At 38.7% G+C, this 57,671-nt stretch carries 56 protein-coding genes, 2 tRNA genes and 1 riboswitch (1 of these 59 only partly in view); of the genes, 35 read left to right on the top strand and 23 right to left on the bottom strand.

Annotated features, from left to right (window positions below; translation table 11 throughout):
- Positions 1–1,127 carry the 5' portion of an MFS transporter gene (locus ACT53H_RS06560; protein WP_174729950.1) on the bottom strand. 517 nt of this gene lie to the left of the window's left edge, so only the first 1,127 of its 1,644 coding nucleotides appear in the window; it begins with the start codon at positions 1,125–1,127; its stop codon lies off the left edge, out of view.
- Positions 1,124–1,693 (bottom strand): TetR/AcrR family transcriptional regulator, encoded by a 570-nt coding sequence (locus ACT53H_RS06555; protein ID WP_002120318.1) that lies wholly within the window; start codon positions 1,691–1,693, stop codon positions 1,124–1,126. The genes ACT53H_RS06560 and ACT53H_RS06555 overlap by 4 nt, the downstream gene beginning before the upstream one ends.
- A gap of 178 nt (positions 1,694–1,871) precedes the next feature.
- Here ACT53H_RS06555 and ACT53H_RS06550 point away from each other — a divergent pair, with 178 nt between their 5' ends.
- From ACT53H_RS06550 to ACT53H_RS06540, 3 genes are all read left to right on the top strand, one after another.
- Positions 1,872–2,495: a LysE family translocator gene (locus ACT53H_RS06550; RefSeq protein ID WP_013198835.1), complete on the top strand. Its 624-nt coding sequence runs from the start codon at positions 1,872–1,874 to the stop codon at positions 2,493–2,495.
- Between the two features lie 162 nt (positions 2,496–2,657).
- On the top strand, positions 2,658–2,846 hold the full coding sequence (locus ACT53H_RS06545) for an NF038215 family lipoprotein (RefSeq protein ID WP_004794284.1): 189 nt from the start codon (positions 2,658–2,660) through the stop codon (positions 2,844–2,846).
- Positions 2,827–3,162, top strand: coding sequence for an EF-hand domain-containing protein (locus tag ACT53H_RS06540; RefSeq protein ID WP_004794282.1), 336 nt, complete (start codon positions 2,827–2,829; stop codon positions 3,160–3,162). Before ACT53H_RS06545 ends, ACT53H_RS06540 begins: the two co-directional genes overlap by 20 nt.
- A gap of 108 nt (positions 3,163–3,270) precedes the next feature.
- Here ACT53H_RS06540 and metG read toward each other — a convergent pair whose 3' ends face one another.
- On the bottom strand, positions 3,271–5,337 hold the full coding sequence (gene metG, locus ACT53H_RS06535; protein ID WP_353158067.1) for a methionine--tRNA ligase: 2,067 nt from the start codon (positions 5,335–5,337) through the stop codon (positions 3,271–3,273).
- Positions 5,338–5,729: 392 nt separating this feature from the next.
- Here metG and ACT53H_RS06530 point away from each other — a divergent pair, with 392 nt between their 5' ends.
- The 3 genes from ACT53H_RS06530 to ACT53H_RS06520 all read left to right on the top strand — a co-directional run bounded on the left by ACT53H_RS06530 (position 5,730) and on the right by ACT53H_RS06520 (position 8,621).
- Positions 5,730–6,230: a hypothetical protein gene (locus ACT53H_RS06530; protein ID WP_353157808.1), complete on the top strand. Its 501-nt coding sequence runs from the start codon at positions 5,730–5,732 to the stop codon at positions 6,228–6,230.
- 145 nt (positions 6,231–6,375) lie between these two features.
- A complete protein-coding gene (gene apbC, locus ACT53H_RS06525) occupies positions 6,376–7,605 on the top strand; it encodes an iron-sulfur cluster carrier protein ApbC (RefSeq protein ID WP_353157806.1) in 1,230 nt (409 codons plus the stop codon).
- Positions 7,606–7,748: 143 nt separating this feature from the next.
- Positions 7,749–8,621, top strand: coding sequence for a 5'-methylthioadenosine/S-adenosylhomocysteine nucleosidase (locus ACT53H_RS06520; RefSeq protein ID WP_353157805.1), 873 nt, complete (start codon positions 7,749–7,751; stop codon positions 8,619–8,621).
- 31 nt (positions 8,622–8,652) lie between these two features.
- Here the strand turns inward: ACT53H_RS06520 and ACT53H_RS06515 are convergent, their stop codons facing one another.
- Positions 8,653–9,222, bottom strand: coding sequence for a DUF2062 domain-containing protein (locus tag ACT53H_RS06515; protein WP_003653419.1), 570 nt, complete (start codon positions 9,220–9,222; stop codon positions 8,653–8,655).
- 362 nt (positions 9,223–9,584) lie between these two features.
- Between ACT53H_RS06515 and ACT53H_RS06510 the strand changes: the two genes are divergently transcribed.
- From ACT53H_RS06510 to ACT53H_RS06480, 7 genes are all read left to right on the top strand, one after another.
- Complete coding sequence (locus tag ACT53H_RS06510) at positions 9,585–10,178, top strand: LysE family translocator (RefSeq protein WP_004794271.1); 594 nt, start codon at positions 9,585–9,587, stop codon at positions 10,176–10,178.
- A gap of 115 nt (positions 10,179–10,293) precedes the next feature.
- Complete coding sequence (gene dcd, locus ACT53H_RS06505) at positions 10,294–10,863, top strand: dCTP deaminase (protein ID WP_004794269.1); 570 nt, start codon at positions 10,294–10,296, stop codon at positions 10,861–10,863.
- 306 nt (positions 10,864–11,169) lie between these two features.
- Positions 11,170–12,480: a hypothetical protein gene (locus ACT53H_RS06500; protein WP_476008887.1), complete on the top strand. Its 1,311-nt coding sequence runs from the start codon at positions 11,170–11,172 to the stop codon at positions 12,478–12,480.
- Positions 12,481–12,712: 232 nt separating this feature from the next.
- Positions 12,713–14,755, top strand: a complete 2,043-nt coding sequence (locus ACT53H_RS06495; RefSeq protein WP_443271400.1) for a hypothetical protein — start codon at positions 12,713–12,715, stop codon at positions 14,753–14,755.
- 15 nt (positions 14,756–14,770) lie between these two features.
- Positions 14,771–15,496 (top strand): DUF6160 family protein, encoded by a 726-nt coding sequence (locus ACT53H_RS06490; RefSeq protein WP_174727999.1) that lies wholly within the window; start codon positions 14,771–14,773, stop codon positions 15,494–15,496.
- A 32-nt stretch (positions 15,497–15,528) separates the two neighbouring features.
- On the top strand, positions 15,529–17,940 hold the full coding sequence (locus tag ACT53H_RS06485) for a DUF6160 family protein (RefSeq protein ID WP_476008886.1): 2,412 nt from the start codon (positions 15,529–15,531) through the stop codon (positions 17,938–17,940).
- A gap of 159 nt (positions 17,941–18,099) precedes the next feature.
- Entirely contained in the window at positions 18,100–19,053 is a 954-nt protein-coding gene (locus ACT53H_RS06480; protein WP_476008885.1) for a DUF6160 family protein, read from the top strand.
- Between the two features lie 80 nt (positions 19,054–19,133).
- On the opposite strand, the gene ACT53H_RS06475 is transcribed toward ACT53H_RS06480, so the two are convergent.
- Together ACT53H_RS06475 and ACT53H_RS06470 are read right to left on the bottom strand one after the other, a co-directional pair.
- Positions 19,134–20,078: a tRNA-dihydrouridine synthase gene (locus ACT53H_RS06475; protein ID WP_476008884.1), complete on the bottom strand. Its 945-nt coding sequence runs from the start codon at positions 20,076–20,078 to the stop codon at positions 19,134–19,136.
- 84 nt (positions 20,079–20,162) lie between these two features.
- Positions 20,163–20,972, bottom strand: a complete 810-nt coding sequence (locus ACT53H_RS06470) for a cytochrome C assembly family protein (protein ID WP_013198819.1) — start codon at positions 20,970–20,972, stop codon at positions 20,163–20,165.
- A gap of 140 nt (positions 20,973–21,112) precedes the next feature.
- Here ACT53H_RS06470 and ffh point away from each other — a divergent pair, with 140 nt between their 5' ends.
- On the top strand, positions 21,113–22,528 hold the full coding sequence (gene ffh / locus ACT53H_RS06465; protein WP_004794257.1) for a signal recognition particle protein: 1,416 nt from the start codon (positions 21,113–21,115) through the stop codon (positions 22,526–22,528).
- Between the two features lie 49 nt (positions 22,529–22,577).
- Here the strand turns inward: ffh and ACT53H_RS06460 are convergent, their stop codons facing one another.
- Together ACT53H_RS06460 and ACT53H_RS06455 are read right to left on the bottom strand one after the other, a co-directional pair.
- Positions 22,578–23,312, bottom strand: a complete 735-nt coding sequence (locus ACT53H_RS06460) for a pantothenate kinase (RefSeq protein ID WP_353157798.1) — start codon at positions 23,310–23,312, stop codon at positions 22,578–22,580.
- A 14-nt stretch (positions 23,313–23,326) separates the two neighbouring features.
- Positions 23,327–24,079, bottom strand: coding sequence for a biotin--[acetyl-CoA-carboxylase] ligase (locus ACT53H_RS06455; protein WP_009393886.1), 753 nt, complete (start codon positions 24,077–24,079; stop codon positions 23,327–23,329).
- A 30-nt stretch (positions 24,080–24,109) separates the two neighbouring features.
- Between ACT53H_RS06455 and ACT53H_RS06450 the strand changes: the two genes are divergently transcribed.
- From ACT53H_RS06450 to ACT53H_RS06420, 7 genes are all read left to right on the top strand, one after another.
- Positions 24,110–24,913: a sulfite exporter TauE/SafE family protein gene (locus tag ACT53H_RS06450; RefSeq protein WP_476008883.1), complete on the top strand. Its 804-nt coding sequence runs from the start codon at positions 24,110–24,112 to the stop codon at positions 24,911–24,913.
- A gap of 256 nt (positions 24,914–25,169) precedes the next feature.
- Complete coding sequence (locus ACT53H_RS06445) at positions 25,170–25,865, top strand: GntR family transcriptional regulator (RefSeq protein ID WP_004794249.1); 696 nt, start codon at positions 25,170–25,172, stop codon at positions 25,863–25,865.
- Between the two features lie 10 nt (positions 25,866–25,875).
- Positions 25,876–29,325, top strand: coding sequence for a chromosome segregation protein SMC (gene smc, locus ACT53H_RS06440; RefSeq protein WP_476008882.1), 3,450 nt, complete (start codon positions 25,876–25,878; stop codon positions 29,323–29,325).
- Position 29,326: 1 nt separating this feature from the next.
- Positions 29,327–30,373, top strand: coding sequence for a cell division protein ZipA C-terminal FtsZ-binding domain-containing protein (locus ACT53H_RS06435; RefSeq protein ID WP_353157793.1), 1,047 nt, complete (start codon positions 29,327–29,329; stop codon positions 30,371–30,373).
- A 94-nt stretch (positions 30,374–30,467) separates the two neighbouring features.
- Positions 30,468–32,507 carry an NAD-dependent DNA ligase LigA gene (gene ligA, locus ACT53H_RS06430; RefSeq protein WP_440202999.1) on the top strand — a complete coding sequence of 680 codons (2,040 nt, stop codon included), beginning with the start codon at positions 30,468–30,470 and terminating at the stop codon, positions 32,505–32,507.
- 252 nt (positions 32,508–32,759) lie between these two features.
- Positions 32,760–33,224, top strand: coding sequence for a heteropolymeric bacterioferritin subunit Ftn (ftn, locus tag ACT53H_RS06425; RefSeq protein WP_001214863.1), 465 nt, complete (start codon positions 32,760–32,762; stop codon positions 33,222–33,224).
- A 289-nt stretch (positions 33,225–33,513) separates the two neighbouring features.
- Positions 33,514–34,707, top strand: a complete 1,194-nt coding sequence (locus ACT53H_RS06420) for an MFS transporter (RefSeq protein WP_440203032.1) — start codon at positions 33,514–33,516, stop codon at positions 34,705–34,707.
- 67 nt (positions 34,708–34,774) lie between these two features.
- Here the strand turns inward: ACT53H_RS06420 and ACT53H_RS06415 are convergent, their stop codons facing one another.
- Together ACT53H_RS06415 and otsB are read right to left on the bottom strand one after the other, a co-directional pair.
- Positions 34,775–36,208 carry an alpha,alpha-trehalose-phosphate synthase (UDP-forming) gene (locus ACT53H_RS06415; RefSeq protein WP_440203000.1) on the bottom strand — a complete coding sequence of 478 codons (1,434 nt, stop codon included), beginning with the start codon at positions 36,206–36,208 and terminating at the stop codon, positions 34,775–34,777.
- Positions 36,196–37,047, bottom strand: a complete 852-nt coding sequence (otsB, locus tag ACT53H_RS06410) for a trehalose-phosphatase (protein WP_476008881.1) — start codon at positions 37,045–37,047, stop codon at positions 36,196–36,198. Before otsB ends, ACT53H_RS06415 begins: the two co-directional genes overlap by 13 nt.
- 356 nt (positions 37,048–37,403) lie before the next feature.
- Between otsB and ACT53H_RS06405 the strand changes: the two genes are divergently transcribed.
- The 5 genes from ACT53H_RS06405 to bioD all read left to right on the top strand — a co-directional run bounded on the left by ACT53H_RS06405 (position 37,404) and on the right by bioD (position 42,059).
- Positions 37,404–38,135, top strand: a complete 732-nt coding sequence (locus tag ACT53H_RS06405) for an alpha/beta hydrolase family protein (RefSeq protein ID WP_476008880.1) — start codon at positions 37,404–37,406, stop codon at positions 38,133–38,135.
- Between the two features lie 93 nt (positions 38,136–38,228).
- Positions 38,229–39,509 (top strand): adenosylmethionine--8-amino-7-oxononanoate transaminase, encoded by a 1,281-nt coding sequence (gene bioA, locus ACT53H_RS06400; RefSeq protein ID WP_476008879.1) that lies wholly within the window; start codon positions 38,229–38,231, stop codon positions 39,507–39,509.
- Between the two features lies 1 nt (position 39,510).
- Complete coding sequence (locus ACT53H_RS06395; RefSeq protein WP_476008878.1) at positions 39,511–40,668, top strand: 8-amino-7-oxononanoate synthase; 1,158 nt, start codon at positions 39,511–39,513, stop codon at positions 40,666–40,668.
- Complete coding sequence (gene bioC, locus ACT53H_RS06390; RefSeq protein ID WP_476008877.1) at positions 40,665–41,414, top strand: malonyl-ACP O-methyltransferase BioC; 750 nt, start codon at positions 40,665–40,667, stop codon at positions 41,412–41,414. Before ACT53H_RS06395 ends, bioC begins: the two co-directional genes overlap by 4 nt.
- Positions 41,415–42,059, top strand: a complete 645-nt coding sequence (gene bioD / locus ACT53H_RS06385) for a dethiobiotin synthase (RefSeq protein ID WP_151964544.1) — start codon at positions 41,415–41,417, stop codon at positions 42,057–42,059.
- Between the two features lie 57 nt (positions 42,060–42,116).
- Here the strand turns inward: bioD and rluB are convergent, their stop codons facing one another.
- From rluB to ACT53H_RS06360, 5 genes are all read right to left on the bottom strand, one after another.
- Positions 42,117–43,040, bottom strand: coding sequence for a 23S rRNA pseudouridine(2605) synthase RluB (gene rluB, locus ACT53H_RS06380; RefSeq protein ID WP_004794225.1), 924 nt, complete (start codon positions 43,038–43,040; stop codon positions 42,117–42,119).
- 41 nt (positions 43,041–43,081) lie between these two features.
- The gene (gene scpB, locus ACT53H_RS06375; RefSeq protein ID WP_004794223.1) at positions 43,082–43,675 is read right to left on the bottom strand and encodes an SMC-Scp complex subunit ScpB; all 594 of its coding nucleotides are present in this window, start codon (positions 43,673–43,675) and stop codon (positions 43,082–43,084) included.
- Positions 43,672–44,463: a segregation and condensation protein A gene (locus ACT53H_RS06370; protein WP_034590956.1), complete on the bottom strand. Its 792-nt coding sequence runs from the start codon at positions 44,461–44,463 to the stop codon at positions 43,672–43,674. Before ACT53H_RS06370 ends, scpB begins: the two co-directional genes overlap by 4 nt.
- Before the next feature lie 224 nt (positions 44,464–44,687).
- The gene (locus tag ACT53H_RS06365) at positions 44,688–45,305 is read right to left on the bottom strand and encodes an L-threonylcarbamoyladenylate synthase (RefSeq protein ID WP_004794219.1); all 618 of its coding nucleotides are present in this window, start codon (positions 45,303–45,305) and stop codon (positions 44,688–44,690) included.
- 89 nt (positions 45,306–45,394) lie between these two features.
- Positions 45,395–46,057: an elongation factor P hydroxylase gene (locus ACT53H_RS06360; protein ID WP_004794218.1), complete on the bottom strand. Its 663-nt coding sequence runs from the start codon at positions 46,055–46,057 to the stop codon at positions 45,395–45,397.
- A gap of 96 nt (positions 46,058–46,153) precedes the next feature.
- On the opposite strand from ACT53H_RS06360, the gene ACT53H_RS06355 reads away from it, so the two are divergent.
- The 6 genes from ACT53H_RS06355 (at position 46,154) to lysM (ending at position 49,825) form a co-directional block, all read left to right on the top strand.
- Positions 46,154–46,714, top strand: coding sequence for a YceD family protein (locus ACT53H_RS06355; protein ID WP_004794216.1), 561 nt, complete (start codon positions 46,154–46,156; stop codon positions 46,712–46,714).
- A 74-nt stretch (positions 46,715–46,788) separates the two neighbouring features.
- On the top strand, positions 46,789–46,974 hold the full coding sequence (gene rpmF, locus ACT53H_RS06350) for a 50S ribosomal protein L32 (RefSeq protein ID WP_000290730.1): 186 nt from the start codon (positions 46,789–46,791) through the stop codon (positions 46,972–46,974).
- Positions 46,975–47,125: 151 nt separating this feature from the next.
- The gene (fabD, locus tag ACT53H_RS06345; protein WP_004794214.1) at positions 47,126–48,112 is read left to right on the top strand and encodes an ACP S-malonyltransferase; all 987 of its coding nucleotides are present in this window, start codon (positions 47,126–47,128) and stop codon (positions 48,110–48,112) included.
- Positions 48,109–48,843 (top strand): 3-oxoacyl-ACP reductase FabG, encoded by a 735-nt coding sequence (gene fabG, locus ACT53H_RS06340; RefSeq protein WP_004794212.1) that lies wholly within the window; start codon positions 48,109–48,111, stop codon positions 48,841–48,843. The genes fabD and fabG overlap by 4 nt, the downstream gene beginning before the upstream one ends.
- An 84-nt stretch (positions 48,844–48,927) precedes the next feature.
- Positions 48,928–49,164: an acyl carrier protein gene (acpP, locus tag ACT53H_RS06335; protein ID WP_004641570.1), complete on the top strand. Its 237-nt coding sequence runs from the start codon at positions 48,928–48,930 to the stop codon at positions 49,162–49,164.
- A 187-nt stretch (positions 49,165–49,351) separates the two neighbouring features.
- Positions 49,352–49,825: a peptidoglycan-binding protein LysM gene (lysM, locus tag ACT53H_RS06330; RefSeq protein WP_151964547.1), complete on the top strand. Its 474-nt coding sequence runs from the start codon at positions 49,352–49,354 to the stop codon at positions 49,823–49,825.
- Between the two features lie 43 nt (positions 49,826–49,868).
- Here lysM and ACT53H_RS06325 read toward each other — a convergent pair whose 3' ends face one another.
- Positions 49,869–50,636 carry a hydroxymethylpyrimidine/phosphomethylpyrimidine kinase gene (locus ACT53H_RS06325; protein WP_049838163.1) on the bottom strand — a complete coding sequence of 256 codons (768 nt, stop codon included), beginning with the start codon at positions 50,634–50,636 and terminating at the stop codon, positions 49,869–49,871.
- A 97-nt stretch (positions 50,637–50,733) separates the two neighbouring features.
- On the opposite strand from ACT53H_RS06325, the gene ACT53H_RS06320 reads away from it, so the two are divergent.
- Positions 50,734–51,408: an HAD-IA family hydrolase gene (locus ACT53H_RS06320; protein WP_476008876.1), complete on the top strand. Its 675-nt coding sequence runs from the start codon at positions 50,734–50,736 to the stop codon at positions 51,406–51,408.
- A gap of 59 nt (positions 51,409–51,467) precedes the next feature.
- Here the strand turns inward: ACT53H_RS06320 and ribB are convergent, their stop codons facing one another.
- Entirely contained in the window at positions 51,468–52,127 is a 660-nt protein-coding gene (gene ribB, locus ACT53H_RS06315; RefSeq protein ID WP_476008875.1) for a 3,4-dihydroxy-2-butanone-4-phosphate synthase, read from the bottom strand.
- Between the two features lie 90 nt (positions 52,128–52,217).
- Positions 52,218–52,368, bottom strand: a riboswitch (FMN riboswitch).
- Positions 52,369–52,544: 176 nt separating this feature from the next.
- Here ribB and ACT53H_RS06310 point away from each other — a divergent pair.
- On the top strand, positions 52,545–54,329 hold the full coding sequence (locus tag ACT53H_RS06310; RefSeq protein WP_476008874.1) for a DUF4401 domain-containing protein: 1,785 nt from the start codon (positions 52,545–52,547) through the stop codon (positions 54,327–54,329).
- Complete coding sequence (locus tag ACT53H_RS06305; protein WP_476008873.1) at positions 54,326–54,877, top strand: GDYXXLXY domain-containing protein; 552 nt, start codon at positions 54,326–54,328, stop codon at positions 54,875–54,877. The genes ACT53H_RS06310 and ACT53H_RS06305 overlap by 4 nt, the downstream gene beginning before the upstream one ends.
- 55 nt (positions 54,878–54,932) lie before the next feature.
- Here the strand turns inward: ACT53H_RS06305 and panD are convergent, their stop codons facing one another.
- The 6 genes from panD to ACT53H_RS06275 form a co-directional block, all read right to left on the bottom strand.
- Positions 54,933–55,313, bottom strand: a complete 381-nt coding sequence (panD, locus tag ACT53H_RS06300) for an aspartate 1-decarboxylase (protein ID WP_002120296.1) — start codon at positions 55,311–55,313, stop codon at positions 54,933–54,935.
- A gap of 131 nt (positions 55,314–55,444) precedes the next feature.
- Positions 55,445–56,026: an aminoacyl-tRNA hydrolase gene (pth, locus tag ACT53H_RS06295; RefSeq protein ID WP_004794200.1), complete on the bottom strand. Its 582-nt coding sequence runs from the start codon at positions 56,024–56,026 to the stop codon at positions 55,445–55,447.
- 20 nt (positions 56,027–56,046) lie between these two features.
- Positions 56,047–56,343 carry a 50S ribosomal protein L25 gene (gene rplY / locus ACT53H_RS06290; RefSeq protein WP_004794199.1) on the bottom strand — a complete coding sequence of 99 codons (297 nt, stop codon included), beginning with the start codon at positions 56,341–56,343 and terminating at the stop codon, positions 56,047–56,049.
- A 96-nt stretch (positions 56,344–56,439) separates the two neighbouring features.
- Positions 56,440–57,390 carry a ribose-phosphate pyrophosphokinase gene (locus ACT53H_RS06285; RefSeq protein ID WP_005303079.1) on the bottom strand — a complete coding sequence of 317 codons (951 nt, stop codon included), beginning with the start codon at positions 57,388–57,390 and terminating at the stop codon, positions 56,440–56,442.
- Positions 57,391–57,426: 36 nt separating this feature from the next.
- Positions 57,427–57,501 (bottom strand) — tRNA-Gln (locus tag ACT53H_RS06280).
- 91 nt (positions 57,502–57,592) lie between these two features.
- Positions 57,593–57,667, bottom strand: a tRNA-Gln gene (locus ACT53H_RS06275).
- Positions 57,668–57,671 lie beyond the last annotated feature (4 nt).

Below are 57,671 nucleotides of genomic sequence, written 5' to 3'. Positions count from 1 at the left end.
TAATCTAGTCCACAAGCAACTAGAATGAGGAACTCTGCAAAAAGTAAGTGGAAGATAATTCGTTCGCGTGAAAAAGTCAGTGCACTAAAAAGTGTTCCGCTTAAAATCCCGACTAATATGACAACATAGAGGGGCACAAATTGGTCAGGGCCCATTCCCATTGTTTTTAAGAAGTTAACAGCAGCATAGCTTTGTTCAGACATTAAAAGTCGAATAGCAAAAGCACCAAAAATGAAACGTAGGGTCGAAGAGGCACCTAACCAACGCGTCATAATTAATGGATTGGCGCGATAGTGTTCATAAAGTAAACCTAAAACAACTAAGCTAAAACCTGCAATTAAGACGTAAGCAAGCCATTCGCTATTAAACCACCATAAAATTGGGCCTTGCGTGAGCACAATACACAAGCAGGCAAAACCTGGAGCCAATAAAGCAAAGGTAAAGAAATCTTGCTTCTCAAAAACATAGATTCGTAAGCTACGCGGTAATTTCAATGAAACAACCATGGCTAAGCAACAAAGTGCTAAACCAAGCTCAAAGGTGTAAAGAACAGACCAACTGTCTGTACTGACAAGAAATGGAGAAATAATCCAAGCTAACGGTACGCCAAGTTGCTGAAAGCCGAATGCGATATATATTCCTTTTGCCATGTCTGCTTTTTTAAAGGCTTGCATGGTGTAATACATGCCTAATGAGCTCAGTGGCGCGCCAGCTAAACCTGCCACAACCCGTGCAAATAAAGCCATTTCATAGGTATGTACAAAAATATGTAAAACCAGCACGGCAATAAAAATAACCAGCCCTATTTCTGAAAATACTCTCAGACCATATTGTTGTCTGGCTTTAAATAAAATCAGGTTTGAGCTGACATTTGCCATGACATATGCCGCAGGCAGCCAAGCAGCTTCGGAAGGTGTTAGTCCATATTCACCTTGGATTAAGGGTAAGTTTGCCGTAATAAAACCATTACTTAAGCTTGCGGAAAGCGCGACAAATAAACCGATAAAGAAGTAAATAAACCGCTTAGGTATAGAATGCGCAATAGCTGCCGGTGAGCCAGGTAGAGTCGGTTGCTCTTCTGGTGTCCAGTCGGGTGGTGTTTCTAAATAACGAGGCGTTTTACTCATTCTATCCCTCGAATTTTTTGTATTTGAATACCATGAAATAGTAATTCAATTGCTCGTTTTGCTAAGCGAGTCTGTTCTTCTGGCTCATGTCCTTGAAATGAAGAACCCAACATTGCAGTGACCATTGCATAGTCATCGGCAGTTAGATCAGCTCTGCACAATTTTTGTTCTATCGCATTTTCAATCAGTGGGTTAAGTGCATTATTCCGCCGTTCATAAATTTTTAACATAATTGGGTCTTGTCGATCAATTACTCTCCAAAAATCTTGCAAAATTGCGAGCTTGGGAAGTTGCCCAATATGTCCTTCAATTAAACGAAATAAACCGTCCTCGAATTGTTGAAAATGAGCTGCTTTTTGCTCTAGCTGTGTAATCGCACGCTCTAAAAGCGCGCTAATTAAAGCCTTGCGATCACAAAAGTTGCGGTAAAAAGTTGCTCTGCCGACACCAGCATGGTCAATTACAACTTGTAAGGGAACATTAATGCCATGAATACGAAAACATTCTTCGGCTGCATTGAGTAATTCATCCCGATTATGGGCAGCAATTTTTTGACGTTTACTCATGTCATCGATTGGGGAGTTTCAAAGGTTATATATTTAACGGACATTTTTGTCCGTTGTGAAGGTATAAATTGTAAAAACATGAAAATTCAATTTTCAGCATTTATATCTTCTGCATTTTTATATGCGTCATAAAAAGCTGTTAGAATACCGCGCAATTGCGTAATGCTAGGTCAATACAATGTTTGAGTCCCTTATTCCTCTTTTTTCAATTGCGATGGCATTGATGCTTGGAGCAATAAGTCCTGGGCCAAGCTTTATTTATGTGGCACAAAATTCAATTTCTAAATCACGTAAACATGGGTTGTTTACAGCATTAGGGACGGGGACAGGCGCAGCTCTGTTTGGCCTGTTAGCTGTTATGGGGTTACAAGCCGTGTTATTGGCAGTGCCTTCTGCTTATTTGATTTTAAAAATTGGTGGTGGGCTGTATTTGCTTTGGCTGGCTTTTAAAATTATTAAACATGCTAAAGAACCAATTGCCATGGAAAATGATGGCAAATCAAAAATGACCTATAAACAGGCATATCGTTATGGTCTTATTACGCAGTTAAGTAATCCGAAAATTGCAGTCGTGCTAGCGAGTGTATTTACTGCTTTGTTACCAAAAGAAATCCCAAATTATTACTACGTCGCATTACCAGTGATTTGTTTTATGATTGATGCTGGTTGGTACTCATGTGTGGCAATGCTGCTCTCTTCAGAGAAGCCTAGAACAATGTACTTAAAAGCAAAAACTGGTGTTGACCGAGTCGCTGGAAGTATTGTGAGTGTATTAGGCTTAAAGTTAATTTTCTTCAAATGATAAGTCTTTAATTAAAATATCTAAAAAATCCAAAGCCAGCTATTTATAGTCTGGCTTTATTTTTGCGTAAAATATATACAAATTGAAATATCTTTTTTAGCACTTAAACACTTTAAAAGTGGTAACTTAATAAATAAAACAAAAAGAAATGAGGATCTCGTTATGAAAAAACTAATGGTGAGCATTTCTGTAGTTTTTCTCATCTTAACTACAGGATGTGAGATGAGAACAATGAGCAAGCAACAGCCAGCAAGTGAGCGGACCATGAGTATTGTGGGTACTCCGGTTCATGAAAAGGATTATAAAATTTCCGATATACAAGTGAATAATCATGAGCAAGCTAACTATTAAGTTACTTGCTGGATGTGCAACTTACTGTATTTTGAATATGGTAAATGCATGTGAGCCTGCTTCTTTAGATTGGAAGCTTTTTCAGGAAAAATATGATTTAAATCATGATGGCATGTATAGCCTAAAAGAATTTCAACGTGTTGAAGATTTCTATCCTTACAACTGGCCCAGTGATAAACGTTTTCAAGGTGAAAATAAGCAAACAGAGCTATTTCATTATCTAGATGAAAATAAGAATGGTTATTTAACAAATGAGGAGTTAGGAAACATACATGTTTTATTTAATAACCCTTGTGAAGGGTGGCCGTGGTCATAATTTGAAAGTACTCGCTTTCTAAATTTATTTAATATTTTAATTCACTCAGTTTTGATATTCCTAAAATAAAAAAGCTTCCAATTCAGGAAGCTTTTTTATTAAGGCAGATTAAGAAACTTTATCGCCTGGTTTTGCACCGCTATCTGGAGAAATAATGAAAATACCTTCACCATTTCCAGCAGCAAGTACCATTCCGTTTGAAATGCCAAAACGCATTTTACGTGGTGCAAGGTTAGCAACCATGACAACCAATTTACCTTTTAAATCTTCTGGCGCGTATTGGCTACGAATGCCACTGAATACATTGCGTGGTTCAGCTTCACCAACGTCTAACGTCAGTTGAAGTAACTTATCTGAACCTTCAACTGTACCTGCTTCCACGACCTGAGCAACACGCAAGTCAACTTTTAAGAAGTCCTCGATGCCGATAATTTCAGCTTCACCCACTGCTGGAGCAGGGGCAGCTTTTTTCTCGGCAGCTTTGTCCTTTTTCGCCGCTGCTTTAGTTGCTTCTGGAGCAGGAGTACCTAAAGACTCTTTAGATGCATCCACCATTGCGGCAACAGCTTTTGGATCAACACGTTGCATAAGCGGTTGGAACTGTGCAATCTCATGGTTTACAAGAATTTGTTTACGTGACTCGAAATTGAAGCTCTCAAGTTTTAAGAAACCTTGAACTTGCTCAGCCAAAGTTGGAAGAACTGGAGCTAAGTACACCGCTAATTGACGGAATAAGTTGATACCAACTGAGCACACTTCAAGAACTTGTTGTTCTTGACCTTCTTGTTTAGCAAGTGCCCACGGTTTTTTCTCGTCAATATATTGGTTTGCACGATCAGCAAGCGCCATAATTTCACGAATAGCCATTGAGAATTCACGTGCTTCATACGCGCTAGCGATTGAATCACCTGCATCAATAAAACTTTGTACCAACTCAGGTTCTGCACATTTAGCAGACAAAGTATTGTTAAAGCTACTGTTGATAAATTTGGCGCAACGGCTAGCAATATTGACTACTTTACCGACTAAGTCAGAATTTACTTTTTGAATAAAATCATCAAGGTTTAAGTCAGAATCTTCAACTTTATCTGAAAGTTTAGATGCAAAGTAGTAACGTAAATATTCTGGATTCAAATGCTGTAAATAAGTCTCTGCTTTAATAAATGTACCGCGAGACTTAGACATTTTTTGTCCGTTCACAGTCAAGAAACCATTTACAAATAAGCCTGTCGGAGTGCGGTAGTTTGCACCATCTAACATTGCAGGCCAGAACAACGCATGGAAATAAACAATGTCTTTACCAATGAAATGGTAAACATCGTTTTGACTGTCTTTTTTCCAGAAATCATCAAAGTTTAAATCTGGGCGTTTAGTTTTGATGTAATTTTCAAAACTAGACATATAACCAATTGGTGCATCTACCCAAACATAGAAATATTTATTTGGCGCATCTGGAATTTCAAAACCAAAATAAGGCGCATCACGAGAAATATCCCAATCGGTTAACCCTGCTTCAAACCATTCATCGAGTTTGTTTGCAATCGAGACAGGTAAGCGACCTTCATCACGGGTCCATTTCTGTAAATACTCAGCAAAGTTCGGTAGTTTGAAGAAGTAGTGATCTGATGATTTTTCAACTGGTGTTGCACCACTTAAAGTCGAGCGCGGGTTAAGTAACTCGGTTGCATTATAAGTCGTACCGCAAACTTCACATGAGTCGCCGTATTGATCTTCTGATTTACATTTTGGGCATGTACCCTTAATGAAGCGGTCAGACAAGAACATGCCTTTTTCTGGATCAAATAATTGAGTTACAGGGCGAACTGCAATATTTCCAGCTTCACGGTTTTTAATATAGATATCTGTTGAACGTGCTTTATTGGCATCGCTATGCGTTGAATCATAGTGATCGAAATGTACACCGAAGCCATCAAAATCACGAATATGTTCTTTCTGAACGTTCGCAATTTGCTCCTCAGGGCTAATACCGTTTGCCTCAGCACGTAGCATGATGGCAGTACCATGAGCATCATCCGCACATACATAAGTCACATCATGACCCATTGCCCGCATGGCACGAACCCAGATATCTGCCTGGATGTAACCGAGTAAATGACCCATATGAATTGGACCATTAGCGTAAGGAAGGGCATTAGTGACTAAAATTTTACGCACGGATTTCATTCTCTCATTCGTATTTATAAGGTGGAAGATTTTAACTGATGAAGGAGGAAAAACAAAGCAACGCTTTGTCCGACTGCAAGATGAGAGCTAAGCTTGAGTGGTGGGATAAGCAAAGGTTAATAATCTTTGCCCAAGCGTAAGGCGAGAGCTGTGCTTGAGTGGCGGAATAATATCTTTGTTGGGCAACAATGAGTATTCGTAAAAATCAGGTTTTAATTGCGAAGTTATTTCTCTTTAGAACAGATAAACAAATCGAAAAATATTTGAATCTTCCTGTATTGTCTTTGTTTCAAATTGCAGTTACGGTCAGAAAACAAGCCATAACGATGTATAACTAATAACTTATTCAGGTAATTTTTTAATTAACTACGAGGATAACAACGATGACTACTGAAAATAAATTAGATGATTTAAAGGCAAAAGCGGCAGATGCAAAAGTTCAAGGTGAAAAAGCTTTGGATGATTTAAAGGAAAATGTAAAAGAGAAACAAGCTGCTGGTAAAGAAGCAGTTGAAGATACAGTAGACAAATTAAAGGCAAAAGCGGCAGATGCGAAAGTACAAGGTGAAAAAGCTTTAGATGATTTAAAGGAAAATGTAAAAGAGAAACAAGCTGCTGGTAAAGAGGCGGTTGAAGACAAAGCAAGTGATTTGAAAGGCAAACTTGAAGATGCTCAGCACACTCTGCAAGACAAGTTCGATCATTTACGTACTGAAGCGAGCCATAAACTTGATGATGCCAAAGCCAAGGCAGCAGAGCTAAAAGATGAGGCTGCAACAAAATTTGATGAGTTAAAGACTCAGGCAACGGCAAAGTTTGATGAGTTGAAGAAAACAGCAACTGATAAGTTAAATAAATTGAAAAACCATGATTCTGCTGAATAAGCTGATCTAAACTAAAATCTGCACTCCTTACCTAAAAGATGAGATTGTAAGTGAGTAATTATTCATCCCAAGGTGAGCGAGTGCGGACCAATACTGTTACACTATCTCCATTAAGCTGTAATGATCTGTTTTTGGAGTAAACAATATGTCTTGGCTTTCTTCACTAAAGTCTGTTTTTTCACCCGCACAAGAAGTGAAAGAAGATGAAATCCAAACCGTACTCCAAAATTATTTACTACCCCATTCAAAAGATGCTTTAAAAGATCGCATTAGTCAGCTCCAAGTTCAGGGTCGTGTATTACAACTTACAATTAATACCTTTCCTGATGAAAAAGAGCACTTGCAGCAAATTCATGATGATTTGGCTGGGGCTTTAGAAAAGTGTGGTATTGAAGAACTAAACCTGCATGTGGTGCAACAGAAGCGTCCTACACAAGATAGTTCAGGGCAAGGCTGCTCATCTAAAGCGCCAAAAGAAAATGCTAACTTACCGCCTGTGTTAGATGCTTCACCTAAATCAGAACCAGACCCAAATAATCCTCCTATTCAAAAAGCCGCTCCTCAACAAAGAGATGTTCCACTTCATCCACGTATTAAGCATGTTATTTTAGTTTCATCTGGTAAGGGCGGTGTTGGTAAATCGACCACTACTGTCAATTTGGCACTTGCTTTGCAAAAGATGGGACTTCAGGTTGGGGTGCTGGATGCCGATATTTATGGTCCAAGTATTCCGACAATGTTAGGCAATGCTGGCAAAACTCCGTTGATTGAAAGTGAAAATTTTGTGCCTTTAGATGCCTATGGAATGGCAGTGTTATCGATTGGACATTTAACTGGTGATAACAACACACCTGTCGCATGGCGTGGGCCAAAGGCAACGGGTGCTTTAATGCAACTATTTAATCAAACGCTTTGGCCTGATTTAGATGTATTGATGATTGATATGCCACCAGGTACTGGTGATATCCAGCTTACACTTGCTCAGCGTATTCCAGTCACAGGTTCAATCATTGTGACTACGCCACAAAATGTTGCATTATTAGATGCAACTAAAGGAATCGAGCTATTTAATAAAGTTGGAATTCCAGTATTAGGGGTCGTTGAGAACATGTCGACTCATATTTGCTCTAACTGTGGACATGAAGAGCAAATTTTTGGTATTGGTGGCGGTGACAAGCTCTCTGAGCAATACCATATTCCATTATTAGGGCGCTTGCCTCTAAATGCTCAGATCCGTGAGCATGCTGATCAGGGTAAACCTAGCGTTGTAGCAATGGATGATGCGGCTGATAGTTATATTGATATTGCCAAAGCGATGTGGGAACAGATTGAAAAAATTCCTCAACGTACACGTGATGACAAGCGGATTTTTTAAATTATTAAAGCCCGACTTTAAGTCGGGTTTTTTATTGTCTGGTTAAAATAAAAAATTAAATTACTGAATTTTAATAACAAAGCTAAACTTGAAATTGGCATGTAGATTGCTACTTTACACTTTTTAAAAAGAAAGGGTAAAAAATGCAATTTAAATGTGCTTTTGGCGTAATCAGTTTATGTAGCGCTTTATTTTTAGCCGGATGCAATAATGACGACTCTTCTGTTTCACAAACACCAACAGTTCAGGAACAAAAACAGAAATTACAGCCGATTGTTATTCAGGGTGCCTTACCTGTAGAGTCGGAAAGAATGGCTTCAAAATTAGAGAATAAGGTTGTTGAACAAATTGGTGGGTGGACATTCTGGAAGGGTACCTATAACGGTTATCCAATGATTATTTCTAAAACGCACATGGGAATGAGTAACTCGGCTGCTGCAACTGCTTTAGCTATCGAACGTTATAAACCGATTGCGATCATTAATCAGGGAACAGCAGGTGGGCACGACCCAGATCTACACGTTTACGATATTGTTTTAGGAAAATATGCGACCAATATTGGTGCATTTAGAACTCCTAAACAGCCATTGGGTGCTGGGTCAAATTCGCTCACTTGGGTTGAAGCTTTTGATGTTTTGCCAACAGATGAGTCTGATCCAGAACCGATTGCAATACGCAAATTTGAAGGTGATCAAGAGCTATTAATGGCGGCACATAAAGTCCGGTATGACAAAGGTGAGGTAGTTGAGGGAACGATTGGTTCAGCAGATGTTTGGAATAACGAACTTGATCGTATTCAATTTTTCCATCAGCGTTATGGCACTTCAGTTGAGGAAATGGAAGCGGCATCAGTTGCACAAATTGCAAGTCAGTTGAATGTTCCTTTTCTAGGAATTCGAATTTTATCTAATAATATTACCAATAACGGAGCTTATGACTCAGGTACGGGAGAGGCTTGCCAAGAGTATGTACTCAATGTCGCCGAAGAGTATATGAAATCAAAACTACCAAAATAATAATTTAAGACTTAGCAAGAAGCTTGGAGATTTATAAAACTTCTTCTTCTTGCTTTTTATGACGGTGTCTACTTTTCCAGTTTTTAATAACCATCCAACGCCAGAAAATTTCTGTAGATAGATATAAAATAACGGCAAATACAAAAGCTTCGACAACCAGACCCGTCATCAAAATTTTTGCGAGACTAAAATCAATGTGTCCATGTCCGAAATGAGTAATCCAACGGGAAATTTGGTGTAATACACCTAGTAACATTTCTTTGTTGATCATATGCACATGAAAAATATGTGCGCCAAACCAAAAACCAATATACAGAATAGGAACTAGAGTAAGTGGATTACTAAGCCAAGCCAGCATTAAGCTAATGGGTAAATTTACTTCGAATAGTAAGACTGCCATCACAATAAATACACTGTGAAAAGGGATAGGCAGTAAACCAAAAAAAGTCCCAACAAAAACAGCTCGAGTAATTGATTTTCGATTGACATACCAAAGCACAGGATTCAAGGTCTTTTTACCAAAAATCCTTAGAAATTTCATATTTGAAACTTTCTCGGGCGAGGGAAGCCAAGATTGAAAAAAGTGCTTTGCCATAATCATTAAAGTAGTAGAGCGCGGTGCTCTATATAAAAAAATCAGAAACAATATATGAATTGAAACTTATTAAAAGCTTAAAATTTAAACTTACCATCACTATATATTTTTTATTATAAAGGCTTTTGATGGAAAAATAGACTTAAAATAAAAATACTTATGTTACTTAAGTAAGAAACGATTTGAAAACCATAACAACTGACCGTAAAGTTTTCTTTATCACTTTTTGTGATAATTTTATAAGTATATGTTTTTAATATTTTTATTTAGCTTTTAAAAATGATTTTAAAAACTTTGTCTTACAATTACCTTTTGCCATGTAATAAGATATCTATTAATCTGAGATGACTATATTGTGAGGTCATTCAATGATTTCATGGCTTTTTATTGGCTTAGTAGCCACAATTTTACTTACCCCTGGTCCAACTAACACTTTGCTTGCTTCTTCAGGCGTGCAAGTAGGATTACGGAAGTCAGTAAAACTTATTCCAGCAGAAGTTTTGGGCTATGTGATCTCTATTTCTGCATGGGGAATGCTGATTGGGAAAGTGTCCACCACATTGCCATTGCTACCGCCTATTCTTAAGCTATTGAGTGCTTGCTATATTATTTTCTTAGCCATTAAGTTGTGGCATACGGCAAATCAAGAGGTTGAATTAAATCAGCCTACGATCCGTACTCGTGAATTATTTTGCGCAACCTTATTGAATCCTAAAGCCTTGCTCTTTGCTTCAGCAATTTTTCCTGTGGCTGCATGGAGTGATTTTCATATTTATTTTATTCATATGATGGCTTACTTAGCGCTTATTACGCCAATTGCCTTATTCTGGATTTTCCTGGGATCACTTTTAGCTTCTAAGAAGGTTGCGTGGTTAAATCAGACCAATTTGCAAAAAACTGCTTCACTCGTTTTAGTCAGTTTTTCAATTCCTATCAGTTATTCTGCTTTACTTAGCCTATAAAAGTACTGCTGAGCTATTCTTATCGAGAAGAGTAGCTCAAGCGTTGTTTTCATAATTGCTTTTTTACGTTAAAGTACGTCGCAATCAATGAAATTACCTTTTGGATAGAAAATACATGGCTATTAAGTCTGATCGTTGGATTCGCGAGATGAGCGAAAAACACGGCATGATTGAACCTTATGCAGAGAATCAAGTCCGTTTTGATCAAAATGGTGAAAAGTTGATTTCCTACGGGGTCTCTAGCTATGGTTATGATGTACGCTGTGCCCGTGAATTCAAGGTTTTTACTAACGTACATTCTGCAATTGTCGACCCAAAGAATTTTGATGATAAAAGTTTTATCGACATTGAGTCTGATGTTTGCATTATTCCGCCAAACTCATTTGCTTTAGCACGTACAATTGAATATTTCCGTATTCCTCGTAATGTATTGACCGTATGTTTAGGGAAATCTACCTACGCTCGTTGCGGTATTATTGTGAACGTGACGCCGTTAGAACCTGAATGGGAAGGTCACGTAACTTTAGAATTTTCAAACACTACTAATTTACCTGCCCGTATTTATGCAGGGGAAGGTGTAGCACAAATGCTATTTTTTGAAAGTGATGAAGTCTGTGAAACATCTTATAAAGATCGTGGTGGTAAATACCAAGGTCAAACAGGTGTAACACTACCTAAAACCTAATTCTTTTGATATTGAGAATAGTATTAAAATTTGTGGGTCACTCAGGTGGCCCAATTTTATGGATAAAATTTACATGAGGTGCGTTTATCGGAATAGTGATAAATGACAGTTTCCTTTTGTAAAAAATAATATAATATGATCAATAATTGATTTGTTTTTTTGTTCTGCATCACAGTATTAAAAAACAAATGTATTGGATATAGGTTGTCTTTTTAGTCGTAATTGTTTAGTTATCTACTAAATTCAGACAGGCCAAATAAAAAGAAATTAAACAGGATTATGCCCCCAAGGATACGGAGGTCGGTCATGCGACAGTTTACGTCTCTTCATGTAGCGATAGCGCTTGGAAGCTTATGCTTTTCTTCAGCGTATGCTGCTTCTACATTAGTCCCTATGTCAGATTCGGAACTCTCCGCAACTCGTGGCCAAGCTTTAATGAGTATGTCTTATATTGCGCCTACCGATTCTGCAAATTTGGAAAAACTGCGTGACAGTAATAGTAACGTAGGTTTTTATAAATTGGGTTTAGATGCCGATTTAGAACTGAACGCGAATATTAAAAAATTGCAGCTTGGATGTGGTGGAGCTAATGGCGCTGGTGCGTGTGATATTGATATTGATAATTTAAGCTTAAGTGGTCTTTCAGATACTAACGATGGCCGTGCGAGTTCTTCAGCAAAACTAACTAACCCGTTCATTGAGTTTGCGATAAAAAATCCTAACAGTGCATCAACTCGCGAAGTAGCTGGAGTAAGGCTAAGTGCAGAATCCATTCAAGGCTTACTTACTTTTGGTTCAGAAAATACAACTACAAAAAATGGTATTAACTCTTTTAGTGGTTATATGGTGACTCAAGCGACTGGAGGTACGGTTAGTACTTTACAAGCAGTGTCAGGACAAGCTGGATTAACTCAAACAAATTTAGGAACAGCAATTACTGGTAAGGTAAAAAGTACAACAGGGTTTATTACAGCAGACTTCCAGACAACAAGTTATGATTTAGGCTTAAGTAGTGCTTCTGGTAGTTTATCTTTACCTTCCCAAGTTATTTCTGGAAAACGTATTACGACGGCTAATTTAACAGGTACTGCTGTAGTTAGTGGAATTAATTTATCTGGGCCTATCCAGGCAAATGCTCAAGCATGGGGAGCTATTCCACTTACTATTAGTGGGAATCTGTCTGGTACAATTAATAATTTAGGTGTAAATGTAGCTGTTAATGAGGATTTAGGATATTTCCATAAAGTTAATTTGAATGGCACAGCGGCTTCTCTATCATTACAAGGGCAAAATTTACAGTGGACAGGAGCGAAGTCGGTTTCTCAGGCGGGCTGGTGGTTAGAATTATCAAATCCAATTGATATTGGTGATGTAACACCTCAATCACAGGTTAAAATTACGGATGACGTGGTAAAAGCCACATTAGGTAAGGTTAGTCAGTATTTGACAGCTAACCCAGTTGAATGTGGGCTTCTTGCTAGTAATTGTTTACTAGGTAATATCGATGTAAGTACTGTCGATTTAACTGGTCAGTATGTTCCTATGACTTTGAATAATTTGGTCTTAAAAAATCAGAGTTTTGCTCCGAACTGCTATGGAAATTTAAAGTTCTGCTAATTTGAAAATAAAGTAGCTAGTGTTGCTTAACATTCATCGGAAAAGTAAATTTTTACATGCTTTTTTTTGCATTTGTGCAAATATTCCGCATAATAGAAATGTGGAAAGGTTGGCAATATCTTTTAGATTTGCCTCATTGTCTAAGGTGAAAAGGATAGCTTCACCTGGCATCAAGGAATGTTCAAGAAAAATAAATATGGTGCGCGGCATCGTATAAAACAGGAAGGTCAAGATGACTACACTTAATTATACGGTAAGGTTTCAAAAAACCGTTTTGGCAAGTTTAATCGGGCTTTGTATAAGCCAACCTAGTTTCGCACTCGAAGAACTTTCTGATGCGGGCTTGAGTGAAACTACGGGTGAAGGTATTGCTATCTTGCCACAGAATACTTATATGGTATTTCGTGGTGCAGGTGCAAATGAAACCTCAACTCAGATTTTAACTGATCGTACTAAAGATACAGGTTATATCAATTATGTACCTGTTGGTCCTTTAAGTATGACAGCCGCTGATACCAATAAAAATGGCTCGATTGATTCTGGTGACCGTGCGGTAGGTAAAGCTGATATTTTTCTTTATGGCTTAGCACTTTCTAAATCTGATAATGATACAAATACCCGTATTGCTTCTACTGATGCCGCCGCTGCAATTTCGAGTTGGGGTACTGCTGTTAACCCATGGATTTTTAAAGTTGCAACTGAAAACTCGGTACCAAATTTTAGTGCAAATAATTGTACAGGTGCGACAGATCCTACTTGTCAGGTAACTTACTTAGCCCTAGAAGCCCCTTTATATGAGGTTGGAACGAAAGATACAGCAGGTATTGATGCTTATAAGCTGAAATTAGGCTTATGGACAGATATTTTTGTCCGCAATCCAAATAAAATAAATGGTGCATCAGACCAATTTAATTATGGTGACTCAAATGGTTTGATTGGCACAAGTACTGATGCAACTCGTGCGAACCGTCTTCGTTTACAAGGTATTTGGAATAACTTTAGCTTAAATGGCAGTCGTTTGCAGCTTTTCCAGACACTAGGGGGAGCGACATCTGCTGGCGGAATGAGCCCTTTCTATAATGATACTTTAGGTTTAGCAGGAGTTATTCGTTTAAATAGTGGCGATGCCTCCAATTTAAGAGCAACGATTACGTCCAATACCCCAACGTCTGCGGTAGGACCTTGGGTAAATCGGTATAGCACCCAATATACTGGCGCTCCAAGTAATAGTTCACCTAGCTCGGATTGGTTATATCGTATTCGTAGCCAGACCACCACTGTGACGTCAACGGGCTCATGGACTGCACCCACAGACAGCGCTATGAATAACGTATTACGTTTGAGTACACGTGAATCTGGAACTACTCAAGGTAATTTGGTAACACCTGCAATTAATGGTGGACCTGCTCCAACTTTTGATGCGAATGAAGGTTTATACCTTTATAACCCAAACATTAACCTTGTTTTGGGTTCTTTATATCAACCACTAGTTTTAAGCTCAGATGGTAAAAACTTTAGTTTAGAACTTGCTCGCATTCCAAATAAACCAGAAATTTATAAGAAAATTTATACAGATTATAGTGGTGCCGATACGAGTTATTTAGGTTCCACTTGTAATATTTACCAATGTGGTACCAGTGTAACTTTAGGTGGTAAAACTTACCAAGGCTCTAGTGCGACGCATAGCAGTATTTCAATTGGTTCAACAGTTTATAATGCAACTAATAATACTTTAGAGGCATTTAAAGGAAATAGCACACAAGATGCTGTAGGTATTTCATTTGGTAAATTACCTACAGGCACAGTGGCTGCGATCACGCAAACTAAAAACTTCTATCAATTGCAAAATCAGGAACGCCGCGCAGGCAGCTATAGCTGTGGATTTTTGAACTTAAGTACTTGTTATGATACTTGGCAATATCGTACAGCAACGGGTTGGACTGGCAATGCAGGGTCAGGTTTAAGATTTGATTCTCAGAACGCGAACTGGGCTAATATTGATAGTACTTCCTATTATAACCCGACAGTAAATAATACGGGGTATACCTTAGCTGATGCAGGGAATGGCGCTCAGTTTGCTGTACCAGCTGGCACACCTTTACCAGATGCACTTTATAACAATGGACGTTGGTCTACTACTACTCCAAATGCAGATTTGAATACCTATAAGTTATCTGGAGCACAGATTAGCTCAGCGATTACGAACAACATGGGTTCTGCTGTTATTGATGGTGTATTAATTCAGCATTTAAAACTGACAACTAAAGGCCTATAAGAGGAGGAGCGTAATATGAAAAAAATAAGTACTTTAATCCTCGCTCTTTGTGCAACCGCTACTCATGCAGAGCTACAAACTTTAGATAATGACGCTTTGCAGGCGATTAATGGTCAAGCTGGTGCTGATTTATCTTTAATGCTTAATTTAAACCAGACGGTTAACGGTGTCTTTGACAATGGTAGTGGTGGTGTTTGTGAGAACGTTGAGTTCTGTCATATAGGTTTAGCGATTAACAAACGTTTTGTACAAGCAGATGCAACTAAGCCAAGTGGTTGGGCTGAAAATAGTGATAGTGGTAATAAACTTTGGCTCGTATTTAAAGGTGTACAAGGAACTTTAAATATTCAAAAAATGGGCTTGGATGGCGCTGATTTAAAATATCTTGATAAAAGTAATACTGAAATTATTAAGCCTGCTATTCAGCTTAGTTTTAGCTCAGCTCAACCGATTTTATTCCGTAACTTTGGTTTCAATGCTTTATCAATTGAGCAAGATAACTTTACTAGCTCAACAACAACGCAAGGCTCAAGTTCAAATATGTATGATTATGCATATTTCAAAAAACCGACATATGCTGCGACTGCTAATAGTGCAGCACAGCAAGTTGCTACAGCAACTCCGTCGGCCTATGACTATGGACGTGAAACTGGTTTCATGGGTTTAATGATGAATGGGAATTTGGCTATTCAAGGAAAAGTCATGGTCTTTAGCTGTGATGGTAGCCATCCTCGTTGTTAAGGGTTAATGTAGATTTCAAAGGAACTGAAGTGATGAAAAAAAATAAAGAAAATCACAGCTCAAAGTTTATTTTAAATACATTAGCAACCAGCATGTTGTTAGTGAGTGGTCAAATTTATGCTTTAGAAGCTTTAACAGATGCTGATTTGAGTGCCGTCAATGGACAAGATGGGATCTCGATTCAAACTACGTTTAATGAAATTAATATTGATAATGCTTACTGGGATGACCATGCAGGCACACCAACAAGTGCTGATCAGGTATTAAGAGCTCAAGCAAGTGGTGTAAAAGTCCAAAAAAGTAATGCATCTAGCCAAACTTTAAGCACTAATTACCGTTTAGATGTAGGGAGTAACCCAACTACGGGTAAAACTGGACTCGACTTTTCTATACAAAGTAGTCCATCACTTATTACCGTAAATAGCGTTAAAGTTTGTAATAGTTCAGCTACATGTTCGCCAACTTTAGGGCAGTTGGCTATTCAAACGACCTCTCCTTTAAATTTGGCACTTACAACCCAAGATGGGCTATTTAATGCAAATAGCCAGTCAAGCATGACACTTGGTATTAATAATGCCAATATTTATCTAGGACAAGTGGATGCGCGCAGCCAGTTAAATCAGTTAATTTTAAGAAATTTTAACTTTAATTTTGTTGGTAAAGGGGCCATGTTGATTGACCCAACTCGTGGCTTAGTTTTACAGACAAATACTGGAACTAATGTTGCTGGTGTAGGACAAATTCCGAATACTACCTATGGCTATGTTGATTTTAACCGTGTAGCAGATTCAGCTTCTGGTTTAACTGCGGGTACATATGTTGACAGTAGTGGCAAAGTAACCAATTCAGGCCTGAATATTGAGGTGATGCTCAGCTCTAATGTCGATAAGTCTAACCCTTATGCTTTAGATGCAACTAATAGCCCACAAAATGCGAAAGGTTTGATTCGTTTAGGTGCTAGCGGACGTATGGTAAATAGTTATTTACAAGTCCGTGGTATGGATGGTACAGCGGATACAACAATTTTAGGTACGGCAAATACAGCTTCGGGAACAGCTTCAAGTAATAGCATTTTAGGTAACTCTGGAATTGCCTTTCGTATGAAAGGTGAATTCACCAAAGATAATGATTCAATGCTAGGTGCAGATGGCAAAGCGACAACTTTAGAAATTGGTGGAGCAGGTCTGAATGCTTATGGTTTCGAGTTTGGCAATTTAACTGGTCTTAACTCAGCTACGCGTGGTTATTTCGACAGCGGAAATATTTATCTAAATCTTGCTGATACGAAAACATTATTAATGCCAAACAACGCAACCTTAAATGCAATTCGTTTAGGTAGCGGTACTTTAACGACAACTGCTGATTATCAGCATAATATTCACCGTGATACGGTGACTAATCCATTTAGTTTAATTCTTGCGATGCGTGGAGCAGAGTTTCAGGCATTTTCAAGACGCGGTCGTTTTACGACAAGTGCGAATGTCGCGGCTGCCAATCAGTTTGCAGATAATGGTGCAAATAACCAGTGGGGCTTAGCCTTACCTTTTTATAACTTAAATGCTAATGCTGCTGTATATGGTTTAGATGCACCTGCAAATAGTGCTTATTACTATACAAAAGATGCCAATGGTAAGCCTGTTCGAAATGTAGTGGCGACATCTGGAACGACTTCGCGTTTAGGTTTTGGTATTGCGGCTGGAACTACAGGACGTGATGCGACTGGAACTAAAACGACCTCAATTTTATTAATTGATGGTTCTCCAAATGCTAATAATGGCGGTAGTCCTACTGATTATTATATGGGGTTACGTAACATTGATATGTTCGTCAAAGGCAATGGAAGCATAGGCTTAGAAAATGGCAGTCTTAATATTAGTTTAAAAGAGATGCTACTTGCTTTATCAACTGAAATTGCAGCAGGGTATTTACCGGGGGCAAAATATAAAACTTGTCCAGCTACCGGGTCGTGTACCTCACCAATTGATAACTTTGCCAGAAATAATGATGTCTTATTTGGTCTAAAACTGCGTTTAGGCGGAGATCTTAACTTATCGATCGTTCCAAACAGTTCAATTGCAGATGGTAGTGCTTTAACTGTACTGGGCGATTTCACGATGCCTGCCACAGCAACTGGAAATACGGTTCAAATTAGTGATCCGATCGATGGTTCTGCGATTGGTTTTGATAATATTACTGGAAAGCTCGCGTTTAATACTGCTTTAGTTGTTGGTAAAGACAGTGCAAGTGGTTTAGGTAAAGTTGGCGTAAATACGGCGGTTTATTTTAATCCTGATAAGAGTATTGATGGCGCATTACGTGTTAAAGATATTAACTTCTATCCTCCATCAACTGGTGCCGGTGCACGTTTAGGCGAGCTTGCGATTACTGGTGGACGTTTAAATAGTAGCTTTAGTATTGTGCCTAGAAATGGTGCTTTTAATTAATCAAAAAAAGTGGCAGCCATTGCCACTTTTATAAAAATTTATTTTGAATGTGATTAGATTTGCATTCGTCGGGTTATAGGGATAATTGCTTTGTACTTGAATATTATTCTGATAGTCTGAACAAATAATAAGCGTTTGTCTCTTAAGGATTAGAGCGACATGAAGAATAAAAATATAGGGTGCTGGTTGCTACTTGCCAGTAGTTCAAGTGTTTTTGCAATGCAGCCTTTAGATGATCAAAGTCTTGCGGCTGCGACGGGCCAAAATGGTTTAACCTTAGGTATTCAGGCTGATAAAGTTAAATTTAATCAAATCGCTCTGATTGATACAAACGGTATTGCTTCAACTTCTTATAATAGTAAGGCTGGTTTTGTGATTGCAGGAAATTCTACGAATCCGGTTCCTGGCATAGAGTTTATTAAAGCTGCCGTATCGAGTAATCCTTCTTTTAATATCGTAATGGATACTGATGCAGGTGGTGGAAATCCTTTTTTAAATTTAGCGGTATCTATGGGGAGTGATGTAAACGGTATTCGACTTTTACCATTTTCAGTTTATTTAGCCCCAAGTGCATCTTTATCTAGTCCATCCGATTATGCATTAACAAGTTATGCACCAAAATCAATTTTTAGTTCAGGAACGACAGTCAATACGGGTGTAAAAGAACTGATCCGTTCTACTGGCAATTTAGATATTAACTTTGTACAAACCAATAAACCTCGTTTAAATATTCAGCTTGGCCATGCTGCTCAATCAGTTATGGTTAAATTTGGAGGGGCAATTCAATCTATTTGTTCTGCTGCTGCAGGTTGTCCAATTACTTTAGTGTCTGATAATACGGGTGCTACATTCGGGTTTAAATTTGCTGGCACAAATACCTCAACAGGTTTTGTACTTGATGGTTTCTATGCAGGTGTTGATCCAACTGGATTAACTTTTGGAAATACAGGCGTATCAAGTAAATTTGATGCTTCACTTAATAATGTCACTTTAGGAAATATGGGTACTCAAAATACAACAACGTTTAATAATTTACCGAATGGCTCAATGGGGAGTTTTGGTGTCACTGGCGTTTCTGTAACTGACTTTAAAATGAAAGTAAGCGGCTTTTAAAAAGTATAATAGCTTAACCTGAAATACGAAAGAGGGCGGTTGTAAAAACAATCGCCCTCTTTTTTTTTGACAATATTGCGTTAAATGTTTTCTGATCTGGTGTGTTCTAACTGTTGGACAATTTCATCCAAAGCTTTAATACGTTTTACTTGGTCCCATAGGTTTTTCGCTTGTGGATAGGCTTTCGTCATCATTCCTAACCATTGCTTATAACGACCCACCATACCAATTTCTGTCTTTGCCTGACCGTTTAAAAAACGTATTTGTAAATCAACCAGTTGTTCCCAACTGAATAATGCCTCATTCATATTTTGGCGAATGCATTGGGTTAAATCTGGGGTCGTCACAGCACCACGCCCAATCATTAAGTCTTCACAACCAGACTGTTGCTGACAGGCTCTAGCATCAGCATTGTTCCAGATTTCACCATTCGCAATGACATTAATTTTTAAAGCTTCTTGAATGGGTAGAATTTTTTCCCAATAAGCTGGGGGCGTATAGCCATCTGCTTTAGTTCGAGCATGAACCGTTAACCAGCTTGCACCAGCATCTTCAACAGCATGGGCATTTTCCATGGTGTGGTTTTCATCGAGATAACCTAAACGCATTTTTGCTGAAACAGGAATGTGTGCAGGTACCGCATCTCTCACTGCTTTAATGAGCATATGTACAACATCAGGTTCATCAAGAAGGACTGAACCACCACGATGTCGATTAACGGTTTTTGCAGGACAACCAAAATTAAGGTCGATTGCAGGAGCACCTAATTCAACCACTTTTGCAGCATTTGCTGCCAGCATATCTGGGTTGTTACCTAAGAACTGGACATGAACAGGTGTTCCCGCAACTGTTTTACCTTCATTTTTTAATTCTGGACAAAAACTATAGTAAATATGGTCTGGCAAAATGCTGTCTGTAACCCGAATAAACTCGGTCACACACCAGTCGAAATGACCAACAGATGTGAGTGTATCCCGCATGATCGGGTCAGTTAAACCTTCCATTGGAGCGAGTATGAGTTTCACAGTCTGTGTCACCTGAGCAAAAAGAAAACAGCGTTATACGGGATATGTATAACGCTGTCTAGTATCGAAGAAATTTTAATTTACTTAACGGCCCAAGATCATCTCAAGCACAAATTTACTACCAATAAAACCAATCGCCAAAAGCACAAAACCGATTAAGGTAAAACGAATCGCTTTTTGACCTCGCCATCCGAGTTTGTAATGGCCAATCAAGAGTGAGCCATAGATAAACCAAGAAATAATACTAAATACGGTTTTATGAGCGAGATGCTGTGCAAAGAAGCTATCGATCGTCAAGAAACCAAAAGTGAGTGCAATTGTTAATAAAATAAAGCCAGTAATAATTAGGTCAAATAACAAAGACTCCATCGCCTGAATTGGCGGAAGTAAATTGACCCAAAAGCGTTTTTTTTGTTTCTTTTTGAGTTCACGATTTTGAAACCATAGCAAAATAGCGTGAATGGTTGCCATCAATAAAACTGCATAGGCAGAAAGTGAAAGAATAATATGAGTATCTAAGCCTAACGAATGCTGCTCAATAAATTGATCTGGTCGACTGAATCCAAAACCTAAAATTAGACCAATAGCCGCTACAGGAATGCCTAATAAATTTAGCGGTACGATGGGACGAAAAATGCTAAAAATTAAACTTAACAACAGCATAAGCCACGATGTAAACGATACTAAATTAAAAACATCGTAGTTAATTCCAGCTGGTGTCAGCATGGCGTGACATAAAACTGTACCGTGCAACAGGAGCGCCAAAGTCGCAACAAAAGCAAATAACCATGGGTTTGGTTCACGTTTTGACATTAAACGAATAAACAGATACCAGAAAGAAGTGGTATATGCGATGAGTGCCAAAATTGTGTAAACCAAGGGGAGGCTAATCATGTCAAACCTTTTTCAGGATTAATTCATCTATATAAGATATAAATTCGCTGCGAACTAAAGTATCCTATAGCATTCTATGCATAAATTTTCTATTTCGAGAAAGATTTTTTTGCAACTAGCCATTTTAAGCGGATTTTGCAATGTTTGATACCTTAACAGAACGACTCACACAGAGTTTAAGAAATGTTACTGGCTCAGGGCAGCTGACCGAAGACAATATTAAAGATACCTTACGTGAAGTACGTATGGCACTTCTTGAAGCCGATGTCGCGTTACCTGTAACTCGTGAATTTATCGCGAAAGTTAAGGAAGAGGCATTGGGCCAAGAAGTGATGACTCAGTTATCACCAGGCCAGGCATTTGTAAAAATCGTCTATGACGAACTCACCAAGATGATGGGTGAGGCGAATGAAACACTTGATTTAAGTGCTAAGCCTCCCGTTGTTGTATTACTTGCTGGTTTACAAGGTGCGGGTAAAACAACAACTGCCGCTAAGTTGGCACGTTTCTTAAAAGAACGTCAAAAGAAAAAAGTAATGACGGTTTCTGCGGACGTTTACCGTCCAGCAGCAATTAAACAGTTAGAAACTGTGTCAGCAGAAGTTGGTGCAGGTTTTATTGCATCAGATGCTTCTGAAAAGCCAATTGATATCGTTAATCGTGCAATTGAACAGGCAAAAATCCAGTTTGCTGACGTGTTAATTGTTGATACCGCAGGTCGTTTACATGTCGATGAAGACATGATGGACGAAATTAAAGAATTACATGCTGCCGTTAAGCCGACTGAAACCTTGTTTGTGGTTGATGCCATGACAGGTCAGGATGCTGCAAATACAGCTAAGGCGTTTAATGATGCATTAGCACTTACGGGTGTGATTCTTACTAAAACTGATGGTGATGCACGTGGTGGTGCTGCGCTTTCTGTACGTGCAATTACAGGTAAGCCAATCAAGTTCTTGGGTATGGGTGAGAAGCTTGATGCTTTAGAACCATTCCATCCAGATCGTGTTGCTCAACGTATTTTAGGCATGGGTGACGTACTTTCTTTAGTCGAGGAAGTTGAACGTAAAATCGACAAAGAAAAAGCCGAAAAAATGGCTAAAAAATTGCAAAAAGGCGGCAGCTTCAACTTTGAAGATATGCTGATGCAATTTGAGCAAATGAAAAGTATGGGCGGCATGATGGGCTTCTTAGATAAGTTGCCTGGCATGAGCGGTGCAGGAATTCAGCAGGCGATTGAGCAAGCAAACCCTGAAAAACAGGTCAAGAAAATGGAAGCTATTATCCAGTCAATGACCGTTAAAGAGCGCCGTAATCCAGACTTGATGAACCCAAGTCGTAAAAAACGTATTGCCGCGGGTTGTGGTATGGATGTTGCTGAAGTGAATAAACTTATTAAGCAACAAGCACAAATGGCTAAAATGATGAAGAAATTTGCCAATCCATCTGGTATGAGCAAAATGATGCGTTCATTAGGCAATATGCAAAAGCAATTTGGTGGCGGCGGTGGCGGCGGAATGGGCCCACTGTTTGGCAACAATGACCAAAAGAAATAAACTTATAAAATAAAAGGCGCATATAGCGCCTTTTATTTTGTTCTGTGTTTTAGTCTTTAGGATAATGAGCAATATATTGTTGTAGTCCTTTGAGCAAAAGATCTGTTTCTACGACTGGATCATATTTTTTCAAGAACTTAGCAAAAAGAGGTGCATCTCCACCTGTAAGGAGCAATTTTTTAGGAGATTGCTGCATGATGCTTTCAATTGTGCTAATGAGGCCTAGCAAAATACCGTGGTGTACGGCATCGACTGTGTTATTGCCCGGGTTTAAATTATCAAAAGCTGAGTCTGGAATTTTAATGCCTTTAGTATTTTGAATGAGTGCATCGCGCTGTAAATAAAGATTTGGCAGAATATAACCACCTAAATGTTGTTTACCTTGCGTTAAATCAATCGTTAAGGCTGTCCCACATCCAATAATGCAATAATTTTCATCTGTTTGAGCTACAGCGAGTACTTGTAGCCAACGGTCAATCCCGAGCTGACTTGGAATTTCATAGCCGCATTTTAACTTAGCATATTCAGCATGTACTTTGGCAAAAACAACAGGAATTTCAAGCCATTTTAAAATCTGCTGAATACGTTGATTGTTCTCAGTATCGAGTACTGAAGAAATCCCAATGCGATGCAGACCTTGATGTTTAAAGTGTTGAATTAAACCTAATAATAAATCGGCAGGGGACTGTAAATGTAGCTCAGCTGCATGTTCAATAATTTGCTGATTTTCAGTAATCCAATATTTTAAACGGGTGTTTCCGATATCAAGCCATAAACTTTTCATGGAAGAACACCTGTTTATTGATTCACTTGTGGTCTTAAGCGACCTTGATAAAACTGCTGAGGTTCAGGAGTCTCAAGAATTACTGCACCTTCATTGGATATTCCAACAAAACGACCATGTACTAATCCCTGACTATGTTCGAACTGCACCAACTGATTAAGCCATGCGGCGTGGTGGTTAAAACGTCCAGCTAAGTTGTAGCAACCATGATCAAACCAGCGCGCTGCATTTTGAATTGCAACATAAAGCTCTGAAATGAGTTCAAGACGACTCATTTGTTCTAGGCCTAAATCCTCTAGAGATGTAATCGGTTGATCACTATCAGTCACTGGTGGTGTTTTTAAATTAATGCCTACGCCCACAATAGCCTGATGCTGGGAAAGCGGTTCGACCAAAATTCCACCCCATTTTCCATGCGTACTATACAAATCATTTGGCCATTTCACTTGCAAATTCAGCGCTTGTAACTGCGGGATTTGCAGAATATTTAGAGCAACTTCAAGTGCTAAGCGACCATCTAAGGGTGTTCGAGTTTGCACCAATGTGCTTAAATAAATGTTTCCTTCAGGTGAAATCCATTGCCGTTGATGTTGACCTCGCCCTTGAGTTTGTTGAGCACTACAAACCAAGCCCGTTGTAATGCCTTTTTGGGCAATTTCACGAATATCATCATTGGTCGAAGTTGTGGTTGCTTTTAATAAAACCACTTCTGGAAGCTGGTTTTTTGCGCTTAAAAGTTGTTGTAGTTGGCGAGTCTCTAAATCCATGTTGAATATGAGCAGAGTGGTAAAACATTTATGGAGTTAATCATATATTTACTCATTGGCGCAATTGCTGGTTTTACTGCCGGATTGTTTGGAGTTGGTGGTGGACTAATTATTGTACCAATCCTCTATGTGGTTTTTACCCAGTTGCACTATGACCCAGCAGTAATCATGCATATTGCAGTCGGAACATCGCTTGCAACCATTATTGTGACATCGTTTAGTTCAGTTTCGGCCCACCATAAAAAGGGGGCAGTTCTTTGGCCTGTTTTTCGTAATTTAGTGCCTGGACTAGTGATTGGTTCATTTTTAGGAGCGGGTATTGCCGATTTGATGTCTGGTCAGCATTTACAGCTCCTTATTGGTGTTTTTGCGGTTGTGATGGCCTATCGCATGTTTAAAGGGGCAAATGTGGTTGTTGACCCAACACGTCAGCTTCCTTCAACACCTATGCAATTTATGGCGGGTGGTGGCATTGGTATTGCCTCTGCAATTTTTGGTATTGGAGGCGGTAGCTTAACTGTTCCATATTTAAACCGTCATGGCGTCGTCATGCAAAAAGCAGTCGCGACTTCTGCCGCTTGTGGTTTGCCAATCGCTATTGCGGGTGCAACTGGTTTTATGTGGTTTGGTGCCAAAGAACACATCTCTGTACCTAACACGATTGGTTATGTGCACATCTATGCGTTTATTGGCATTAGTGTCATGAGTTTTGTTACAGCCAAGTTTGGAGCAAAAGTTGCTCATGCATTGTCACCACAAATGTTGAAAAAATGCTTTGCCTGTTTGTTGGTCGTGGTGGGTAGTTATTTTATTTATAAAGGGATTATGCACTAGAGAATAAAATATTAATCTTGCTAGAACTACGATTTAAGAGCTTGAGTTTTTAGAAATTCGAGCTTTTTTTATTTAGTAAGATAAGAAAATTCGAGGCTTTTATTCATCCGATTTTGGTGTTGTTTTTAAATGGGTTGGCTTAAAATGCAATAAAATTGTCAGACAATGACATAGTTTTTAATCGGTACGATCAGTTAAAAACAAGGATGCGAAAGAAAAGCATGGATTAATGCATATAAAAAGTAGCGGGTGATTTATGAATCTCGAAGAGACAGAAAGTCTTTCTGAGCAAATTGTCAAATATATTAGCGAACAGATCATTAGTGGTGAGCTGGTTGAAGGCGAGCGTATTCAAGAATTACGTATTGCCAAAGAGCTGGATGTAAGCCGAGGATCAGTTCGCGAAGCATTGTTATTATTAGAGCGTACTCATTTAATTGAGATATTTCCACGCCGCGGGGCAATTGTTTCAGAAATGTCTGCACAGCAGGTTAAAGCACTGTTTGACACAAACGTGATGTTATTGGGGCATATTGTTCAACGCATCAGTGAAACATGGCGCGCACATGAAGCAGATCAATTGCAGCTATTGTTGGAACAACTTCTTGAGCATGTAAAAGCAGGAGATATCGAAAAATTTTATGATGGTGTTTTTCAATATCTCGCTGAACAGCAAGATATGGTGGGTAATCCTTACCTAATGAAGTTTTATAAAGAGTTACTACCTTCACTACGTCGCAGTTATTTTTTGACTTTAAATACCTCTAAGCGGGAACTACAAGAAGCATTTGCATTATTTAAACTCGTGACTGATGCAATTTTGATCCGAAAATCACAACAAGCCGCTTTATTTATGGAAGATTTTTGTCGACACTTACGTAACCTTGTGTTGGAATCGCTGACACGAATGAAACAGATTGAATTGGCCTGGGCAAGACGCTCACGCCGCTAGTTAGGGCATTATGCGTTTAAGCAGTTTAAAACTTTCCGGCTTTAAATCTTTTGCAGATAGTACAACTTTAAATTTTAAGGCGAACCGCACAGCAGTGGTTGGTCCAAATGGTTGTGGCAAATCAAATGTAATTGATGCCATTCGTTGGGTGATGGGTGAATCAAATGCTCGTCAGCTACGTGGTGGTAGCATGCAAGATGTTATTTTCACAGGAACATCCAAGCGTAAGCCAGTGGGCGTAGCGAGTGTTGAGCTACGTTTTGATAATACCTATGGCAAATTGGGCGGATCTTATAATGCTTATAATGAATTGGCCGTTCGTCGTCAGGTCACGCGTGAAGGTAAGTCCGAATATTTCTTAAATGGCACACGTTGCCGCCGTCGTGATATTACCGATATTTTCTTAGGGACGGGGTTAGGGCCGCGTTCTTATGCAGTGATTGAACAAGGCATGATTAACCGTCTGGTTGATGCCAAACCTGAAGAAATGCGCATCTTTATTGAAGAGGCAGCAGGCGTTTCACGCTATCAAGCTCGTCGACGTGAGACTTTGCAACATCTTGAACATACTGAGCAAAATCTTTCACGTTTAGAAGATATTGCCCTTGAGTTAAAATCACAGCTGAAGACGCTTAAACGTCAATCAGAAGCAGCGGTTCAATATAAAACTCTGGAAAGCCAGATTCGGACCCTAAAAATTGAAATTTTGTCTTTTCAGGCAGATAAAAGCGTACGCCTTCAAGAAGAATATACAGTTCACATGAATGAGCTGGGTGAAACTTTTAAATTGGTTCGCTCAGAGTTAAGTACGATTGAACATGATTTAGAAGCAACCAGTGCTTTATTTCAGCGCCTCATTCAGCAATCTTCACCACTACAACAAGAATGGCAACAAGCTGAGAAAAAACTATCTGAACTGAAAATGACTCTGGAACAAAAACAGAGTTTATACCAGCAAAATAGTATGACTCTCGTTCAGTTAGAACAGCAAAAATTCCAAACTAAAGAACGTTTACAACTTTCTGAATTGCAACTTGAAACACTGAATAATCAGTTAGATGAACAAACTGAATCATTAACTGGAATTGAGCATACTGCAACGGAAGCTGAACAAAACTTTGCTGATTTACAATCTCAGCAAAAACAAGCACAGCAACAGTTTGAACAAGTAAAAGCTCAGGTTGAAAAACAACAGCAGCAAAAAATGCAAATGTCTGCTCAAATTGAGCAGTTAGGCAAAAATGTTCAACGCATTGAACAGCAAAAAGAAACGTTGCAACATCAAGCAAGTCAGATTCAATCGCATGTTCATGAAGATGAGCAGGGTGAGTTTGAGCAACTACAGCAGCAATTACGTCGTGAAATCTCGACGTTAGAGACTGAAATTGAGCAACAATTGCTAAGTTTAGAGCAATCTCAACAGCAACATCAGTTAAGCAAAAATCAACAACAAACCCTGAAAACCGAAATTCAGGTTTTATTATCAGAGCAGAAAAATTTAAGCCAACTGGTTGCAAAGCAAAGCCCAAAGCAACATCAAGATGCACTACGTTTAATGCAGGCTCTACAGTTAACTGAGCAAGGCAAACCGCATGCGCAGATTGTTGAGAAGTTTTTAGCAAAATGGTTGCAGGCGCATATTGTTGAAACTGAACAAGCCTTTCAGGAAGGAATTGCTCGTCAGTTAAAACCTTCAGAGCAAACAAGTCAATTTAAGGGGAATTTAGCCTGTTTAAATGACTGGATTGAGTCTCCACAACTATCAATCTTTTCGAATGTAGCAATTGCACAAGATTTGACAGTTGCTTTAAATGAGCAAAAGCAACTGCAACATGGTCAGTCTATTGTGACTTTAGATGGTTATCATGTTGGGAACGATTGGGTGATTGCCCTTATGTATGATGATGAAAGTCAAAGTGCACAAGGTATGCTGAGCCATCGCATTCGTCTAGATGAAATTGAACAAGCCCTTGAAAAGCAACAACCTGAATTACAAGTATTAGATCAAATTTTAGTTCAGCAAAAAGATGAACTAGGGCAGTTGCAGTCTGACTTGCAGCAGAAACAGCAAGTTGTTAAACAAAAACAAAAAGACTTACAACAGCTTGATGTGCAAATTGCTAAACAGCAAACCGCAGCACAAGCATTTTTACTGCAAAAACAACAATTGAAAGATCAGTTAGCTCAGTTAGACATGCAGCTTGAAGAAGATGCAATGCAAAAAGATGATCTGGAAATTGATTTGCATGCTCTAGCAATCAAACTTGAAACCATTTTACCTGATTATAAAACTATGCAATTTCGGGTAGAAGAGTTAACGGAGCAGTTAGAAGAACAGCAACAAGCTCTACAGCATCAGCAACAAGAACGTGAGATTTTACGCCGTAGTAGTACGCAAACCACTCAACAAATCGAGTTGCTTGAAAAAGATATCTCGTTCTTGCAGAGTCAATATCAGCAAATTAATGCTCAAATGGAACAAGCGAAAAAATTTGTTGAGCCTATTCAGTTAGAGTTACCAAATCTTGAGTCGGAGTTTCAGCAACAATTTGCTCAAACTGAAAAGTTGCAAAAGAACTGGAATGAATGGCAGGTTGAACTCAATAGTGTGCAGGAAAAACAACAAACCCTGACAGATCAGCGTCATCAATATCAACAAAAAGATGAACAACTCAGAGAACAGCTTGAAGAGAAGCGTTTGGCATGGCAAGCGGCTAAGTCAGATCGTGAACATTACCAAGAGCAACTCAAAGAGCTAAATGCCGAAGTCCAAAAGGGCTTACAAATCGATTTAACTGAGCACCAGCAAAAACTGGAAAAAGTACAGAAACAGTTTGAAAAAATCGGAGCGGTGAACCTTGCTGCTTCACAAGAATTTGAAGAGGTTTCTCAGCGTTTTGATGAGTTGAGTCACCAGATCCAAGATTTGGAAAATACGGTAACTCAACTGAAAGATGCGATGAAAAGCATTGATCAGGAAACCCGTAAGTTGTTTATGACAACGTTTGATCAGATTAATCAAGAGTTGCAAAATCTGTTTCCAAAGGTCTTTAATGGTGGTGAAGCGAGTTTAAGCCTTGAAGATGACTGGCAATCTGGTGTTAAACTGATGGCAAGACCACCGGGTAAGAAAAATAGTTCTCTGGCATTACTTTCCGGTGGAGAAAAGGCATTAACAGCGTTAGCATTAGTATTTGCGATTTTTAGATTAAATCCGGCACCGTTCTGTGTGTTAGATGAAGTGGACGCACCACTTGATGATGCGAATGTTCAGAGATATTGTAATTTGGTAAAAGAGCTTTCTGAACATGTACAATTCATTTACATTACACATAATAAGCTGGCGATGACCATGGCAACTGATTTGTTGGGTGTGACCATGCCTGAACCGGGTACATCAAAATTAGTCACTGTCGATTTAGAACAGGCAAAAGAATACGGGTTAGTTTCGGAGTCATAGAATGGAAATCAATACGATTATTGGCATCGTTGTCGCCATTATTATTATGCTAATTGGCTTAAAAATGATTTTAAAAAAGCCAAACCATGCTGAACCCTCATTAGATAGTGATTTGCATATTAATCCTGATAGTAATCAACCAGTTATACCTCGTCACGTGCGAAATCAGCTTGAGCAACCTGAAGTAGAAGTAGAGGCTGTGGCAGCGCGAGTAGAGCCGACCTTAAATGAATCGGTAGAACCGCAAGTTAGTGAAACAGCTCAAGAAAAGACATTCGTTACAGAGTCTGCTCCAACGACTTCATCTGAGCAAACTCAAACTTCTGTTGAAAATACTTCTGTAATAGAAGAAGAAATTCAATCTGAAGAAACTGTAGCAAGCTCTACCATTAACACAGACAGTTCAGCTGAGTTAGTTGATACGGTTTCTGTTAAATCAGAAATTGAAGCTTTATCAGAAGAAAACTTGAAATCTGAAAGTGAAAAAACTGAGCCTGAGTTGAGTCTAAACCCAAATATTGAAACTGCCGAAATTGCTGAATTTGAAGGCGAGAGTAATATTCTGGATGTACATTTGCATGAACAGCAACGCTATGATGATGAAAGTGCATTAGCTATGGCTGAACAGATTATTGCTTTAAATGTCTATCCGAACCCGCGTCGCGCGTTGTCTGGCGATAAAGCACTTAAAGTATTGTTAAAATACGGTTTACGTTATGGCGAAATGTCATGTTTCCATCGTTATGAAAATACGGATGAGCCGAGCGTACTGATGTTTTCAGTACTACGTATGACAGACAATGGACCAGCTGGGTTTGATCTTGAAACCTTGTCTAGTGAACAAGTTCAAGGGTTGGCATTTTTCCTTGCGCTTCCAAACAGTAAAGCCGTAACTGGTTTTGACATGATGGCAAGTATTGCTGGTTTAATTGCTCGTGAAATTGATGGCAAAGTTTATGATGAAAATAATCTTGAATTTACACCACAGTTAAAAGAGCATTGGCGTCATCATGTGATTGATTATCGTCCGGCACATGCGACTGCCTAGTTTTAATTTTTTACGTTCGTTGCGATAATTGCAATATATCTAGTCGCAGCTCAGGGTGGAGAAATTTCCACCCTTTTTTATGGTGAATAACATAATGGCAACAACTTCCGTGATCGAACAGATGCGTCAGCTTATTCAACTGATTGCAAAGCATAACCACGCCTATTATGTGATGGATCAGCCGACAATCTCGGACAGTGAATATGATCATTTATTTCACCAGTTAAAAGCTTTAGAAGAGCAATATCCTGATCAGGTTCAATCAGATTCTCCAACGACAAAGGTAGGCGGCCAAGCACTCTCTAAATTTCAAAGCGTGACTCATGTCGTTCCGATGCTTTCTTTGGGGAATGTTTTTAATCAGGAAGACTTATTTGCATTTGCTCGCCGTGTTGAAGAGCGTTTGCCTAACCAAAAAGTACAGTACGAAGTAGAATTAAAACTTGATGGTCTTGCGATTTCGCTTTGGTATGAAAACGGTGTGTTAACACGTGGTGTTACACGTGGTGACGGCGAAACTGGAGAAGACATTACTCAAAATGTCAAAACGATTCGTAACTTGCCTAAAGTGTTGCATTCAGATCATTTTGAAATTCCACGTTTGCTTGAAGTCCGCGGTGAAGTGCTCATGCCAAAGTCTGGCTTTGAAAAACTCAATGCGGACCAAGAAGCAAAAGGTGATAAAACATTTGCGAATCCGCGTAATGCCGCAGCAGGTAGTTTAAGACAGCTCGACCCAAATATTGCTGCTGGTAGACCTTTAGCATTTTATGCTTATGGTATCGCTCAATGTGAACCTAATCATGGCTTAACTACCATGCACGATAGCCTACAATGGCTCACAAAACTTGGATTTGAAATTGCGGAACGTCAATATCTTTGTAATTCAATTCAAGAAGTACAGCAGCGTTATGAGCAAATCCAACAAGAACGACCAGGTCTACAAGTTGAAATTGATGGTATGGTCGTAAAGGTTGATGATTTAAAACAACAACAACAACTTGGTTTCTTAAGTCGTGAGCCACGTTGGGCAACGGCCTATAAATTCCCTGCACAAGCTGCATTAACTACAGTTGATCAGATTGATTGGCAAGTAGGGCGTACAGGTACTTTAACCCCTGTAGCGCGTTTAAACCCTGTATTTGTAGGGGGAGTTACGGTTTCCAATGTAACTTTACACAACATTGGTGAGATCCATCGCCTAGATGTACGTGTTGGTGACACGGTGAGTGTTTATCGTACAGGCGATGTTATTCCTAAAGTAGAAAAAGTTTGGCCAGAGTTCCGTCCTGTTGATGCCGAAGTTGTACATTTACCTGAAAACTGTCCTGTTTGTGCCTCACCAGTTGTAATGCCTGAAGGAGAAGCTTTAGCACGTTGTTCCGGTGGACTTTATTGTGCTGCGCAGCGCATTGAAGCCATTCGTCACTTCGTATCACGTAAAGCTCTCGATATTGAAGGTCTTGGTGAACGCTGGGTAGAGTCTTTATTGCATCTCGATTTACTTAAAGATGTTGCTGACATTTACCATTTGCATGAGCACCGAGAAACTTTGCTCGGTATTGAAAAAATGGGTGAGAAATCGGTACAAAATCTGATTGATGCCATTGAAGCCAGTAAGAAGACAACGCTTGCTCGTTTTATTTATGCTTTAGGTATTCGTGGGGTGGGTGAAACAACAGCTAGAATGTTGGCCAATACTTTCCAAACTTTAGAAGCGCTTAAAGCTGCGGATGTTGAAGCTTTAAAGAAAACCCCAGATGTTGGTGATATTACCGCAGAGTGGATTGCTGACTTTTTCTTGGCACCGCACAACATTGAAGTGCTTGATCGCTTAATTGCAGCAGGAATTCATTGGGATGCACCGACTGCACCAACACGCCAGCCATTAAATGGCGAAAGCTGGGTGTTAACAGGCACATTAGAGCAAATGACCCGTGATCAGGCGACTCAAATGCTACAAGCATTAGGTGCGCGTGTAAGCAGTAGTGTATCAAGCAAAACTAAATGTGTGGTTGCGGGCGAGAAGGCTGGTTCGAAATTAGAAAAAGCAGCAAAACTTGGTATTGCAGTTATGAATGAGACTGATTTCTTATCACTTATGGCGAGCTACGGGCAGACTTTAAGCGAATAGGTCTACCGAAATAAGAACCATTGATTTTAGTTACAAATTTATAAATTGATGGTTTAAGTTATATTTTAACGCTTGTTTGAACTTATAAATCAGACAAGCGTTTCTTTTTGCACAGGAAATTTAAATAACTTAAACTGCAAATGCGTATGTTTCTCATTTTAATTTGATAAAAATCATAAACTTAACTATTTTTTATTTTGCAATCATTTTTAAGATTGCCCATAATAGTTCTCATACGATAGGAGATTTATTATGCGTGGCAATCCAGAAGTCATAGACTATTTAAATATGCTCATTGGCGGAGAATTGGCTGCCCGTGATCAATATCTAATCCATTCTCGTATGTATGAAGATTGGGGCTTAAATAAAATTTATGAACGTATTGATCATGAGATGCAAGAAGAAGCTTCTCATGCTGATGCGATCATTCGTCGTGTATTATTTTTAGGTGCTAAACCAAACATGCACCGTGAAGATATCAACGTTGGTACAGACGTTGTATCTTGTTTAAAAGCTGATTTGGCGCTTGAATATCATGTTCGTGAAAAGTTAGCGACTGGGATCAAACTTTGTGAAGAGAAGGGCGATTACATTAGCCGTGATATGTTACGTCAACAATTATCAGATACTGAAGAAGACCATACATACTGGTTAGAAAAGCAATTACGTTTAATTGAGTTGATTGGCTTACAAAACTATATTCAATCTCAAATTTAATAAAAAAACCCAGCTTAAGCTGGGTTTTTTATGGGCTTATTTTAATAAAACTAACTCATCGCTTAAATGTTAATTTTGTCAAATTGAACATATTCAAAGCCTTACTATATAAGGCTTTGGCAGTTACAAAAAAGTCAGAAAAATTGTATCACACCCCCTGTTTTTTTTATGAAATTGTTTATAATTTCGCCAACAAAACCCTTGCCTAGAAATTTAATGAGGCAAGGGTTTTTCTATGGAAAATCGGTTGGTATGGATCGCCAATGATTTTATGGTGAGTTCGCGAAATATGTTATTTACCAAACCTGCTGTTTTAGACACAGCTACTCTCTTAAGCACACAGCGTCTTGCAACACGACTAAGCTTTTTTAGCTTAGGTTTTGCGACCGCAGCTTGGGCACCTCTCATTCCTTTTGCGCAGCAGCGTTTAAACTTAAATCATGCCGATTTTGGTTTACTTTTGCTGTGTATGGGTATTGGCTCAATGATTGCTATGCCTGCGACAGGTGCTTTAGTCAAGCGCTGGGGATGTCGTCCATTAATTGCTTTAGCATTGATGCTGTTAATGGTTTTATTGCCTAGCCTTACGATGTGGAGCAGCATTGTGACCATGGCTGTAGCATTGTTTATTTTTGGATCGGCAGCAGGATGTCTTGGAGTAGCTATCAATTTACAAGCAGTGGTTGTAGAAAAGCATAGCTTGCGAGCTCTTATGTCTAGCTTCCATGGAATGTGTAGTTTGGGTGGCTTAACAGGCGCTATGCTTGTGACTGCATTATTGGCAGTAGGTCTTTCTCCATTAATGAGTACGTTATCGGTTGTTATGATTTTACTTGTTATTGGTGGTGTTGCGATTCCCTCTTGTTTAACGTCTTTTGAACAGGATGAAAAGCCACATGAAGATACAACTCAAGCACCGAAAAAATTTTATCGTCCCGATGGCATTATTTTGCTTATTGGTATGATGTGTTTTATCGCCTTCTTATCTGAAGGTGCGGCAATGGACTGGGGTGGTATTTATTTAACAAGTAAATATCAGCTTAACCCTGCTTTTGCTGGTCTCGCATATACTTTCTTTGCACTTAGCATGACCACTGGACGTTTTGCAGGTCATGTCTTGCTTAAGCAATGGGGCGAAAAGAATATTGTAACTTATAGTGCAATTGTGGCTGCAATTGGTATGGCTATTATTGTGACTGCGCCAGTCTGGCAAGTAGTTATATTAGGTTATGCACTGTTAGGACTAGGCTGTTCTAATATTGTACCAGTGATGTTTTCTCGCGTAGGTCGACAAAATAAGATGCCGAAAGCAGCAGCACTTTCCTTAGTATCAACGATTGCCTATACAGGCTCATTAAGTGGGCCAGCTTTAATCGGTTTAATTGGTGAATGGACTGGTTTAAGTACGGTTTTAACAGGCGTAGCTGTATTGCTTTTTATTATTGCTTTACTTAACCGTTTTACGTTAATCAAGACAAATTAATTTATAAATAATAGATACCCTCTAGTGAACATCGAGAAATTAAATTTCTCGATGTTCTTTTTTAGATTTATAAAACTTGATAGATAGATTGATAATTATCTTGTAATAATCGCTGAGGCTTCATCAGTAGAGTTGGTGTCTTTTCTAAATCATCCAAGAAGTTATTTCGCCAATTGGTAAGATCAGAAGTTGTTAATCCCTCTATCAATTGCTGATAACGATTAATACGCTCAGTTTTAGACATTTCTAAAGCCATTTTTAAAGTATCCATCATTGCTGCTCTATCTAGTGGATCAACAATCAAGGCTTGAGACATCTGCTCAGCAGCTCCAGCATATTTAGATAAAATGAGTACCCCAGGATTTTCTGGATCTTGGGCTGCAATATACTCTTTAGCGACTAGGTTCATACCATCACGTAGTGAACTGATCCAGCAAATATCCGAATGGCGATAAATGTGCATGAGATTATGGTGTTGAACCGTGTCATAGCAACAATCCACAGGTCTCCAGTCTTCATGTGCAAACTCTTCGTTAATTAACTCAAGCTTGGTTTTAAAACGTTGGTATAAACGTTGATAAGCTGGAATATCGATACGAGAAGGTATTGCAACTTGAAGATGACGAACTAGACCATGGTATTCAGGACTGGTTTCCAAAAAGGTTGCAAATGCATTAAATCTTTCCATTAAACCTTTCGAATAATCAATACGATCAACCCCAATAATCGTTTTTTGGCGTGGAATTTCTTCAAAATTAAACACGGAAGAGGTCGCCAAATCTTGTTGTGCTTGCTTTTGTATAATTTCGGGCTGAACACCAATTGGGTATGACTTAATTAATATTTGACGTTTTTTATAGCTAATACTATTGCTTTGAATTTTCTGAGCTTCGAGTAAATTTAGACAAGTTTGCATACATGCATTTTGATCGATCTGAGTTTGTAAGCCAATAACATCATATTGACTCAAGTCTTGAATTAAGTCTCGAGCTACTGGAATTTTGTGCCAGATATTTAGGCTAGCAAATGGTATATGTAAAAAGAAACCAATTTTATTTTGCATGCCTAATTCACGGCAGTAACGCGCTACACTAAAAAAGTGATAATCGTGTATCCAAATAAGATCTTCAGGTTGAGCAAGCTGTTTTAACTTTTCAGCAAACAAACGGTTGACCTTTTGGTAGGTGCTATATTCTTGCGCATCATATTCAATTAGATCTTCGCGACTATGCATTGCTGGCCAGAGAACCTTATTTGCAAAACCACAGTAATATTGCGCATATTGTTGATGAGTAAGAGGGCAGGTAATGTAATCAATCCCTTGAGAAGAGGCTTGTTCAAACTCTGGCGCTTCGCTATCGGTAATTTGCTGGCCATTCCAGCCTAACCAAATGCCATTACTATCATTCAAAGCATCTTGTACAGCCACGGCGAGACCACCAGCTGAAGCTTTACCTGAAGGCATACTTATCCGGTTCGATAATACGATTAATTTAGACATATTTTTTCTCCATTCTGATTTTGGCTATTTTTGACATATAAGCTTTTTATTCTGTTTTGAAATAAAAAAAGAAAATTCGCGACACTATCAATATCTTTTAATCTATATTCAGCTTGTGTTTCACCACAACCCACTTTAATCGTGAGACCAGATTGTTGATTAATAAATACAAAACCAGATTCATCTGTTAAATCATCGCCTATAAAAATAGGTAAAACAGAAGGTAAATTAAGATGATTTAATATGGTTTTAATGGCTTTACCTTTATCAGCTTGATGAGGTATTAATTCAATAACAAATTTCCCCTTATTTAATTTTAATTGAGGATAATCAGAGCTAATCTGTTGCATAATATTAATAGCGTGATTTTCTAAATCTGGTTTTTTACGATAATGTACAGCAATAGAATAACCTTTGTCCTCAATTAATAAATCGGGATATTTTTCACAAGATTTTTGAATATCTTGTTTTAATTGTTTAAAATTAATCTGAGTTAAATCTGGCCGAATATAATGATCTGAATCAAGACAAATATCTAAACCATGCAAGCCCGCAATTGGAACTTCAATAGGATATAAGAGTTTACTAGCTGTATTGACATCACGACCTGTTACAGCAATAACAGGTATATTTAATTGAATAATTTTTTTTATAATTTCAAGTGTGGTGTTTGGAATAAAACTATGCTCAGGATTAATTTGAAAGGGTGCTAATGTCCCATCAATATCCAAAAATAAACAATAATTTTTATCTAAAGATAAATTACTTATAATATGATTGGGTGTAACAAAATATGTATCTTTTTCTCTCCCATCAGATATTGTATTTTGACTTTTCATATTAGCCTTCCCAATATTTTTTGATCAATAATTATTCTTCTAACATTAAAATGAATTGATGAGTCATTTCTTTTAATAAAAAAACATAAGTATTAACATTAATTACATTGCATAATGGATTTATAGGCGAAGTGTGGAGTATGTTGTTTTTTGATTGGCTTCAATGTTTAGTTAATTAAAGTTTTGTATATTTAATATGAATAATGCAGGTCTTATTTATCAATATATTTCAGAATATTAATGTATTATAAATACTTGATTTTGTGACTTATAAATTGTTTTTAATATTGATTTTAAAGGATATTTTAAATCAATATTATTATATAATCTTTATAAAATCGGCTTTGGATAGGCATATGAAGTTACAAAATAAAATTTTATTAATTACGGGTTGGGGAGTAGGCGTGGAACCTTTGCAATCTCTAAAATTGCATTTGGAAAAAGAGGGTTTTGAAACTCAACTTATTAATATTTTTAATGTTTTAGAGTGTAACTTTCAAGCGCAGCTTGATTTAGTGGATGAAGTTGATGTGGTAATAGGCTGGTCTTTAGGTGGACAGTTAGCCACTCAACTGGTTGATATTTTTTACAAGCAAACAGGGCAAACAAAAACTTTAATTACGCTCGCTTCAAACCCTTGTTTTGTTGCCAATCACAATTGGCAAACAGCAATGCCTACTGATGTATTTAGTCAATTTAAAGCGTCTTTTTTACAGAACCCGCAAGCCACTTTAAAGCGCTTTTATTATTTGATTACACTTGGCTTAACCCAAGCTAAACAAGATTGGATAAGCGTACAAAATATAGCAAGCCCGCCTTCAAATGAACTTTTAATAGAAGGTTTGCAAATGCTTGAACAACTAAACTTGGTAGATAACTTAAAAAACTATTCTGGCCGACAACTTCACCTCTTTGCTGAGCAAGATAATGTCATTCCTTGCAAAATTATCGAAAAATTTGAGGAAATCGTGACAGAAAACATGAGTTATAAAGTGCTAAAAGGCGCTACTCATGCTTTTCCATACCTCGAAGTAGACCGAACAATTGAAGAAATCTGCCAATTTTTAACAATTCATCAGCAAAGTTAATAAGCTTTGATTGATCTCGCAATTTTCTTTCATTCTTAACAGGTTTAACATGTGCTAAATGAGAGATTTAATTGCTGTAAAAGGGTAAATAGGATGACCGATAATTTTGATTTAGAACATATTTGGCATCCTTATACTTCAATGACCCAACCTTTACCCACATTTAAAGTGAAACGTGCCTATGGGGCAACGATTGAACTAGATGATGGTAAAACTTTAATTGACGGTATGTCCTCTTGGTGGTGTGCAATTCATGGCTATAACCACCCTGAACTCAATCAGGCAGTGACAGATCAATTACAGAACATGTCCCATATCATGTTTGGTGGGCTAACCCATGATCCTGCAATTGAACTTGGTAAAATTCTTTTAAAAATTACACCCCCAAGTCTCGATAAGATTTTTTATGCAGATTCAGGGTCGGTTGCCGTTGAAGTTGCTTTGAAAATGGCTGTGCAATTTTGGACAGCACAAGGCCAACCACAAAAAACAAATTTTATTACTACGCGCTCTGGTTATCACGGTGATACATGGAATGCGATGTCTGTCTGTGATCCAGTAACAGGCATGCATCAGATTTTTGGTACAAGTTTGCCAAACCGTCTTTTTGTAGCAGCACCGCAAACCAAATTTCATCAAGAGTGGAACCAAGAAGATATTGCTGAGCTAGAGCAAGCTATTCAGCAAAATCATGAAAATCTTGCTGCACTGATTATTGAACCAATTGTACAAGGCGCAGGGGGCATGCGTTTTTATCATCCTGAATATTTACGTCAGGCCAAAGTGCTTTGTGAAAAATATAACCTGCTTTTAATTTTCGATGAAATTGCCACTGGTTTTGGTCGTACTGGTAAGCTCTTTGCGTGGGAGCATGCCCAAGTTGAGCCAGACATTATGTGTATAGGTAAAGGCTTAACAGGCGGCTATATGACCTTATCTGCTACCTTAACGACAAAGCACGTTGCAGAAACCATTAGTCGCGGTGAGGCTGGGGTATTTATGCACGGTCCAACTTTTATGGCCAATCCGCTTGCTTGCGCTGTTGCCTTGAGAAGTACGCAATTATTAATTGAGCAAGATTGGCAAGCGAATATTAAGCGAATTGAGCAGCAGCTTAGCCAATATTTAACGCCTTTAAGTCAGCTTGATTATGTTGCTGATGTACGAGTGTTGGGTGCAATTGGTGTCGTAGAACTTACCTTTAATGTCGATATGAAAACTTTACAACAACAATTTGTAGACCGTGGTATCTGGATTCGTCCTTTTGGCAAACTGGTTTATGTGATGCCACCGTATGTCATCACTCAACAAGAGCTAAGTGATTTGCTAGAACAATTGGTTGAGGTTGTGCAAACGATGCAGGGAGCGTATTAAGATGTCATTGCTCAATCATTTTGCTGCCGAGTTAGATGAGTTAAAACAACAAGGTAACTTCAGACACTTTACTCAAAATGTGCAGCATGACCGTTTTATTACGATTCAAAATAAAACGATGCTTAACTTGGCTTCAAATGATTATCTTGGGTTGGCGGCTGATATCAATCTTCGCCAAGAATTTCTAGATAACTATCCACTAGAAAGAAGCTATTTTAGTTCGTCATCTTCACGTTTATTAACGGGCAATTTTGAAGAATATGAACAATTAGAAAATAGCCTAAGCCAAGCATTTGGTGGTCGGTCGGCTCTGCTATTTAATAGTGGCTATCACATGAATATTGGTATTTTGCCTGCTGTTGCTGATAGCAAAACTTTAATTTTGGCAGATAAGTTAGTCCATGCGAGCATGATTGACGGTATACGTTTGTCTGGTGCGCAATATGTGCGTTATAGACATAACGATTTACAGCATTTGGAACAACTTCTGCAAAAATATCATGATGATGAAAAGATTGAACTTATCATTGTGGTCACAGAAAGCATTTTTAGTATGGATGGTGATGAAACGGATTTAGCTGCATTAGTCCAGCTCAAAAAACATTTTGCTAAAACCATGCTGTATGTTGATGAAGCACATTCAATTGGTGTGCGAGGTCAGCAAGGTTTGGGGTGTGCTGAACAATATAATGTCATTCAAGAAATTGATTTTTTAGTTGGCACATTAGGTAAAGCATTAGCAGCAGTTGGTGGTTACATTATTTGTGATCCAATTATTAAAGATTATCTCATTAATAAAATGCGCCCACTTATTTTTAGTACTGCACAGCCCCCGATTGTGATGGCATGGGCAAACTTTATTTTTCAAAAAGTATTACTTGCTCAACCTCAGCGTGAACATTTAAAAAATATTAGCCAATATCTTCAACAAGCTGTTGTGCAAAAGGGTTATGTAAGCCCATCGACCAGCCATATTATTCCTGTCATTGTTGGAGAGAGTCAGGCTGCGATTGATAAAGCGAAACACGTTCAGGAAAGTGGTTTTTATGCAATGCCTGTACGTCCACCTACAGTCCCTAAAAACAGTTCGCGTTTGCGTATTTCTTTAACGTCAATGGTACAGCAACATGAGCTTGAAGAATTGGTGAGTTTTCTGTGAGTTTGAATAAAAACTTGGTTGCCCAGCGTTTTGCCAAAGCAGGGCAAAGCTATTCAGAGCATGCAATTGTTCAAAAACAAATTTGCCAAAATTTAACGAGTTTACTCCAGCAGTTTTGCTCGAGTAAGATGTTACGTGTCTTTGAAATCGGTTGTGGTTCTGGCAATTTAACGCATCTTATTACCACATCTTTTCAGATTGAAGAGTTAATTTTAAATGACCTGTATGCAGATGTGCAGCAGCACTTTAATTCTCAAGAAAATTTGAAATGGTTAATTGGGGACATTGAAACTTTAGAGTTTCCCCAGCAGCTCGATATGATTGTTTCAGGTTCAGCTTTACAGTGGATGCAAGATTTGCCGCTTTTGCTTAAGCATAGTAATGAGGCTTTGGTTGATCAAGGCTGGTTATGCTTTTCAACATTCGGCTCTCAGAATTTAAGAGAAATTAAAGAGCTAACAGGACAGGGTTTAAGTTATTGGTCAGTTGAAAATTGGAATAGTGCCTTAATTCAGGCTGGTTTTGAGATTTTTCATTTGTCAGAGTCAGAAACTCAACTCTATTTTGATTCGCCTAAAGCCGTGTTGCAGCATTTAAAAGCAACAGGTGTAACGGCAACTGCTCAGCACCGTTGGACTAAGCAAACGTTACAACAATTTTATCAAGATTATGATCGGTTTAAGCATGCCGAAGGATATTCCCTAACATATCATCCGATTTATTGTATTGCCCGGAGAGTGAAGTAAATGAGTGGCCAGATCTATTTTGTGAGCGGGATTGATACCGAAATTGGTAAAACTTACGCAACAGGATTTTTAGCAAAATTATGGACTGAGCAGGGTAAAAAAGTGATTACCCAAAAACTCATTCAGACAGGTAATGTTGATATTTCTGAAGATATCGAAAAGCACCGTGAAATTATGGGTCAGGGCTGGTTTCAAGAAGATCATGACAAGCTCACTATGCCTGAAATTTTTAGCTATCCTGCTTCGCCTCATCTAGCAACACGCCTAGATAACCGAGAAATTGATTTTCAAAAAATTGAAAATGCGACCCAAACATTGGCAGAACGTTTTGAAATCGTATTGTTAGAAGGTGCGGGTGGTTTAATGGTGCCATTAACCACCAGTCTGCTGACCATTGATTATGTCGCTCAGCACCAATTCTCCGTTATTTTAGTAACCTCGGGTCGCTTGGGAAGTATTAACCACACTTTACTTAGTCTTGAAGCACTTAAGTCTCGTGGACTTAAATTAAAAGCATTGGTTTATAACTTAAAAGATGAATCAAAAGATCCATTAATTTCTCAAGATACTTCAAATTATTTGAAAGATTATTTAGCAGTTCATTTCCCTGAAGCTGAATGGATTGAACTGGAAAAAATGAATTAAGTTAAAAAGTTATAAAAAAACCGCTCTAATTTGAGCGGTTTTTTATATCATTCAATCTTAGAATTTCTTTGAACCACGGTTAAAACCAGTCGATTTACGTTGGTTACCCGTGTTAGCCGGAGCTTCTTTTTCTTCATCACGACGTTGTTGGCGTAAGTAACCGCCACGACGAGCAGCCATTGGCTTTTCAGTCATACGGTCAGTACGACGTTTCGCCATACCAAATAAACCTGTACCTTGACGTGGTTTTAACTCAACAGATTTTGCTAGATTATCGATGTCAGTTTTATCGAGTTCCATCCAGCGGCCAGTACGTAGTTCGCGTGGTAAAATAACTGTACCGTAGCGCGTACGCAATAAGCGGCTTACTTTAAGTTCTTGTGATTCAAAAATACGACGAACCTCACGGTTACGGCCTTCTTTCACCACAACTTGGTACCAGCGGTTAATACCTTCACCGCCGATTTCCGAGAAAGATTCAAATTTAGCAGGACCATCTTCAAGTTCTACACCATTTACCATGTTTTGGCGTATTTTAGGTGTTACTTCACCCATAACTCGAACAGCATATTCACGTTCAACTTCATTTGATGGGTGCATTAAGCGGTTAGCAAGCTCACCATCATTTGTAAACAATAATAAACCAGTACTGTTAATATCGAGACGACCTACCATTACCCAGCGGTCATTCGCAATTTGTGGCAAATGATCAAATACAGTCGGGCGTTTTTCAGGATCATTACGTGAACAGATTTCGCCTTCTGGCTTATAGTAAATCAATACACGGCGACGAATTTCGTCTTCAATTTGAAACTGAACTTTACGGCCATCAATGCGTAATTCATCGCCTGGTTCAATGCGCTCACCCACTTGGGCAACACGACCGTTTACACTCACGCGTCCTGCGGCAATAACCTCTTCCATATATCGGCGGGAACCTAATCCGATTCGCGCTAATACTTTTTGCAATTTTTCACTCATGACAGCACAACCTTAGACATAATGATCAACAGTCCACCTCTTTATGATTTCGGTGCATTTGCATCGAGAGCCATAAAGGCTTCCTTGGCGTTCTGTAGGGGAGGCAATTGGCCTAGCGATGCTAGACCAAAAGCATTCAGAAACTGAGGCGTTGTAATTAGCAACGCGGGTCTTCCGGGTAAATCTCTAAAACCGGCTTCTTTAATCCAGTTCCAGTCAAATAGTGTTCTAAGAATCTGACTATTATTAGACACACCACGAATTTGTTCAATATCAGCGCGGGTAACCGGTTGATGATAAGCAATGACAGCCAGGGTTTCTAGTAATGAAGGCGACAGTTTTGTTGGTCGCTCTGGCCAAATTTGAGCAATAATACTACGATATTTAGATCTTACCTGAAAGCGAAACCCTTGCGCTGTTTCAATCAATTCAATAGATCGGCCATGTTGTAATAGCGCGAGCTGTTGTAAAAGTTGACGAAGCTGTTGTTTATTATATTGATTATTAAATGCTTCTTTTAAACGGGCAATTGAAACGGGCGCTTCACTGGCAAAAATAATAGCTTCAAGTTGTAATAAGACTTCGTGGTGAATGTCAGCTAATGACAAATCCGTATTATTTTGTTCAAAGCTCATATTGAAGATCCTTGAATTGCTAACGGAGCTTCAATACCTGAGGCAATAATTTTAATTCGCTGTTGTCGGGTTAACTCTAAAACAGCCATAAATGTAACAACCATTCCCATGCGACCTTGCAGAGGATTGAGTAATTCTTTAAAACTTAACACGTCACCAGACTCTAATTTCTCTTCAATATATGCAATGCGTTCTTCTAGTAAGACAGGCTCTTGAGCCACAACATGCGTAATAGGTTCTGGTCGGTTAAACACACAGAACAATGCGTCATGTAATGCTGAAATATCATAGCCTTCATAAACAGGAGCAATATGACCTAAGCTCACATTTGCACTGAATGTATCACGCTCAAGAATTGGCATTTGACCCAAACGTTCAGCCGCTTGCTTGATACGTAGATAAGTTTCAAGTCGGTCAATAAGTTCTTGTTTAGGGTCTTTTTCAATACTGATGATTGTTGGCTTTGGTAAAAGTAGGCGAGATTTTAAATCTGCCAATAAAGCTGCCATCACCATATAATCAGCGGTTAGCTCAATATTTAAAGATTTCATACTATCCATATAAGTTAAATATTGAGTTGCTATAGGCGCAATATCGACGTGAATTAAATCAAAACCGTTTTTTTGAATCAGATAAATTAAAAAATCTAGTGGACCTTCAAACTGTTCGAGCAAAATCTCAAATGCAGCAGGAGGGATATAGAGATCTTCAGGAATCTTGTCATGCCACTCATCTAAAACACGGATGTGTGGAGCGTCTTCCATGGATTGATGAAGTGATTGATTCATTACGATTATAAGCCACGCGAATTTTCAAAAGCATGAGACTTGTTATTCAAGTCAAAGAGAGCTGTAAACAGAAGAACAGCAGATAGTGAAAATCATTCTAAATGAATTGTGCCTTTTAATAAATTACTTAACGACTAAAGTGTAAAAAAAATCCAAAATAAATAAAGAGTATTTTTTTGAGTGATAATACTTTTTTTAAAACTATTGGTAAAAATTGTAAGTGCTTATTCAAAAGCACTTACATCGCCAATACCACGACGGATAATTTCAGGATGTTCACCCGATAAGTCGACAATACTTGTGCTTGTTAAAGTACCGAAACCACCATCAATAAATACATCGATTCGTTTATCTAGCTGATTTTCAATATCGTAAGGATCATCTAGAGGGTCTTCTTGGCCCGGTAAAATTAATGTACTAGTGAGTAGAGGTTCGCCAAGCTCTTGTAATAAAGCCTGACAAATTGGATTACTTGGAATGCGTAAGCCAATCGTTTTCTTTTTAGGATGCATTAACCTACGAGGAACTTCACTTGTTGCAGGTAAAATGAATGTCGTTATAGCAGGGGTATTCGCTTTCAATAAACGATATGTTGCATTATCAACTTTTGCATACGTTGCAATATCTGATAAGTCACAGCACATAATGGCATATTGATGTTTAGGTCCTAAACCGCGAATCTGCGCAATACGTTCCATGGCATTTTTATTACCGATTTGGCACCCAATTGCGTAGGCTGCATCGGTAGGATAAACCACAACATCTCCGGCACGAATGCGTTCAACCGCTTGGCTAATAAGGCGTTGCTGTGGATTTTCAGGATGTACATGTAAATGCATCATATTTTAGAGACTCCATCACGCCAGTGTTAAAATAATTATTAGGCTTTTTAAGTAACCTATGCAAGTAATTAACGTGGTTTTTTTGTCAATTAATCAAGGAGTTCACGTTTAAATTCATTTAATTGTAATGCTAGGCCTGAACGTGTACATTGGCAAATAAAACCAATAAATGCTGCTGCATCACGTGGCAACTTGGCTTCACCTGAAAAGTAACGTTGTACTTGAGCATAGACATTATCTTTAAATATTTTGCCATCTCCGCCATCACCTGTCAGGTTATCAAGCGAGACTCTAAATTTTCTACCAAAAGACTGTGCAAACAACCATTCAATTGCCTGGGGCTTAACTTCGACTTGTTCAAATAGACTTTGCTGTTCTTGCGTACGGCCATCGGGAGCGTACCAATATCCTAGATCTGGTAATAGACGTCTTTTTTCACCTGCAATAGACCAATGACTAATTTCATGCAAGGCACTATTAAAGAAACCATGGGCAAATTGAATCTTGGCAGGTTCTTTATTTGTTGCAGGGAAATATTCTGGTTCAAAATCTCCACGAACTAATGTCACATTATGGTGGGAAAACCAGTGATTAAAGTGTAAAATAAGCCAATCAACTTGCTCAGACTCCGATTTTGAGCTTGACCATGGTGAGAGTTGCACTATGTCAGGTACAAGAGTGTTCTGATGGGTTGAATGGGTGCAAACGAGTAATGAAGTGTTAACTTCAGGTTGCGGCTGCAACAGGTGCATTGCTTAATTTACCCCGAGTTCTGTCTAAAGAAGTGCAAAATTGTATCTTAATCTTTGACAGAGTACCGATGAATTTGTAGAATTGCCGCCTTAATTATGTCAGCAAATACCTTTCCGGCACAGATTGAGCCGTTTAAATGGGCTGAACAAGGCTTTACATGGTCAGGTCAACTGCCCTTGTCTCGCTTTGCTCGTATCGCTCGTGAAGCTGTTGGATCAATTGATAACCAATTGATCAACATAGACTGTAAGCTATCAATGGATGCATATCATCGCATTGTGTGGATGGATGGTCATATGGACACGATAGTTCCAATGGAGTGCCAACGTTGTTTGGAACCTGTTGAAATGCCTCTTGTCTTGGACTTTCATATTGCATTAGTGGATGATGAGTCACTGATAGAGCGCTTGGATGAGGATGCTGATTTCATCGTTTTAGGTGAAAGTGAGTCTTCGACGAAAGGCGATTATGATACGCCAGCCTCGATTAACTTGCTCGCATTACTAGAAGATGAACTGTTATTGTTGATGCCTTTATCTCCCAAGCATGATGCTTGTGAAAATAAACATCAACCTACCATTCAAAATGTTGTTGAAGAAAAGCGGGATAACCCGTTTGATGTTTTGGCAGGTTTGAAGGGTAAACTTAACTCATAATTTGTGATATAATTGTGAGATAAGACAACTGAATTTGTTCTGATCCATTTTTTCGATCTTTGTAAGGAGCCATCATGGCCGTTCAGCAAAACCGTAAAAGTCGCTCTCGCCGTGACATGCGCCGTTCACATGACGCTTTAACCGAGAATGCATTAACAGTAGACCAAGCAACTGGTGAAACTCATCGTCGTCACCACGTGACTAAAGACGGTTTCTACCGTGGTCGTCAATTATTCGCTAAAGCAGCTGATGCTGAATAATTGTATGATATGCATTAAGCGTGATGCTTAAGTATAGAAAAAATGGGAGCGAAAGCTCCCTTTTTTTGTTGTTTTTCGCAATTATAAAAATATAAATAACATGTTAAATTTCCGCTCCAGAAATGAGTGAAAACCCAAAAAAGGATTTCTTATGTCTGCTAAACGTCTTGAACAAGTAGCTTTAGCCACAAAAACTGCGTTTGTGTTTCCAGGTCAAGGTTCACAAAAAGTCGGTATGCTTGCTGAACTAGCAGAACAGTTTAGTGGGGTTGGGCAAACCTTTGCGGAAGCTTCAGATGCGCTTGGATTTGATCTGTGGCATATTGCGCAAAGTGGCGAAGGTCTCAACCAAACAGAAAATACCCAACCTGTGTTATTAACTGCCAGTATCGCTTTATGGCGTGTATGGCTTGATTTAGGTGGTCTGGCACCTAAGTACCTTGCAGGACATTCTCTAGGTGAATACAGCGCTTTGGTTGCTGCAGGATCTATGAGCTTGGCAGATGCAGTGAAACTCGTGAATTTGCGTGGCAAACTCATGCAAAGCGCTGTTCCTCAAGGGGAGGGAGCTATGGCTGCAATCCTTGGTTTGGCTGATGAAAAAGTGGTTGAACTTTGCCAAACTGTGAGTGCGTCAGGTGAAGGCTCAGTAGAAGCTGCAAACTATAATTCACAAGGCCAAGTCGTAATTGCCGGAAGTACAGCATCTGTACAACAAGTAATGGCTTTGGCAAAAGAGCAATCTGCTAAGGCAATTGCTTTACCTGTGTCAGTTCCTTCGCATTGTTCATTGATGAAGCCTGCTGCTGAAAAATTTGCAGAAGCTTTGGAACAAACTGCCATTGAGCTGCCTACCATACCTGTAATACAAAATGTCAACGCGGGAATAGCTACCGATGTTGCTCAATTGCGTCAGGCGTTGACTGCTCAATTGTACCAATCTGTACAATGGACAGACACGATGCAGTTCTTACAAGACCAAGGTATTCACTACGTTGTTGAGTGTGGCCCTGGTACAGTATTGAGTAATCTCGCGAAGCGTTTACCAAATATAGAAAAAGCTTTTGCGATTGATAGCAAGAGTAAAATGGAAGATGCCCTAAATGCTGTTTTAGTGGCAGAAGGAAAAATTGCATGACACAAGAACGCAAAGTTGCATTAGTAACGGGCGCGAGTCGGGGCATTGGCGCTGCAATTGCCCAGCAACTTATTCAAGACGGTTATTTTGTTGTAGGTACTGCGACATCTGAATCTGGTGCACAAAAGTTAAGTGAAAGCTTTGGTGAGCAAGGTGCAGGTTTAGCTCTCGATGTGCGTAATCTCGATGAGATTGAAGCAGTCGTTTCTCATATTGAACAGAACTATGGCCCTGTGCTTGTTTTGGTTAATAATGCGGGTATCACGAAAGACAATCTATTGCTACGCATGTCAGAAGATGATTGGGATGACATTCTCAACATTCACCTTAAAGCTGTATATCGTTTATCTAAACGTGTGCTTAAAGGTATGACAAAAGCGCGCTTTGGCCGCATTATTAATATTAGTTCTGTTGTTGCGCACTTTGCAAACCCAGGCCAAGCGAACTACTCTGCTGCAAAAGCAGGTATTGAAGCGTTTAGCCGTAGTCTTGCAAAAGAGATGGGTAGCCGCCAAATCACTGTGAACAGTGTGGCACCAGGTTTCATCGCAACAGAAATGACAGATGCACTTAGTGAAGACATTCGCAAAAAAATGAGTGATCAAGTGGCTTTAAATCGTTTAGGTGAGCCACAAGATATCGCAAATGCGGTGAGTTTCCTTGCAAGTGATAAAGCAGGTTACATTACCGGTACGGTATTACATGTAAATGGTGGTTTATACATGGCCTAAGGCTGACGTATAAACTTTTAAAAATTTTTATATTCAATTAAACTAGTGGCAAATCAAACGCCACAAGCAATGAGGAGAATTCCTGTGAGCGATATCGAACTACGCGTTAAACAAGCGGTTGCAGAACAACTTGGTCTTAAAGCTGAAGAGATTAAAAACGAAGCATCTTTTATGGATGACTTAGGTGCTGACTCTTTAGATTTAGTTGAGCTTGTAATGTCTTTCGAAAATGACTTCGACATCACTATCCCTGATGAAGATTCTAACGAAATCACTACAGTTCAATCTGCAATTGACTATGTAACTAAAAAACTTGGTTAATTCGCATATTGCTGAATAAAAAAGAAGGCCACCGGAAGGTGGCTTTTTTTATTTGATAAAAAAATTAAGAGATACATATTTTTACAAGATCAACCTCAATTGATAGCAGAGGCATAACTTTTTTGAAGTATAACAATAAAGGTCAGTTTAATGACTTTACTATAAACAATAATATGAGGACTAAAAGATGGGGCTTTTTGATTTTGTAAAAGGTATTGGTAAGAAAAATACCGCTCCTGCAGAACCACAACCAACTCCGGCAACACCAGCAGAACCTTCTGCACAAGAAGTTGCAAATAAATTATTAGGTTTAATTAAAAGTTTAGGCTTAGGGGTAGAGGGCTTATCTGTAACCTATAATGGTGCTACAGATACTGCAATTATTAAAGGGCAGGTAAAAAGCCAAGCAGATAAAGAGAAAATTATTCTTATTGTTGGAAACATTGATCATGTGGCACAAGTAGATGACCAGATGACTGTTGCAACTCCTGAACCGGAAAGTAAATTCTATACAGTGAAATCTGGTGACAATCTTTCAAAAATTGCGAAAGAATTTTACGGGGATGCAAATCAGTATCCAAAAATCTTTGAAGCAAATAAACCAATGTTAAAAGATCCAGATGAGATCTTCCCTGGACAGGTTTTACGTATTCCTCAATAATTGAGGGTAATAAAAAAGGCGCTTTTGGCGCCTTTTTTTCTTTTTAAAATCTTTTTGGTATTTTTTGCCCATTTGGCACTGGAGTGTCAGCATTCTTTAAAACACCGAATAACCATGTTTCAGCATGCTGAACTGCAATTTTTAAAGAATCACCTAAAGCTAAACGACCAGCAATAAAACTAGCTAAAGAACAACCTGATCCATGATATTCGCCTTCAAGACGGGGGCAGCTACTACTCGCTGCAAGTTCACCATTAATATATAAACTATTTTTAATATGATCTGGTGTATCTTCGTGCCCACCTTTAACTAATACAGCTTTAGCACCCATTTCAAAAAGTTTTTTGGTTGCTTGGTCTAAGTCATCAGTACCTGTTAAAGCACGCAATTCGACCGTGTTGGGAGTAATAATAGTGGCTAGGGGAATAAGCTCAACAAATGCTTTAACAAGAGTTGCTTGATCACCTAAAGAGCCACCACTGTTTGCCACTAAAACTGGATCAAGTACATATTGATAGTCAGGATGTGCGCGAAGAAATTCAGCTAGAGCAGCAATATTATCTGTAGTGCCAAGCATGCCTGACTTAACGCATTTAATTGGTAAATCACCAACAACGGCATTGGCTTGAGCTAATAATAGTTCTTTTGAGGTTGCTTCGAAGCCAAATACTTGTTGTGAGTTCTGAATGGTAAGCGCTGTACATGCAATTGCTGCATGAGCACCACTTTGTCCAATCGCTTCAATATCAGCTTGTAAACCTGCACCACCTGAAGGGTCTAAACCCGAGAAACAAAGTACGGTTGGACGCACGGTTATTTCCTTTTCAATTTAAATTTACGTTAGTATAAGAGAGTTTGATTAAACTCTCGACCAATTGAATTAAATACTTTACTGGGTTAGTGATTGAATGGCTATAAAACATATTTTGATTGATTTAGATGGAACCCTAACAGACCCAAAAGTTGGTATCCATACTTCAATTCGCTATGCAATGGAAAAACTAGGCTATCCATTGGCTGCCGATTTAAATATTGACTGGACCATTGGCCCACCCTTAAAACCTTCACTCGCAAAATTGTTGGCTACTCAAGATGATACGTTAGCTGAACAAGCTCTGCTTGCTTATCGTGAGCGTTTCTCGGTGGTTGGTTTATTTGAAAATGAAGTATATCCTTCTGTTGTACAGACACTTAAAGCGTTAAAAGAGGAAGGGTATCGTTTATTTGTTGCCACTGCTAAACCAACGATTTATGCGAAACGAATTTTAGATCATTTTGAATTAAGCCAATATTTTGTACATATTTATGGCAGTGAATTAACAGGTGAACGCACCAATAAAGCTGAACTCATTCATTATATTCTTGAGCATGAGCAACTAAGCCCAGAAGAATGCTTAATGGTAGGTGACCGTCAATATGATGTTTTAGGTGCACGTCATAATGGTATTGAGGCGGTAGCTGTGACTTATGGTTATGGAACAGCAGAGGAACTTGCTCAAGCACAGCCAAAAGCAATGATTAATCAATTCTCTGAACTCTTGGACTATGTTGAAGAAGTGGCAGCACAAAAGAAAGTTTCTTAAATATAAGTAAGTTTTAATTTAAAGGTTTGACTTTGATATAAAGCCAAACCTTTTTTTATTTAAACACCGTGTTGTTGGCGATATTGAACAAGTTCTTCAATCGTAATCACAGTTAAGTGATGAGTTTGCGCATAAGCCAAAACTTGAATACCTGATGCCATTGTGCCATCTGGGTTGGTTAGTTCACATAACACGCCAGCAGGTTTAAGCCCTGCTAGTCTTGCTAGATCAATTGTTCCCTCAGTATGACCTCGGCGAGTCAGTACTCCTCCACTACGTGCCCGTAAAGGAAAAACATGGCCCGGACGGTTAAGATCACTTGGAACAGCACCATCTTTAATTGCAGTTTGAATGGTAGTAACGCGGTCTTTGGCCGAAACACCAGTGGTAACACCTTGAGCTGCTTCAATGGTCACTGTAAAAGCGGTATGAAACTGGCTTGAGTTTTGAGAAACCATTGGGGGAAGTTCTAAATGATCTGCTAACTCTTCTGTAAGGCATAAACATACAATACCTGAGCCATCACGAATCATACGTGCCATGGTTTCAACAGTTAGAGTTTCGGCTGCGACAATTAAATCTGCTTCATTTTCACGATCGAAGTCATCCATAACCAAGACAGGTTTGCCTTGACGGATATCTTCTAATGCTTGTTGAATACGTTCTTCAGCAGGAGAGAGGGCTGAGAAAAAAAGTTCTGGTTGAATTAAGCTAGACATAATGAAACGCTCTCGTAAAAATACGGTTGAACATTTCAGGACTGATGTAAAAACAGGCTGGCACTGAAATAAAACGCATTTATCCCAGTTCGTCGTCTTCTTTCATCCGGACTATACCGTCGGCTTTGGAGTTTCACCAAATCTGCTCAAATCATAAAATTTAAGCTCGTGGGCTTGCTAATCTATCAATAAAAATTAACTTTACCACCGGTGGGGAATTACACCCCGCCCTGAAGCGATGGGTTTTATTATAGCGCGCTGGATAAAATTGACTAGATGCTTTTATAGAATGCTAAGTTTCTTTATGAATAAGTATTTTCACAAATGGAAATAGGCTTTTTAACAAGAGCTTACTTGTTGATATGAAAATGGAATGCTATGTTTTTTATAGAAAATTATAAATAAAATAGGTGTTTCATGCAGATAAGAGATGATTATCCCCTTAGGAATACTTTATTTATTCAGCATCTCCATATTTTTAGTTATGTATTTATGGCGTTCAGTATTCTTTATTTAATTGCTGCTAATTGGCTAATGCTTCCAGACAGCATCCAGCTAACCATCCCGCCACTTATATTACTTGTGACAGCATGGATCAGTATAAAAGATACTTTAAGTGAAGGAGTTAGGCAGACTTTACATGGTATTTGCGGCTTGATGGTAGGCTTAAGTTTGGCTGTAATCGGGCAGGTCTATCAAACTGGAGCAGACAGTTATTTACTTTTCCTGATTTGGGCGTTGCTGTTATTACCTTGGCTATATCGACCAAATATTGGAATCTTTGCTTTAATTTGTATTACTAGCCAACTTACACTTTTTTTATTTTTTCGACAGACTTTTTGGGCAGAAAAATTTCCTTATTTATATCTATTCACTCTAAATTTATTAAGCCTTATCGAGTTTTGGGTCTGTATAAAGAAGTATCGTGCATTACGTTTTGTTTTTATCGCTTGGTTTGCTGTCATTTCAATCATTGGAATGATTCAATACTTATCGAATACAAACATTCCTTATCTGATCTCGGCTTTCTTTTTAGGAATAATCGCTTTTTATTATTTCTTCAAAAAAAATGATCAATTATGTGCCAGTTTAATGGCTGCTGTTCTTGGCGTGACTGCAACAATATGGCTTGTAGATGGGATTAATCATTTATTTAAAGATTCTAATGAGTTCATTTTTTTACTGATTGCGGGCATTATTTTTACTTGGTTTGCACTTATTAGTTATTTCTTAATAAGAATTTTTCGCCAAAGCCGTTTTTATGTCATTCCTTTAGCAATTGGTGCTTGGCTTGCTGGTTTAGCACTTGCAGCATTTACACTCGTGTTTTGGGAGGCCATTTCTTTAGTCATTGGAATTATTTTTGTTGGATTAGCTTTTATTCTTTTAAAGAAATCACAAAGCTATTTCTTTCGACAATTTGCTTATTGTTTATTTATTAGTGGACAGACTGCTTTCTTATTTCATCTTGGTTCAGAAACAGATCAAATTCTATGGGTTTTAATTGCACAGATTTTTATTCTATGTATCAGTTATTTTCTTAAACCGCATTGGTTCTTCATTTTAATTCAAATGCTTGCTACATATGGCATCGCTTTTGTCTATTTGCTACAACTAGACCATTCGTTGTGGTCAATACATTCTACTCAAACCTATTTAAATTTAACTTTGCTCAATTATTTTGTTTTTAGTTTGGTGCTCTTACCTAAAAGAAAGTCACTAGCTCTATATGAGCGTAGTATTTTTTTATGTGTGCTAGTCGTCATTCTAGTCGCTTCTTTTTTCGATACTTTTATGGGACTCGTTCCAGAAAATTCGATAGATCAACATAGGTGGGTTCTATATTTTCTGCCTAGTGTTTGGTTACTTTGCTTTAGTGTTTTTCATTTATATAGACAACTTCAGGGAATCACTTTTTTCGCTTTTTTAATTTTTGGCATATTGCTTATTACACTTGGTTATTTTGAAATTTTTATCCTGTTCATTATTTTAACGTGGGCATTAAAAAAGAAAGATTATATTGTTTATGGAGTTAGCTTGGCTGTATTAGTTTTAGTGTTCTGGCAGCTCTACTACAACTTACAAATAACTTTTCTAGCCAAAAGTGCCTCAATTTTTATTTCTGGTGCTGTTCTCTTGGCTCTGTCATGGCTACTTCATCGTGAAAATAAAGATGGTCTTGTTGAAGGAGAGAAAGAATGAAAAAGTATTTTTCTCTTATTCTTGCATTAACCACCATATTAATCTTTGTAGGATTAGTCGCAAAAAACGAATGGCATTTGCATCATAGCAAAAGTATTTTTATTGAACTTAGACCAGTTGATCCTCGTTCAATTTTACAAGGTGACTATATGGCACTGGCTTATGAGTTAAATTTACAATCTCTTAAAGCTCTTGCAGGAAGTGAGAATGAGGCTCTAGATCAGGTAATTTTTAATCATTCTTCTGTTCCAGCAAAAGTTATTTTGGATTCACAAAATCGAGTAGTTCGTACAATTTTAGATATTAACAATTCATTTGCTGGGCAAAGTTTAATTTTAAAAAATCCTGAAAATCGTTTACAGGCTTTATATCCCGCTTCACGAAGTTTCTTGTTTGCCGAAGGTCTAGCTCAATGCTATCAGAAAGCAAAGTATGCCGAATTTAAGATAAATACAAAAGGAGAGGCGATTCTGTTTGATTTGCGAGGAGAGGGGCTTCAACCATTAAATTGCAAACAGCAAAAGAACTGGTGGAAAGGAACGATTTAGGATTTATAAAATTATAAAAGCCCGTCAATGCGGGCTTTTTTATTCTTAGAAGAAGTTAGGCAACTTGAACAGGGATACAATTCGCTGTGTGGTTGACTGTATTATTTGGGTTTGCATAGACCAAACGTGGTTTATGAATGTTTGCTTCAGCTTCAGTAAAATCACCAAATGTAGCAATAATGACTAGATCACCAACGTCTGCTTGATGTGCAGCACCGCCGTTTACTGAAATAATTCCAGAGTTATCTTCACCACGAATCGCATAAGTCGTGAAGCGTTTGCCATTGGTTACATTCCAAACATGAATTTCTTCATATTCACGAATACCAGCTAAGTCCATCAATACGCCATCAATTGCACAAGAACCTTCATAGTGAAGTTCAGCATGGGTTACAACTGCACGGTGAATTTTGCATTTTAATAAACGAGATAGCATGGCTAGCGTCTCCTGAGTAGACCTAAGATGTAGATCTTATGGTGAAATCTTTAGCTTTTGCGGTTGGCAAAGTGGCTGATGCGCATTTTGCTCCTAAAAAAGCAAGATAGCAAGCATGATTGTTCAACAATTTAAGTGGGTTTATATGCATTAATTTGATTCATGGCCTGTGGAACTTGTCCTTGAACAAGTAGTTTCACTTTAGAAAGGGCATGATCAATTGCTGCATCCATCAGATTTTGTTCACTACTTGGTGCTTTTCCAAGTACGTGACCTGAAACTCTTTCTTTTGAGCCAGGATGTCCGATACCAATACGTAAACGATGAAAATTTGGACCAATATGAGGGACAATGTCACGTAAACCGTTATGACCACCATGTCCACCGCCTGTTTTAAGACGAATTACACCAGGGTTCATATCAAGTTCATCATGAGCAATCAAAATTGCTTCGGGAGCAATTTGATAGAATTTTGCAAATGGAACTACACTTTGTCCAGAGCGGTTCATAAATGTAGTGGGTAGAAGTAGACGGACATCGTGTCCTTCTATATTACCACGTCCACTGATTCCGTGAAATTTCGGATCATTTTTTAATGTAATGCCATATTTATTAGCAAGCTGTTCAATGAACCAAAAGCCTGCATTATGGCGGGTTTGGGCATATTCTGAACCAGGATTGCCCAAACCAACAATTAGCGAAATATTTGACACTAATCTACGCCTTTCAACACTTATGCGCGTTTGAAGTCAGCGTGCATAGGAGTGTTTTTAGATGGGTGACGTTGTAACGCTTGGATTTTAACGTTTTCAACTTTGTCGCCCACTTTGATTTCTACAACTTCTTCAAAGAAAGCATTGTTTTCTAAAGCTTTTACAAGCTCACGAAGTTCTAAAGTAATAGCTACAGGCTCAGCATTGCCACCATAAATGATAGCTGGAATTAATGCTTCGTGACGAAGGCGGCGGCTCGCACCTTTCCCTTGTTTGTCTTCAGCACGCGCTTGAGCGTTTAATACGAAGTTTGCCATGAGTAAATCCTCATTAAAGTTTAAATATACTAAACTTGCGACCAGTTTAGTGATAGAAAACCCCAGCCAAGGCCAGGGTTCATAAAAGCTGCGGTATTATAAACTATCGAACATCGCACTGATAGATTCTTCGTTATTAATACGACGAATCGTTTCAGCAACCATGCTAGCAACAGAAACCTGACGGATTTTGCCCAAGGTTAATGCTTCATCAGAAAGAGGAATGGTGTCAGTGACAACCAATTCATCAATAACTGAATTACGTAAGTTTTCAATAGCCTTGCCAGAAAGTACAGGGTGAGTTGCGTATGCAACTACACGGCGTGCACCAAATTGCTTAAGCGCATCAGCTGCTTTGCACAATGTACCGGCAGTATCAACCATGTCATCTACGATAACGCAATCACGATCTTTTACGTCACCAATTAAGTGCATAACTTGCGACTCATTGGCTTTTTGACGACGTTTGTCAATAATTGCTAAATCGATGTCACCCATCTGTTTGGCAACGGCACGAGCACGTACTACACCACCAACGTCAGGAGAAACCACCATAAGGTTGTCATGCTGTTGTTGACGTAAGTCAGCAAGCAAAGCAGGAGTACCGTAGATGTTGTCGACTGGAATATCGAAGAAACCCTGAATTTGGTCAGCATGTAAGTCAATCATTACGACACGATCAATACCAACAGTGGTAAGCATGTCTGCAACAACTTTAGCTGTAATCGGTACACGTGCAGAACGTGGACGACGGTCTTGGCGAGCATAACCAAAATAAGGGATAACAGCGGTAATACGACCAGCACTTGCACGACGCAAGGCGTCTGCCATAACCAAGATTTCCATAAGGTTATCATTGGTAGGGGCACAAGTAGGCTGAACGATAAATACGTCTTTACCACGAACATTTTCAGTAATTTCTACTGAAATTTCTCCATCAGAAAAGTGACCGACTGATGCAGCACCTAGAGGGATATGTAAGTGACTTACGACTTTTTGAGCGAACTGTGGATGAGCATTTCCACTAAAAACGACAAGATTGGGCATGAAGCACCCTTGGCGGTTGGTATGTAATTAAATAGATGGCAGGGGCGGCTGGATTCGAACCAACGGATGCCGAGATCAAAACCCGGTGCCTTACCACTTGGCGACGCCCCTAATGCGGCAGAACTTTAATATTTTTGCAATGCAATGTCAAGATTAATCAACAAAAAGCATAGCAATTAAGTCTGTCTTTAAAATAAGAGAATGGCAGGGGCGGCTGGATTCGAACCAACGGATGCCGAGATCAAAACCCGGTGCCTTACCACTTGGCGACGCCCCTAAAT

The sequence above is a fragment of the Acinetobacter sp. DMC2 genome, from assembly GCF_056314305.1.
This window is presented reverse-complemented; position numbering and strand designations above follow the sequence as displayed.

Bases quoted from the DNA above. Each gene is read 5' to 3' on its own strand.
- ACT53H_RS06550 (WP_013198835.1), top strand. From the start codon at position 1,872: ATGTTTGAGTCCCTTATTCCTCTTTTTTCAATTGCGATGGCATTGATG.
- ACT53H_RS06515 (WP_003653419.1), bottom strand. From the start codon at position 9,222: ATGATTATGGCAAAGCACTTTTTTCAATCTTGGCTTCCCTCGCCCGAG.
- ACT53H_RS06540 (WP_004794282.1), top strand. From the start codon at position 2,827: ATGAGCAAGCTAACTATTAAGTTACTTGCTGGATGTGCAACTTACTGT.
- ACT53H_RS06485 (WP_476008886.1), top strand. From the start codon at position 15,529: ATGAAAAAAAATAAAGAAAATCACAGCTCAAAGTTTATTTTAAATACA.
- bioD (WP_151964544.1), top strand. From the start codon at position 41,415: ATGAGTGGCCAGATCTATTTTGTGAGCGGGATTGATACCGAAATTGGT.
- ACT53H_RS06530 (WP_353157808.1), top strand. From the start codon at position 5,730: ATGACTACTGAAAATAAATTAGATGATTTAAAGGCAAAAGCGGCAGAT.
- ACT53H_RS06415 (WP_440203000.1), bottom strand. From the start codon at position 36,208: ATGTCTAAATTAATCGTATTATCGAACCGGATAAGTATGCCTTCAGGT.
- panD (WP_002120296.1), bottom strand. From the start codon at position 55,313: ATGCTATCTCGTTTATTAAAATGCAAAATTCACCGTGCAGTTGTAACC.
- ACT53H_RS06445 (WP_004794249.1), top strand. From the start codon at position 25,170: ATGAATCTCGAAGAGACAGAAAGTCTTTCTGAGCAAATTGTCAAATAT.
- apbC (WP_353157806.1), top strand. From the start codon at position 6,376: ATGTCTTGGCTTTCTTCACTAAAGTCTGTTTTTTCACCCGCACAAGAA.
- ACT53H_RS06500 (WP_476008887.1), top strand. From the start codon at position 11,170: ATGCGACAGTTTACGTCTCTTCATGTAGCGATAGCGCTTGGAAGCTTA.
- ACT53H_RS06520 (WP_353157805.1), top strand. From the start codon at position 7,749: ATGCAATTTAAATGTGCTTTTGGCGTAATCAGTTTATGTAGCGCTTTA.
- ACT53H_RS06310 (WP_476008874.1), top strand. From the start codon at position 52,545: ATGCAGATAAGAGATGATTATCCCCTTAGGAATACTTTATTTATTCAG.
- rpmF (WP_000290730.1), top strand. From the start codon at position 46,789: ATGGCCGTTCAGCAAAACCGTAAAAGTCGCTCTCGCCGTGACATGCGC.
- otsB (WP_476008881.1), bottom strand. From the start codon at position 37,047: ATGAAAAGTCAAAATACAATATCTGATGGGAGAGAAAAAGATACATAT.
- ACT53H_RS06305 (WP_476008873.1), top strand. From the start codon at position 54,326: ATGAAAAAGTATTTTTCTCTTATTCTTGCATTAACCACCATATTAATC.
- ACT53H_RS06360 (WP_004794218.1), bottom strand. From the start codon at position 46,057: ATGCACCTGTTGCAGCCGCAACCTGAAGTTAACACTTCATTACTCGTT.
- ACT53H_RS06420 (WP_440203032.1), top strand. From the start codon at position 33,514: ATGTTATTTACCAAACCTGCTGTTTTAGACACAGCTACTCTCTTAAGC.
- ACT53H_RS06435 (WP_353157793.1), top strand. From the start codon at position 29,327: ATGGAAATCAATACGATTATTGGCATCGTTGTCGCCATTATTATTATG.
- ACT53H_RS06395 (WP_476008878.1), top strand. From the start codon at position 39,511: ATGTCATTGCTCAATCATTTTGCTGCCGAGTTAGATGAGTTAAAACAA.
- ACT53H_RS06355 (WP_004794216.1), top strand. From the start codon at position 46,154: ATGTCAGCAAATACCTTTCCGGCACAGATTGAGCCGTTTAAATGGGCT.
- bioA (WP_476008879.1), top strand. From the start codon at position 38,229: ATGACCGATAATTTTGATTTAGAACATATTTGGCATCCTTATACTTCA.
- fabD (WP_004794214.1), top strand. From the start codon at position 47,126: ATGTCTGCTAAACGTCTTGAACAAGTAGCTTTAGCCACAAAAACTGCG.
- ACT53H_RS06480 (WP_476008885.1), top strand. From the start codon at position 18,100: ATGAAGAATAAAAATATAGGGTGCTGGTTGCTACTTGCCAGTAGTTCA.
- ACT53H_RS06450 (WP_476008883.1), top strand. From the start codon at position 24,110: ATGGAGTTAATCATATATTTACTCATTGGCGCAATTGCTGGTTTTACT.
- ACT53H_RS06490 (WP_174727999.1), top strand. From the start codon at position 14,771: ATGAAAAAAATAAGTACTTTAATCCTCGCTCTTTGTGCAACCGCTACT.
- ffh (WP_004794257.1), top strand. From the start codon at position 21,113: ATGTTTGATACCTTAACAGAACGACTCACACAGAGTTTAAGAAATGTT.
- ACT53H_RS06510 (WP_004794271.1), top strand. From the start codon at position 9,585: ATGATTTCATGGCTTTTTATTGGCTTAGTAGCCACAATTTTACTTACC.
- ACT53H_RS06555 (WP_002120318.1), bottom strand. From the start codon at position 1,693: ATGAGTAAACGTCAAAAAATTGCTGCCCATAATCGGGATGAATTACTC.
- ACT53H_RS06320 (WP_476008876.1), top strand. From the start codon at position 50,734: ATGGCTATAAAACATATTTTGATTGATTTAGATGGAACCCTAACAGAC.
- fabG (WP_004794212.1), top strand. From the start codon at position 48,109: ATGACACAAGAACGCAAAGTTGCATTAGTAACGGGCGCGAGTCGGGGC.
- rluB (WP_004794225.1), bottom strand. From the start codon at position 43,040: ATGAGTGAAAAATTGCAAAAAGTATTAGCGCGAATCGGATTAGGTTCC.
- ACT53H_RS06285 (WP_005303079.1), bottom strand. From the start codon at position 57,390: ATGCCCAATCTTGTCGTTTTTAGTGGAAATGCTCATCCACAGTTCGCT.
- smc (WP_476008882.1), top strand. From the start codon at position 25,876: ATGCGTTTAAGCAGTTTAAAACTTTCCGGCTTTAAATCTTTTGCAGAT.
- ACT53H_RS06405 (WP_476008880.1), top strand. From the start codon at position 37,404: ATGAAGTTACAAAATAAAATTTTATTAATTACGGGTTGGGGAGTAGGC.
- lysM (WP_151964547.1), top strand. From the start codon at position 49,352: ATGGGGCTTTTTGATTTTGTAAAAGGTATTGGTAAGAAAAATACCGCT.
- ACT53H_RS06365 (WP_004794219.1), bottom strand. From the start codon at position 45,305: ATGATGCATTTACATGTACATCCTGAAAATCCACAGCAACGCCTTATT.
- ACT53H_RS06370 (WP_034590956.1), bottom strand. From the start codon at position 44,463: ATGAATCAATCACTTCATCAATCCATGGAAGACGCTCCACACATCCGT.
- ACT53H_RS06545 (WP_004794284.1), top strand. From the start codon at position 2,658: ATGAAAAAACTAATGGTGAGCATTTCTGTAGTTTTTCTCATCTTAACT.
- ACT53H_RS06470 (WP_013198819.1), bottom strand. From the start codon at position 20,972: ATGATTAGCCTCCCCTTGGTTTACACAATTTTGGCACTCATCGCATAT.
- ribB (WP_476008875.1), bottom strand. From the start codon at position 52,127: ATGTCTAGCTTAATTCAACCAGAACTTTTTTTCTCAGCCCTCTCTCCT.
- ligA (WP_440202999.1), top strand. From the start codon at position 30,468: ATGGCAACAACTTCCGTGATCGAACAGATGCGTCAGCTTATTCAACTG.
- scpB (WP_004794223.1), bottom strand. From the start codon at position 43,675: ATGAGCTTTGAACAAAATAATACGGATTTGTCATTAGCTGACATTCAC.
- dcd (WP_004794269.1), top strand. From the start codon at position 10,294: ATGGCTATTAAGTCTGATCGTTGGATTCGCGAGATGAGCGAAAAACAC.
- ACT53H_RS06495 (WP_443271400.1), top strand. From the start codon at position 12,713: ATGACTACACTTAATTATACGGTAAGGTTTCAAAAAACCGTTTTGGCA.
- ACT53H_RS06455 (WP_009393886.1), bottom strand. From the start codon at position 24,079: ATGGATTTAGAGACTCGCCAACTACAACAACTTTTAAGCGCAAAAAAC.
- ACT53H_RS06460 (WP_353157798.1), bottom strand. From the start codon at position 23,312: ATGAAAAGTTTATGGCTTGATATCGGAAACACCCGTTTAAAATATTGG.
- ftn (WP_001214863.1), top strand. From the start codon at position 32,760: ATGCGTGGCAATCCAGAAGTCATAGACTATTTAAATATGCTCATTGGC.
- rplY (WP_004794199.1), bottom strand. From the start codon at position 56,343: ATGGCAAACTTCGTATTAAACGCTCAAGCGCGTGCTGAAGACAAACAA.